Genomic DNA, 57,671 nt, shown 5'->3' with positions numbered 1-57,671 from the left:
CGGAACGGGCGCGCTTTTGAAGATGCATCCCTTTGATGAATGCCGCCAAGCGCTTCTTCTCCTCTTGGCCTCCGTATTGATGCTCGTAGCCGATTAGCGGATTATCGGTCGATGGCATGCGAAAGTCGGCCTGTTCGTTGACCCCGTAGAACAGCGAGCGCGTCCCGATGCCCCTGCGGCGGAAAAACCCCCGTTCCACCGCTTCGATCTCCAGGTAGATCCCGAGCGGGACGCCGTTGCGGACCAGGAGCACATGCTTCGTGCGGGGACTCGGCAGCCCCAGCCGTTCGATGAACCAGAACGACAAGGCGTTGCGGATCATCGAAGGATCGTCGAACTCGGCATTGTAATGAAACGTCTGTCCTTGACGGACGACTTCATAGGAGCGTTTGGGATACTCCCGCGTATGTCCGCCCCGATATCGGATCTGGACGGGGACCGTATCCCCGTTCGTGCTCAATGAGCCGCTTGCATATTGGTCCTTCCACAGATTCCGCTCCATCTTCTCGGCTTCCGATTCAGCGATCAGGAGGTTTCTTACGGGGATGTTCATGCCGATCTTCCGCCCTTCGTGGGATGGCAGTCGTGATTAACGCCTTACCAACGTATGCCCGGCAGGCAAACGCGGAAACGGCGAATGTCACGGCGGTCAACCCTTCGCCGGTTCCCGCTGAGGCCCGTGCGATGGGTTGGACGAGCCCCGCGGACGCGTTCCCCCAACCAAAACAAAACCGCCCCGAAGGGCGGTTGCAGCGCCGGAACGCGCGGAAGTCGTCTTATCTTCTCCGACCGTAGGTACGGGGGCCGGTCGCACGGGAACGTCCGCGGCGCCGCGGAGCGCCCGAATGGGCTTCCTCGCCGGCCGGGCGCCCGGATGCGAGGGCGCCCATCGGTTCGATCGGTCCGATCGACCATTCGGCGGGATCCAGCGGACCGAAGCCGTCCAGGCGCAGGATCGAATCCTTTTCCCAGTCCAGCCCCGGAAGTCGTCCCCACCCTCCGCTACGATGCTCGTGTTCTTCGGCCTCTGCGCCGGCCGGGACGCGCTTGGATTTGCGACGGCGTTTGCCCGATCCGTGCTTGCCGCCGCGGATGCTCGCTCTAGACAGTCTGCTCATTTGCACTACACCTCCAGAATCGCAGGGATGGTCTAGTGTATGAAGGACAATCGCGGAGTGACAGGGACAGAAGCACAGATTTGGCGGAGACCCGCCGTTCCTTCGCGCTTAGGTCGAAGAGGCGGCTTTGCCCCGCTCCAGCAGTTCCCGGAAGACGACGCTGACCATGATGAGACCGGCGACGGGCGGGACGAAGGCGTTGCTGGAAGGCGGCTGCTGGGCTTTGCGGATCTCTTTGGGCGCGGTGTCGGGCACGATCCGCTGCGTGACGTCTTCGAGCGGCTTGATGGGCTCTTCCGTCGAGAAGACGACTTTAACGCCTTTCTTGATGCCTTCCTTGCGCAGCTTCGTACGGATCACCCGGGCGATCGGGTCGACGGTCGTCTTGGAGATGTCCGCGACCTGGAACCGGCTCGGATCCATCTTGTTCGCCGCGCCCATGCTGGAGATGATCGGGATCTTCCGTTCCAGGCACTGCTTGATGAGATGGATCTTGTACGAGATCGTGTCGGAGGCGTCGATCACGTAGTCGAGCGGATATTTGAACAGCTCCTCGTACGTCTCCTCCGTATAGAACATCCGGAGCGCGATCGCGTCGCAGTCCGGGTTGATGAGCTTGATGCGCTCCCGCATCAGCTCGGCCTTCGGCTGGCCGACCGTCGTCGTCAGCGCGTGGATCTGCCGGTTCACGTTCGTGATATCGACGACGTCCTTGTCGATCAGGATGATCCGGCCGATGCCCGACCGCGCCAGCGCTTCGGCCGCGATCCCGCCGACGCCGCCGATGCCGAGCACCGCGACGGTGCTGCCCTTCAGAATATCCAGCCCCTCGGGGCCGATCGCGAGCTCCGTTCTGGAGAACTGGTGCAACATAGGTTCAACCGTCCTTCTCTCGTAATGGACAACATGCCCCGCTCCGCGAAGGCCGCTCCGCGCCAGCCGGCGCGGCAGCGGCCATGCGGGCGGGGCATGCCGTCATTCAGGTGTCAGATACCGCTCAGGATTGCGCAGCCGGCTCTGCCGCGTCGGTATTGTCGGACGGCGCGGCGGCCTTGGCTTGCGCGGCGATCGCTTTGGCGGACAGTCGGATGTGCAGATCCTCGAGCTGGCGTTCGGTGACGGCCGACGGCGCGTCGCTCAGCAGGTCGGTCGCGCTGGCCGTCTTCGGGAACGCGATCGTCTCGCGCAGGTTGGTGCGGCCGGTGAGCAGCATGACAAGCCGGTCCAGACCGAACGCGATGCCGCCGTGCGGCGGCGTGCCGTACTCGAAGGCGTCCATGAAGAAGCCGAACTTCTCCTTGGCTTCCTCGAGCGAGAAACCGAGCGCTTGGAACATCTTCTCCTGCACGTCGCGGCGGTAGATCCGCATCGAGCCGCCGCCGACTTCGTAGCCGTTCAGCACGATGTCGTACGCTTGCGCGCGGATCGCGCCCGGATCGGTATCGAACAGCGGCAGATCTTCCTCGCGCGGACGGGTGAACGGATGATGCTCGGCCACCCAGCGCTTGCCTTCCTCGTCCCAGCCGAGCAGCGGGAAGTCGACGACCCAGAGGAACTTGTACTTGCTGTTGTCGATAAGGCCCAGATCCTTGCCGACCTTCAGACGCAGGTTGCCCATGACGTCGGCGGCCGTCTTCAGCTTGTCGGCGGAGAAGCAGAGCAGGTCGCCTTCTTCCACGCCCAGACGTTCGGTAAGGGCGGCGATCTCTTCCGGCTTGAAGAACTTGACGATCGGTCCCTTCCACTCGCCGTCCTTCACGGTGATCCAGGCGATGCCTTTGCCGCCGTAGCGGGCCGCGAACGGCTGGAGATCGTCCAGCTCCTTGCGGCTCCAGCTGGCGCAGCCTTTGGCGTTGAGCGCCTTGACGACGCCGCCTGCGCCGGCGACGGAGGCGAACACCTTGACGTCGCTGCTCTTGACGATATCGGTCACGTCTTCGATCTCGAGGCCGAAGCGCAGGTCCGGCTTGTCGGAGCCGTACTTGTGGATGGCGTCATGGTAGGTAAGCCGTTGGAACGGCGTAGGGATCTCCGCGCCGATCGTCTCGCGGAACAGGCGCGCCATGAGCTCTTCCATCATCGCGAGCAGCTGCTCTTGGGAGAGGAACGACGTCTCGATGTCCACCTGCGTGAATTCCGGCTGGCGGTCGGCACGAAGGTCTTCATCGCGGAAGCAGCGCGCGACTTGGTAGTAACGCTCAAGGCCGCCGACCATGAGCAGCTGCTTGAATAGCTGCGGCGATTGCGGCAGCGCGAAGAATTCGCCTGGATGCACGCGGCTCGGCACGAGGTAGTCCCGCGCGCCTTCGGGCGTGCTGAGCGTCAGGATCGGCGTCTCGACGTCGATGAAGCCGTTGTCGTCCAGGAAGTCGCGGAATACTTTTGTTGCCTTGGAGCGCAGCCACAGCGTCTTCTGCATCTCAGGGCGCCGCAGATCCAGGTAGCGGTATTTGAGGCGGAGCGATTCGTCCACTTCGACGCCGTCTTCGATCGGGAACGGAGGCGTCTTGGCTGTATTGACGATCTCGACTTCCTCGACTTGCACTTCGATCTCGCCCGTGGCGAGGTTCGGGTTGTACGTCTCCGCGTCGCGTTCGACGACCTTGCCCTTCACCGCCAGCACGTACTCGTTGCGGGCGCGGCTGCCCAGCTCCAGCGCGGAGCCGGAGAAGTCCGGATTGAAGACGATCTGCACGATGCCGCTGCGATCGCGCAAGTCGATGAACAGAATGCCGCCGAAGTCGCGCCAGCCTTGCACCCATCCGTTGAGGACGACCGTCTGGCCGACCTGATCTTTCGTTAATTTACCGCCGTCATGCGTTTTGAGCATCATCTTGTTTGTCCCCTTTTCCTATTCGTTAATGAGCGCACGAACCGTCTCCGCCAGCTCGGCGAGCGGCACTTGGCGCTGCGCTTGCGTGGACAGCTCCTTGAGCGCGATCTCTCCGCGATCCAGCTCGTCGTCGCCGAGGATGGCCGCGTAGCGGGCTCCCGCGCGTTCGGCGGCTTTGAACAGCGCCTTCATCTTGCGGCCTTGATAGTCCATCTCCACCGCGAGTCCCGCATCCCGCCATGCCTGCGCGAGACCCGGCGCCGCGCGTTCCGCGCGCTCGCCCAACGCGATGAGGTAGACGTCGACGGACGCGTCTGCGGCCGGCTTGGCGTCCTGGCTCTCCAGGAGGAGCAGCGTGCGCTCCAAGCCGAGGCCGAGGCCGACGCCGGGACGGTCATCCCCGCCGATGTCCGCCACGAGGCCGTTGTAGCGGCCGCCGCCGCCGATCGTATCGATCGCGCCGATGCCCTGCGCCTTGTACTCGAACGCGGTGTGCGTGTAGTAGTCGAGGCCGCGGACGAGACGCGGATTGATCCGGTACGGGATCTTCATCGCGTCCAGGTATTCGCGCACCCGCGAGAAGTGCGTCTCGCAGGCCTCGTCCAGGCTGTCCAGGATCGACGGAGCGCCGTCGAACTTGCCTTGGTCGATCTTGCAATCGAGCACCCGCAGCGGATTGCGCTCCATGCGCGCCTGGCAGTCCTTGCACAAACTCTCCTTCATCGGCAGCAGGAAGTCCAACAGCTTCGCGCGGAACGCCGCGCGCACCTCCGGCGTGCCGACCGAGTTGACCTCGACCGTCACGTCGCGCAGCCCGACTTCCTTGTAGAAGGCGTAGCCGAGCGCGATGACTTCGGCATCCAGCGCCGGATCCTCCGATCCGATCGCCTCGACGCCGAATTGATGGAATTGCCGGTAGCGGCCCGCCTGCGCGCGCTCATACCGGAACATCGGGCCGATGTAATACAGCTTCGAGATGTCGGGTTCGCCGTATAGCTTGTTCTCGACGTAGGCGCGGACGACGCCGGCCGTCCCCTCGGGACGCAAGGTCATGCTGCGGTGTCCCCGGTCCTCGAACGTATACATTTCTTTCTCGACGATATCGGTCGTCTCGCCTACGCCGCGCTTGAACAGATCGGTCGCTTCGAAGATCGGCGTGCGGATCTCGCGGAAGCGGTAGCGCCGGCATACTTCTCTGGCGGTCTTCTCGACGAACTGCCACAATTCGGCATTGCCCGGGAGCACGTCCTGCGTGCCCGGCGGTTTTTGAAAGGCCATCTGTCCCCACCCTTTCTACGCTTCATATCCCTGTGCGGGCGGCTGATCCCCGCGAGTTAACACGGAGCCTTTTCCGGTACGCAAAAAAAGCCCCCGTCCTCAACCGCATCTCTGCAGTCGGGGACGAGAGCCTGTCTCCTGCTCCCGCGGTGCCACCCGTCATTCGATCGCCTTGCGCCGCCTATCCGGCCGCGCGCGATCGCGCTTCATTCGGTTAACGCCCGACGGACGCCCCGTCGCTACTGGCGCTGCCGGCATGCGGCAGCCGTTCGCGCGAGGTTCTCGGGGAGGTCGTTCGTCCGGTCATCGGCGGAAAGCTTGCAGCCTGAAGGCTTTCCTCTCTGGAGACGTGGGGCCGGAGTACTCGTTCCCGTCATCGAATCGATTGGCTGATTACAATTGTTCCATATTATAATACGCCGCCAAGGCCCATGTCAATCCGCCCCGCGGCCGCCCCCTGGCGCCAAGAAAATAACCTGCCGATCATTCCGACAGGTCAAATTGAAAATATATTGAAAAAAGGGGGTCACCGTCTATAATAGACGGTTAGTTTTAAAGATAGATGAAGCTTAGGTTACAGTTTCATTACAAAAAAGGAAGCGCTCTCCAAGTCTGGCTTTCCTCGTTCAGGACGTCGTTCTGGAAGCCTTCCAGCGCTCCAGCGCCTCCAGCTTGGCCTCGGTATACTTCTCGTAGGTATCGATATACGCCTTCGGCTCCTTCGGATTGGCCAGCCGCGTTATGGCGCCCGTCGACGCATCCACCCACTTGCTGGTGGCGCCGCAGCCGAGGCCGACGATCGTCTGCATCTCCTCGATGATGAGGATATTGTAGAGACTCTCCTGGCCGGCAAAAGAATAGCCCACGTTCTCCAGATTGCCGAGGATATTTTTCTGACGGTACAGATAATAAGGCGCGTAGCCGTGCGCGTCGGTCCAAGCGACCGCTTCCGCCATCATCGTGCCGATCTCCTCGCGCGTCGCGACCTTGTACTTGGCCTCGCCGCGATGCTGGGTCATCTCGGACGCCCGCTTGAACGAGAGCGTGTGCACGGTCAGCGATTCGGGCAGCAGCTTCTCCGTCTCGGCGAGCGTATGCGCGAACTCCGCGGGGCCCTCTCCCGGAAGGCCGATGATCAAGTCCATATTGATATTGTTCATGCCCTCGCTGCGCGACAGCCGGAACTTGTCGATCGTCTCCTGCACTGTATGATGGCGTCCGATCAGGTCGAGCGTCTCCTGGATGTACGATTGCGGATTGATGCTGATGCGGTCGATGTTCCACTTGCGCAGGACGGCCAGCTTCTCCGGCGTGATCGTATCGGGACGGCCCGCTTCGACCGTTACTTCCCGCACCTGGCTCGCGTCGGGGAACGAAGCGGCCATCTCGGCGTACAGCGCGTCCATCTCCTCGGCCGTGATACTGGTCGGCGTGCCGCCGCCGTAGTAGATCGTCGTGACCTTCACGCCGTTGTCCTTCAGCCATCGGCCGATGACGCGTACCTCGTGGTGAAGGCCGTACAGGAAGCCGCCGACCGAGCCTTGGCGGCCGTTGATATCGTAGGCGGGGAACGTGCAATAAGCGCACTTGGTCGGACAGAAAGGAATGCCGATATAGACGCTCACTTCGTTGCGGAGATCGTACAGGTCCGGGAGCGCCGTCAGCTGCCGGTCCACGATCCGCTCCATGAGCGCGATCTTCTCTTCCGCGACGAGATAGTCTTCCCGCAGCGCGCGGCGCGCTTCCTCGCGGCCTCGGCCCCGGCGCAGGCTGTCGTGCAGCAGCTTGGTCGGCCGCACGCCCGTCAGGATGCCCCAGGGCTGCACGATGCCGGTCTCCTGCTGCAGCGCGTCGACCAGCGCGCGGCTCAGCGTCAGCTTCACCAGCCTGCGACGCTCTTCATGCGCCGCATCGGCCGGATAAGCCTGACGATGCTTCGCGATCCGCCGAGGGACGGCGGATTCTGCCTCTTCGTCAGCGCTTCCGGCCGGCACCGCAGCGTTTGCTTTTACCCGGAGCGCGGCTTCCGCCCGAACCTCGCCGGGGCCATCCTCTACCGTCAGCCGAATCTCGAGATCGGCTTCAGCGTCCTCGGATGAAGAGAATGTAACCTTCGGCTCCTCGTAAAAGAGAGGCACAATGTGAGAAAGCGACCGTTCAAAGGAAGAATCGGCCGCGATTAGATGAATATGCATCGAACTTTCGCTCCTTCCTCTCTGCTCGCCCGCAGGCGCGCGCCCCGCCTCCCCGCGCTTCGCGCGGAGCCCCGCAGGGGCGGGAGGGAGGAAGCTATCCCCTGCCTCCGGGCGGGTGGCGCCTGCCGTTCATGCCGCCGGCTCCCGGCCCGCGCCCCAGTTCGTCCGCGAATTCTTCGTCCGGGCGAAAAGCGAGAGATTCCCGTCGTTCGGGAGACAGGCTTGCCCGCGTCATTCGTTGTTGCTTCGATTCTTTGCCGGATTGCCGCATCCTTTGTCGACTCCTTTCCATCATGGAGCGTTCGACAATAGTGTAGCCACCCGGCCCGTTCGCTAACCCGCCCGCCTTCGCGAACAGCCTGCGTCTGACCTGCTTCGGCGGATCGGATCGTCTAAATGGCTCTTAACCTACTCCGATCCGTCTGCGCCGGCAACGTTTCGCCCGATAATCGAAAAGGCGCCGAAGCCTTTACTGCTTGCTGTCCAGAACGAGCGTCACGGGACCGTCGTTCACGAGCGAGACTTCCATCATCGCGCCGAACACGCCGGTCTCCACCTTGAGGTCCGCTTCGCGCAGCAGCGCATTGAAGCGCTCGTACAGCGCGTTCGCGGCCTCCGGCTTGGCGGCCGCCATGAAGTTCGGGCGCCGGCCTTTGCGGCAATCGCCGTACAGCGTGAACTGGGACACCGACAGTATGTCCCCGCCCGCTTCCGTCACCGACAGATTCATCTTGCCGTCGCCATCTTCGAAGATGCGCAGACCCGCTACCTTGTCGGCCATCCAGGCGACGTCCGCTTCCCCGTCCTCCTGGCCGATGCCGACCAGCAGCATCAAGCCCGGTCCGATCTCTCCGACCGACTCTCCGTTTACGCGCACGCGCGATTCGGATACCCGTTGCAATACGACTTTCACTTGAATCGTCAACTCCCTATGAATGCTATTGCATGAGCCGCTGCACGGAGAAGATATCCTTCACCCGCTTGATCTTGTCGACGACGGATTGCAGATGCTCCTTGTTGCGGATCAGAATCGTCAGATGCATGATCGCGACCTTGTTGCGGTCCGAACGGCCGGACACGGCGGCGATGTTCGTCTTGCTCTCGGAGACCGCCTGTAGCACTTCGTTCAACAGCCCCCTGCGGTCGTGGCCCAGAATCTCGATCTCGACGCTGTAGCTCGCCTCGACCGACTCCGCCCATTCGACCTCGATTACCCGGGCCGCTTCCTCCCCTTCCGACGCGGTCGGCAGGTTCGGACAGTCGGAGCGGTGCACCGATACGCCGCGCCCCCGCGTAATATAGCCGATGATGTCGTCGCCCGGCACCGGGTTGCAGCAGCGCGCGAACCGGACGAGCAGGTTGTCGACGCCTTTGACCTTGACCCCGTGGGATGGCCGCGTGCGCTTCTCCGGCGACGCCGGCGCTTTCATCTCCTTGACCTCGCTGGTAAGCTGGATCTGCTGCGCTTCCTCGGCTTCCTTGCGGAGCTTCTCGGTCAGCCGCGTGACGATCTGCGCCGCCGTGATGCCGCCGAAGCCGATCGCGGACATCATGTCCTCGACGTCGTTGAAGGTGAACTTGCGCGCCACTTCCTGCAGCTTGTCGTCGCTCATCCAATCCGAGGGCTCGAGGGCGAGACGCTTCAGCTCGCGCTCGACGGCGTCCCAGCCCTTGGCCACGTTCTCCTCGCGCTTCTCCTTTTTGAACCACGCCTTGATCTTGCTCCGGGCGTGGGAGGATTGGGCGATCTTGAGCCAGTCCTGGCTCGGGCCGTAGGAGTGCTTGGAGGTCAGGATCTCGACGATGTCGCCCGTCTTCAGCTTGTGGTCGAGCGGCACGATGCGGCCGTTGACCTTGGCGCCGATCGTCCGGTTGCCGACCTCGGTATGCACGCGGTAAGCGAAGTCGAGCGGCACCGAGCCGGCGGGCAGCTCGAACACCTCGCCCTTCGGCGTGAAGACGAAGACGAGGTCGGTGAAGAAGTCCATCTTGAGCGACTCCATGAACTCGGCGGCGTCCCGGGTCTCCTGCTGCAGCTCGATGATCTCGCGGAACCAGTTCATCTTGTCGCGAAACGTGCCCTGCACGACGCCGGTGTCCTTGCCTTCCTTGTAGGCCCAGTGGGCCGCGATCCCGTATTCGCTCGTGCGGTGCATGTCCCAAGTGCGGATCTGCACTTCGGTCGGCTCGCCCGTCGGGCCGACGACCGTCGTATGCAGCGACTGGTACATGTTCGCCTTCGGCATGGCGATGTAGTCCTTGAACCGTCCGGGCATCGGCTTCCAGAGCGTATGGATGATGCCGAGCGTGGCGTAGCAGTCCTTGACGTTGTCGACCAGAATCCGGATGGCGAGCAGGTCGTAGATCTCGTTGAACTGCTTGTTGCGCATCGTCATCTTCTTGAAGATGCTGTAGATATGCTTGGGACGGCCGGAGATATCGCCTTGGATGCCCATCTCTTCGAGCTTCTCGCGGATCCGGCCGATCAGGTCGTCGATGTACTGCTCCCGCTCCGTCCGCTTTTTCTTCATCAGATTGGCGATCCGGTAGTACTGCTGCGGGTTCAGGAACCGCAGGGCGATATCCTCCATCTCCCACTTGATCGCGCTGATCCCGAGCCGGTGGGCGATCGGACAGTAGATCTCCAGCGTCTCGTGCGCGATCCGGCGCTGGCTCTCCTCGGACTGGAACTTCAGCGTCCGCATGTTGTGCAGCCGGTCCGCGAGCTTGATGAGGATGACGCGGATATCGTTGGCCATCGCCACGAACATCTTGCGGTAGTTCTCGTTCTGCTGTTCTTCCTTGGAACGGAACTGAATCTTCTCCAGCTTGGTGAGGCCGTCGACCAGGCCCGCGATCGTCTCGCCGAAGCGTTCCTTAACGTCCTCCACCGTGACGTTCGTGTCCTCCACGACGTCATGAAGCAGCGCCGCCATCACGGTGACGACGTCCATCTGCATCTGCACCAGCATCTCGGCGACCGCCAGCGGATGCAGAATGTAGGGCTCGCCGGATTTCCGCAGTTGGCCGCGATGGGCCTCTTCGGCGTATTCGTACGCTTCGCTCACGCGCTGCAGATCTTGTTCTTTCATGTATGTCGAAGCTTTCTCGAGCAGCTGCTCCATGCCCATGCCATGTTCCTTTCCGACGGCGGAAGCGTCCGTCCGTATCCGGCCGCGAATCGTAAAGTATTCCTTCCATTATGCCTCTAGGCGCCGGCAAACGTCAACCGTGCGCGGCTGTCCGAAACGCCCGGCCGGGGCCGGAACGGAGCCATCGGCGCGCAATGAAGACCAAGTCTTCGCGCGAACGGCCGATGCCGAATGCTGTCGAACGCAAAGGGTTGTACGAGCAACAAGGTCGGACCGGTAAGCCGTCAAAGTTCGACGAGCAAAAAAGGGCCGGCCGCCGCCGGCCGGGTTTAGATTCTCCCGGTGCCGGCTGCTGCGCCCGCCCTTGTCCGTCCAATTGCCTAGGAAATATTCGGTCCGCAAGCGCTATTGCCGGAGCGCCTCCACCGGATGAAGCCGGGACGCCCGCCGCGCGGGGAGGAATCCGAACAGCACGCCGACCCCCATCGAGAACACCACCGCGATCGTCATGATCTCCCATGACGGGGAGGCGGGCGACTGCATCAGCTTGCCGACGAACTTCGAACCGCCGGCACCCACGGCGACGCCCGCAATCCCGCCCAACCCGCCGATGATCGACGCTTCGACGAGGAACTGGAACAGGATGTCGCGCTGCTTGGCGCCGAGCGACTTGCGGATGCCGATCTCCCGCGTCCGCTCGGTCACCGAGACGAGCATCATGTTCATGACGCCGATGCCGCCGACGAGGAGCGAGATCGCGGCGACGTAGGTCAGCAGCGTCGAGACCGAGGTCGAGACGGACGTGATCGTCTCCAGCAGATCCTGCTGATTGAAGACGTTGTAGCTGTTCTCGTCACCCCGGAAAAACTGCTGCAGCTTGGCTTCGAGCGCCGTCTGCACCCGATCGACGTTCTTCTCGCTGTCGACCTGCACGTAGATCGTCCGGATGGCGTCGGTCTTCAACACGACGCGGGCGGTCTCGAGCGGCACGAGGACGACGTTGTCGTTGGAGCCGTTCGTCGTGCTGCCCTTCGAAGCGAGCACGCCGACGATCTTGTACGGCGTACCGTTCAGCGAGATCTTACTCCCGACCGGATTGCTAAGCTGCAGTTCGGTTACGACTTCCGAGCCGATGACCGCCACCTTCTGCTTGAAGGCGCCGTCGATATCCATGAGCGAACGGCCTTGCGCCAGTTTGTAATCCCGGATGTCCATGAACGCGGGCGTCGTCGCGTTCACGGTCGCCGAATACGTCTTCACGCCGGCCTTGGCCGTCACGTTGCCGCTGATGTTCGGCGCGTACGAGGAGACGTTCGACACCTCCGTCAGCCCCTTCACGTCGTCCGCTTTGATGCTGGTCACGGCGCCTCGCCCGACGACGTTGACCGTCAGCATATTCGTGCCCAGCCCTTGAAGCTGGCTCTTGACCTGCTCCGAGGTGCCGTTGCCGATGGCGACCATGATCGTGACCGACGCTACGCCGATCAGGATGCCGAGCACGGTCAGCAACGTGCGAAGCGGCTGGGCGCGCACGCTGATCCATGCCATCTTGACGCCTTGGGTCAGCTTCACGACGCCGCACTCCTCTCTTCGGACAGCTGGCCGTCCTGAATGCGTACCACCCGCTTCGCCTGCCCCGCGACTTTGGGATCGTGCGTGATGAGCACGATGGTGTTGCCTTCTTCGTTCAGCGCCTTCAGCAGTTCAATCACGTCCTGGCTCGTCTTGCTATCTAGCGCGCCCGTCGGTTCGTCGGCCAGCAGCAGCGGCGGCCGGCCGGCGAGCGCCCTCGCGATGGCGACCCGCTGCTGCTGTCCGCCGGACAGCTGGTTCGGCATATGCCGCATCCGCTCGCCGAGGCCGACCTTCTGCAGCGCCTCCTTCGCCATCGCATGCCGCTCCTTGCCCGAGATTCCGCGATAGATGAGCGGCAGCTCGACATTGTCGATGGCCGACAAGCGGGGGAGCAGGTGAAAGCTTTGGAAGATAAACCCGATCTTGTTGTTCCGGATATTCGCCAGCTTGTTGTCGCTTAGCTTCCCGATCTCGGCGCCGTCCAGCAGATACTGGCCGCGGGTCGGCGTATCCAGGCAGCCCAGCACGTTCATGAGCGTGGACTTGCCGGATCCGGAAGGGCCGACGATCGCCATAAAGTCGCCCTTGGCCACCGTCAGCGAGATATCGTCGAGCGCGTTCAGCGTCTCTCCGGCGAGCGTGTACGTCTTGTAGACGCCGTTCATCGCGATCAGAGGCGCGGGTATGGATGCATGCATGTCATCGACCTCCCGCGCCGCCGGCCGATCCGGTGCGGATGGTTCCCGCCCGGTCGGCCCCGCCCGTGAAGCCGCCGCCTGCGAAGCCGCCTCCGCCGAAGTTGCCCATGCCGCCCATGCCGCCGAAGCCGGTCTGCTGCTGGCGCGTGCTGGTGGAGGTCACCGTCACGGGGATGAGCACCGTCTGTCCTTCGGTGAGGCCGGTCAGCGCTTCGATGCGGGTATCGGTCGTGATGCCAACCGTAATCTCCTGCAGCTTGAAGTCGGCGGATGAGACCGCCGCGCCCGCGCCGAAGCCCGCGCCGCCATACCCGCCTTGGCCTGCGCGTCGAGCGCTGCCGGTGCCTGCGGCATAGCTTCCGCCGCTGCCCCCGTAGCCGCCCTGGCCGCTGCGGCGGAAGTTCCCGCCTGCGGCGCCGTAGCCGCTTTGACCTTGTCCTTGGCCGCCCGGCGCGCCCTGGTATCCGCTCGGCGCGCCGGCGCCGTTCCCTCCGATTGGCGGCGCTGCGCCGCCTGCCTCGTCGCCGGTTCCATTGCCGCCGTTGGCATTGCCGTTCGGGACGGCACCCGCGCCGGCATTGCCGTTCGGTGCGTTCGCGGCACCGGCATCCGCGCCCGCCTGGCTTTTCTCCGTCCCCGCGCCTGAGCCTCCGGAGGCGCCGCTCGTGTCGCCGGCGCCCGTGCTCTGGCCGTCGCTCGGCAGCCGGACGAAGTATTTGCCCCCCATCTGCATCACCGCTTCGATCGGGATCGTCAGCGCATTCTCCTTGGACTGGATGACGATCTCCACGTCTCCGTTCATGCCCGGCAGGACGTTATCGGTCTTATCCAGCGCTACCGTCACGGGGAAGGTCGCGACGCCGTTGGACGAGGTGCCCTCCTTCGCCACATCGGTCACTTTGCCCGTGAACGTCTCGCCGCTGAGCGCGTCCAGCGTAATATTCGCGGTCTGGCCTTGCTTCACCTTGGAGATATCCAGCTCGTCGGCCGAGATCTGGATATCGAGCTTGTCGTAATTCACGATCTTGAACGCCTCCAGCTGCGGGGAGACGCTGTCGCCCGCCTTGACGTTCACTTCGGTCAGCGTCCCGTCGATCGGCGCGACGATCGGATCCGGCGCTTTGGCCTTCGTCTGGTAGTCCGCGATCTCTAGCTGGGTCTGCTCGATATTGAGCTGCGCGGACTTGATGCTCATGACCGCGGCGTCGATATCCGACTGAGCGGCTTCGGAAGCGGCCAACGACTTCCATTTGTCCTGCGCCTGCTTGAGCTGCATCTGCTGCTGCTCCAGATTCAGCTTGGCCTTGCTGACGTTCAAGCTGACGTCTTGCCCCTTGAAGGTCGCGAGCACCGCGCCCTTCTTGACCGTCGCGCCCGCGGTGACCTTCACCTGAGCGACCGTGGCGTTCTCCGACACTTTGATCGTCTCCGTCTCGCTCACGGCGACGGCGCCGCTGCCCGACACGGTCTGGGTGATCGTCCCTTTGGTCACTCTTGACTGCGTAAACGTCGGGCCGTTGGTCGCCGCTTTCGTGTCCTTGCTCGAGTACCACCAATATCCGCCGCCGCCGGCTGCCGCCAGACAGACCACGACGATCCATACGATCCACTTCCTCATCCTTCTCATCCCCCAAAGCATCATGTATACGTTAGCCGATACGGTCCAGACGCTTCCTTTCGTTCAAGGAGTCGCCGGTCCGATCAGCGGGCCGCCCGCCAAATCCGCGCTTCCGCGGCGCTCTCCGTCGCCGCCAGCGCCTTGCGCATATACGAGATCAACGTCTGCCGCAGCTCCGGACGCCGAAGCCCCATCTCGACGATCGCCTGGATATAGCCGAACTTGTCTCCGATATCGTAACGGTCGCCTTCGAGCTCCAGCGCCATGAGCCCTTCTTCCCGACAAACCTTGCGCAGCGCGTCCGTCAGTTGGTATTCGCCGCCGGTCCCGCGCTCCAAAGCGGCCAGAACCGGAAAGATCGAAGGATGCAGAATATACCGCCCCATGACCGCCACGTCGGACGGCGCCTCTTCGGGCGCCGGCTTCTCGATGAGATCGCGTACGCGCCCGATTCCGTCCTGCCAATCGGAAGCCGCCACGATCCCGTACTTGCCCGTCTCTGCCGCCGGTACCCGGCGGACGCCGACGACGGCTTGGCCATGAACCTCGTGCGCATGAATGAGCTGTCGCAAGGCCGGCGGTTCGGATACGAGGATATCGTCGCCGAGCAGGACTGCGAACGGCTCGTTGCCGATGAATTGCTGCGCGCACAGGACGGCGTGGCCGAGCCCGAGCGGCTCCTTTTGCCGGATATAGTGGATATTGGCCATCTCTTCGATCGCCCTCAACTCCCGCAGCAGGTCCAGTTTGTTCTTCTCCAACAGGGACTGCTCCAGTTCGACGGACTTGTCGAAGTGATCCTCGATCGCTTTCTTGTTGCGGCCCGTAACGATGATGACGCTCTCGATGCCCGACTGCACCGCTTCCTCTACGATGTATTGGATGGCGGGCTTGTCGACGATCGGCAGCATCTCCTTTGGCTGGGCTTTGGTCGCCGGCAGGAACCTCGTTCCGAGTCCCGCGGCCGGGATGACGGCTTTGCGGATTCTCGTCTTCATTGGCTGCCTCCTCCTTGTCGTTTGGTAGCAAAAATCGGTTCCCTCGCGTCTATCCGACCCGCTTCGCCGCATTCGCCGCCCGCTCGGGGAGACCGTAGCATTCCCGCACGATATAGAGCGGCCTTCCTTTGGCCTCATCGTAGATGCGGCCGATATATTCGCCCGCCATGCCGATCGCCGCTAGCAGAAAGCCGGTGAACAGCAGTTGCAGGACGATCACCGTCTGCCAGCCGGAGAACGAAGCGCCTCCGAACGAGATCGCGCCCAGCTCGATGAGGGCGTAGAGGATGCCCGCGCCCATCAGCAGCAAGCCGGCCGTCGTAGACAGCTTCAGCGGCTTGGACGAGAAGGAAGTCATCCCGTCCAGACTTAGCTTCAGCATCTTCCGCAGCGGATACTGCGTCTCGCCGGCCAAGCGCTCATCCCGGACATATTCCACTGAGGTCTGCCGGAATCCGACCCAGCTGACGAGGCCGCGCACGTACCGGTTTTTCTCGGGGAGACGCCGCAATTCCTCGCACACCCTGCGGTCCAGCAGCCGAAAGTCTCCGGTATCCACGGGGATGTCGACGTCCGCCGTCGCCTGGAGGAGGCGATAGAAGGCGTGCGCCGTCCATCGCTTGAACGCCGTCTCCCCCTTGCGCGCGGTCCGTTTGGCGTATACGACGTCGTAGCCTTCCCGCCACTTGGCGATCATCCGGGGAATGAGCGAAGGCGGGTCCTGCAAGTCCGCGTCGATGACGACGACGGCTTCGCCGGACGCATAGTCCATGCCCGCCGTAATGGCGATCTGATGCCCGAAGTTGCGGGAGAAATCGATCAGCTTCACGTCGCGGTCGCGCTCGGCGTAGCCTTTCAGGATGTCGGCGGTCCGATCCCGACTGCCGTCGTTGACGAAGACCAGCTCATAACGTTCGCCGATCCCGTCCATGACCGCCTTCAACTCCCGATACGTGTCGTGAATGACCGCTTCTTCGTTGTACACGGGCACGACGATCGAGTATTTCGTCTCTGCATTCATGGTGACTCGCCGTCCTTTCTCTTGCAGATTGCGTTCGTTCCGAGTCAGACGGCGTTCCGAATCGCAGATGATTCGGTGCGCTCGTCCGTTCGGATCATGGATTCTGTACCAGGTACAAGGAGAGATTGCCTCCCATTCGCCCTCCGCCGTCCAAGCCGTCCGCGGCATCCGCAGCGCTTGCGTCCGCAGACTGCCAGGCCGACGCGTCGATGAGCTTGCCGTTTTCCTTAATCCACGCCGTCGCTTCGGACGAGCCGCCGCCCGGTCCGCCGCCGAAGCCGCCGAAGCCGCCGTCCGAGAGCAGGAAATACTTCACCTTGCCGTCGGCGACCAGTTGCTTGACTTTATCGACCGTCAAGATCGGATCGCTGCCGCTGAAGCCGCCCATCGCCATGACCGCCTTGCCGGTCTTGATGATGTAGGATTCGGCCGTATTGACGTTGGACGTCGCGAACAGGTAAGGCTCGCCCGTGTTGTTCTGCGTCAGGTACGCATAGAGTGCTTCGTTCACGCTGCCGCTCTCGCCGCCTCGTCCGCCCTGCGCCCCTTGGCCGAAGGTGAACGCGGGGAGTGCGGCGCCGGCTCCGTTCATGCCGCCGAAGCTGTCCGCTCCCCGTCCGGCGGACCGGTTCAGATCGGGACCGGCGCTCGGAATCATGCTGTTGCCGCCGTACAGCAGCGGCGTCGCCGACCAATAGAGCGGGGCGATCATCAGCCCGAGCAGACCGCAGACGGCCGCGGCGCGAACCAGCGGGGGCCGCAGGACCGGCGCGGCCAGCACCAGCGCGGATCCGACGCCCAGCAATCCGACGGCGACGATCCAGCCTCGGCCGATCTCGGACGCGTAGGGAGACAGAATGTAGATCTGATAGGCCGCCGACGCCGCGATCGCGCCGGGGAACAGATAGGCCAGCCAGCCGCGCTTGGCGCGATGGTGCTCCCGCAGCTCATTCCAACCGGCGCCGAAGAGCGCGGCGATCGGCGGCGCCAACATGATGAGGTAGTAAGAATGGAAGAACCCGGCGATGCTGAAGAACACCATGCCCGGCAGCAGCCAAGCCAGCCAGAAGAGCGTCATCCGCTGTTTGTCGGTCAGCGGCTGGCGTCTGCGAACGCCGGCGAGCAGCCCGACCGCCGAGAGGAAGGCGAACGGCAGCAGCCAGCTAATCTGACCCGAGAGCGCCGACTGGAACAGCCGGAGCGGCCCGGCTTTGCCGGTGTTGAACGCGCCGCCCGCGCCTCCACGCTGTCCGCCGCCTTCGAAGCTCGGAGGCGCGCCGCCCGGGAAGTTGCCGTTCATGCCGCCATCCGGGGCTGCCGCATTTCCGCCCGTGCCGCCCGTGACGCCGTCCGGCGACGATGAATTCCCGCCCATGCCGTCGTCCGGCACCATCGCGTCCGCGTTGTCATTCATTCCGGGTGCGGCTTGGCCATCTCCGGTACCTGATGCATTTGCGGAGCCCTGATTTTGCCCGTTAGCAGCGGCTGCGGCTGCGTTTCCGCGGCCGACGCCCCGTCCTTGCCCGTTGCCATAAGCCGTGCCGTCGCGGCCTTGCCCGTCGCCGAAGGCCGCGTCCCCGCGTCCGTCGCCGGACATCGTGCCGCCGGGCCATCCTCCACCGCCGCCTCGGTTGCCCCCGCCGCCCGGCACGCCCGATCCGTTGCCCGTCAGCCGGGAGATGCCGTTGTAGCCGAAAGCCAGCTCCATGACGGAGTTCGTCTGACTGCTGCCGATATACGGCCGGCTGTCCTTCGCAGTAAGGTCTACGGCGAGCGCCCAAGAGAGCGAGAGGACGACCATGACGGCCGTTGCGCCCGTCAGGACGACGATTTTTTTCTTGCGCTGCATCCGGTAAGCGAGGACGTAGAACAAATAGAACGCGGGCAGCACCATGTAAGCTTGGAGCATCTTCTCGTTGAACGCCACGCCGATCATCGCGAACGCGCCGAGCGCCCAGCCCCACTGGCCGCTTCGCGCGCCGCGCAGCAGCATCCACGCGGCCAGCAGCAGCGTGAAGACCAGCAGCGCATCGACGTTGTTGGTCCGCGCCACCGCGACCGCGATCGGGGTGCAAGCCATAGCTAGCGCAGCCAGCCGTGCGGCCGTCAGGCCGTAAGTCGGCCGGACCATCGCGTACAGCAGGAGTACGGAACCGATCCCCGCGAGGGCCTGGGGCAGGATGACGCTCCAGCCGTGAACGCCGAACAGATAAGCGCTGGCGGTCTGAACCCAGAACGTCACCGGCGGCTTGTCTACCGTAACGAACCCGACCGAATCGAGCGAGGCGTAGAAGAATGCGTGGAAGTTCTGCAGCATGCTGGTGACCGCAGCCGTGTAATAGGCGTTGCCGGTCTGATCCAGCCAGATGTTGTATGCGTTCAAAAAAGCGGATAACAAAGCGATCGCCGCGAGCGTAATATCCGCGCGCTTGCGCTTAGTCGGCTCTGTCATTGTCATGGCACTCACTCAACTCCTCAGTAGGTTTCTCTCTCTAGGTGGAACTATATCAACCGGGTCTGAAACGTGCCTTAACCGGGCCTGAGCGTTGCTTGAGCGTAAGCTGAACGTTAGCTGAAAACGCGGGGATCGTTTCGCAAGCCGGAATCTTCTCGTCCTCGAGAAAAGGGCTCTAATGATAGCTGGTTATTTTCGTTTGCTAGGGGTGGGGATGGGCTAGTCGGGGTTAGTCAAAGGCTGGTGAGGTGGGCTGAGGCTGAAAGGTGATGCGAGTAAGGCGGGTTTTCCGCCTTATTCGCGACCGTGGGGGTTTGTGGGCGAGCGTAAGGCGGTTTTTCCGCCTTATTCGCGACTGTCGAGGCTCGTGTGAGTGAATAAGGCGGTTTTCCCGCCTTATTTTCGGATGTCGGGCTCATGTGAGTGAATAAGGCGGTTTTCCCGCCTTATTTTCGGCTATCGAGGCTCGGGTGAGTGAATAAGGCGCCGCAACCTGTTGCTGCGGTCTTATGCCCCTTCATATAGGCACCTGCTACAAAAACAAAAAAGCTCGCTCAAAGTCTCATCGACTTCAAGCAAGCTTTGCTCCTCTCTTCGCGATTCATCGCACTCAGAAAGGCAGAATGATCGTGAATACCGTCTCCCGCCCCGGTTCGCTGCGCGCTTCGATCGTCCCGCCGTGCGCCTCCGCGATCGCCCGCGAGATGGACAGCCCCAATCCCGAGCCGCCGTACTTGCGCGTCCGGGAGGAGTCGCTGCGGTAGAACCGGTCGAAGACGTGGGGCAGATGAACGGCCTCGATCCCAGTCCCGTTATCGCTTACCGCGAGCCGCACCCCGCCTTCCGCACGGTCGAGCGACAGCTTGATCGAACCGGTCGCCGCATCGGTATGCTGAACCGCGTTATGGAACAAATTCAGGATGACCTGCTTGATCTTGTAGGCGTCATAGCGGCACCGCAACCCGTGCTGCAGCTGAAAATCCACTTGCCGGTTGCCGGCAAGCATGCGCAGCTGCGGCTCCATCTCGCGCACAGTCTCGCTCAGCTCGCCTTCGCTGGCCTTCAGACTTTCCGCGCGGTCCAGCTTTGCCAACGCGAGCAGATCTTCTACCAGCTTCTTCAGCCGTTCCGACTCGCCGTACATGCTGCGCAGCGCCTTCTCCAGTTGCTCGGGCCGGCTGGACGCGCCGCGCAGCAGCACTTCCAGGAAGCCGTGAATCGAGGTGAGCGGCGTTCGCAGCTCGTGCGAAGCGTCGGCAACGAACTGCCGCATCTGCTCCTTCGCTTCCTTCTCGGCTTCGAAGGAGGAATTCAATCGGTCCAGCATGCCGCCCAGAGAGGCGGACAAGCGTCCGATCTCGCTCGGAATCGGCGTCGCCGGGAATCGCTCATCCAGATTGCCCGCGTCGATACGCTCCACGCGGTCGACCAGCTCGGACAACGGCGACAACGTGCGGCGAAGCACGGCCAGCAGCGTGATGAGTCCGGCCGCCAGCGCAAGTACGGCCAAACAGACGAACAGCAGCAGCTGCTTGTTCAGCGCGTCCTTAAGCGAGGCCGTCCCCGTGCTGATCTGGACGAGGCCTTGGGCGCGCCCCGCAGCCCCGAGCGGTCTTAGGACGACCAACTGCTCCCGGCCTTGGTCATCCTTCGCGATATGATAGTCGGTCTCTTCTTTTTTCCGGTTCACGGCTCCGGCGCGCTTCAACGCCTCCTCGTACTGGGCGTCGGTCAACTTCGGCGGCGTCATCCCATTCGCCCATTCCGACACGGCGGTGAAGGTCAAGTCCGTAGAGATCACGGCCACCGCCGTATCGGGGATGATCAGAGAACGTGTAGATCGCCCAGGCCAAGCGACTTGGCCTTCGACGGCCGGCGATTCATTGCCTGCCGCGTTCCCATCCGCAGATCCACCGCCTGCCGCTTTACCATCCACAGATCCACCGCCTGCCGCGTTCCCATCCGCCGATCCGCCGCCTGCCGTACTCCCATTCACCGATCCACCGCCAGACGTGTTCCCGCTCGCCGATGCGCCGCTAGCCGGCATCCCGCCTTCGGCACTCTCGCCGAACAGGCCACGCCCCGCGAATGTTCCGTTGCCCAACCACCAGCTCGCGCTTAGCGCCCCGCTGCCCGCGGCGCCGCTGCCCACCGCCCCGCGCGGCGGGCGAAATCCCTTGTCCCGCCAGACCTCCGGCGGCAGCGAGAGGAGCTGGCCCTGCAGCGCGGACGCTTTGTTCTCATAGGTGAATTTGCGCATGAGGACGTATTGGAACAAGCCGATGAACACGAGCAGCACCGCGAGCACGAGGAGCGAGCGGGACAGCAGCTGCAGCCGCAGAGACCCCCGCAGCGACGCGCCTGACGGGACGGTGCGCTTGTCCGGCCTCCGAACGCGCCAGCCCCGCTTCATGGCAGATCGACCCGATAGCCGGCGCCGCGGAGCGTGCGGATCAGCCGATGCTCCCGATCGCCCAGCTTTTCGCGGAGCGAACGGATATACACTTCCACGATATTCTCGTCGCCGCCGAAGTCGTAGCCCCATACTTTTTCCAGAATCAACGCCTTGCTCATGACGATCCCGTGGTTGACGACGAGGAACTTCAGCAGCTCGTACTCGGTCGGGGAGAGCTCCAGCACGCGCCCCTCGAGCTGAATCTCCTTGCGCCGGTCTTCGATTCGGAACGGTCCGAACGAAGCTTCGCCCGCCAGCATCGGGAACTGGTTCCGCACCCGCGCATGGATGCGCGCGAGCAGCTCCTCGAAGCTGAACGGCTTGACCATATAGTCGTCCGCGCCGAGCATCAGCCCTTTGACCCGGTCGTCCACCTCGTCCTTCGCGGTCAGCATGATGATGGCGACGTTCTCCGATTTCTTCAGCATGCGGCACACCTCGAAGCCGTCGATGCCCGGCATCATCACATCCAGAATCGCCACGTGCGGCCGGAACTGCGGGATCATCGTCAGTGCCGCCATGCCGTCCGGCGCCGTCTTCACCTCGAAGCCTTCGTTCAACAGCCCCAGCTCGAGAAATTGCAGGATATTCGGTTCATCGTCCACGACGAGGACGCGGATGCCCTTGATCGGGTTCATGGCTCGTGCGCTCCTTCTTCGGTCATATGCGTCTGATGGCTCTATTATCGTTCCCCAGGCTGAAACGCGGCTGAAACGAAACTGAAAATCGGCTGAACCCTTCCTCTCTTCCTGTCTTCCTGACGTTCGACATTCCCGCTGCGGCCTCGCAGCCTCCTCGCGTCAGCCGATCGTCCGGCGGTTCCCCGCAAAGCCAAAAAGCCGGATCCCCCGCGTTAGGGAATCCGGCTGTCATCGCCTGAGGGAGATTAATAGGTAACCAGAGACACGACGTCGATGCCGTTCAGCTTCTCGCGTCCGTTCAAATAGCCGAGCTCGATCAGGAAAGCCGCTCCGGCAATCTCGCCGCCGAGCTGGTTCAGAAGGTTGATCGTCGTCGCGATCGTACCGCCCGTCGCCAGCAGGTCGTCCGCGATGAGCACCTTCTGTCCGGGCAGAATCGCATCCTTGTGCACGGCCAGTTTGTCTTTGCCGTACTCCAGGTCATATCCGGCCTCGACGGTCTCCCCCGGGAGCTTGCCGGACTTGCGGATCGGGACGAAGCCGACGCCGAGCGCCAGCGCCAGCGGAGCGCCGACGACGAAGCCGCGCGCTTCCGGACCCGCCACGACGTCGATGTCCCATCCTTGGACCCGTTCCTTCAGCGCGTCGATCGCCGCCTGATATACCTTGCCGTTATTGAGCAGCGTCGTGATATCCTTGAACCGGATGCCCGGCTGCGGGAAATCGGGTATGACGCGAATATAATCTTTGAAATCCATGAGATGCGATCCTCTCCTCCAAATGACTGTACGAAATGCATTATACACTTGTTCCCGCCGTCATGCTACGCTTAAGCGTTCGCCAGTTGACGCAGCCAAGCTTGCAGATTCGGGAAGCTCATCTCCGCCAAAGCTGCGGCTTCGGCCCGCCGCTGCGCCTTGCGGTAGCGTTCGGATTCGTCGAGCGGCCGGCGGGGCGGGTTCGCGACGACCTGCACGGAAGACCGGTTCATCTTCAAAAATCCGAGCTCGTCGAAAATCTCCTGCATCATCCGCACCGCGGCGAGCGGCCAGCCCGTCCGGTCGGCCACCTGTCGCAGGAAGCCGTCCGGCGCGTCGATCCAATTCGACTGGCGGCGGAACATGGCGTAAACCTCGCCGAATTGTTCCCGCGTCGGCAGGGCGAATCGCGCCGCATCTTCGGCTGCGCTCCGGCTATCCTCGACGAACAGATGAATCTCTTCGAGCGGGGCGCAGCCCTGCAGCGCCAGACGCAGTCCGTCCAGCGCTTCCGCCCCGTCAGGCAGGCCGACGAGCGCGAGTCTCGCGCCGCCGCTCCCGCGCGCGTAGGGCGGCGTCTCTTCCGCTTGTTCCGCCTTGCGGGACGCGAACTGTTCGCCTTCCGCGTAGAGCGCGGCGCCGCTCGTTCCGACCGCGGCCTTCTCGAGGCGCGCGATCGCCTGCCCTGAGGCGCTCAAGACGAACAGCGGCGCCGCGTCCGCCAGCGCGCGGACGGCTTCCACCCAGTCGCGCTCCTGCCTGCGGTCGAGCACGGGCAGCGAGGCGGGACGCCAGTCTTGCAGCATGAACTGCACGCGGCGGCTGCCGTTCCATTCGTTGATCGCCAGCTCTCCCAGCACGTCGACCGTACCGCTCCCGCCGAGCCTGCCGGCCTCCTCGCCGAACCCGAACCCGACCGCTTCGATCCGCCGGCCGCTCTGGGCGAGCAGCGCGCGCAGATGCTTGCCTTCCTTGCCCATCGACTTGGCATCGGCGACCGCCGCTTCCCGCAGGACGAGCCGGGGCGTCGGATTGCCGTTGCCGTAAGGCTCCAGGGCGGTCAACTGCTCGGCCGCCTCGAGCGTCAGCTCCGAGGCCTCGCAGAGGAGGTCGGCTTTTTTCTTCGGCGTCCAATCTTCGGGCGACAGCCATGCCTCCGCCAATGCCGCCAGCTTCGTCTCGAGCGACGGGACCCGGTCCATGCGGATCGTCATCCCCGCCGCCGCCTGGTGACCGCCGAAGTGCTCCATCTCGTCCGCGCATTCGCGCAGCGCGGCGTACAGATCGAAGCCGTCGATCGAGCGGGCCGAACCTTTGCACTTCCCGGTCTCGGGATCGTGCGCCAGGATGACCGTCGGCCGATAGTACCGCTCGACCAGCTTCGAGGCGACGAGACCGGCGATGCCGGCATTCCACCCTTCGCCGGCCAGCACGATGACGGGGAGCGGCATCCCGCCGTTCGCCGCTACGCGCCACTGCCAAGCCGCTTCCGCTTCCAACAGGGTGTCGTCGACGAGCTGCTGCCGCTCCTGGTTCAGCTGATCGAGCGAGAGCGCGAGGCGTTCGGCCTCTTCGTCGTCCTCCGCGACGAGGAGCCGCACCGCGCCGTCGGCCTCGGCCAGGCGCCCGCCCGCATTCAGACGGGGCGCGAGCCCGAAGGCGATCCGGCCGCTGGAGAGCCGGCCCGGCTCGGCGCCGCAGACCGCGGAGAGCGCCTTGACGCCCGGCGACGGGCGCCGGTTCATCTCGGCCAGCCCCAGCTTCACGATCGCGCGGTTCTCCCCGGTCAGCGGCATCAAGTCCGCGACGATGCCGATGGCCGCGAGATCGGCCAGACTGAGATCGGGCTCGCCGAGCAGCGCGTGCGCCAGCTTGAACGCGACGCCGGCGCCGGACAGTCCCTTGAACGGATATGTACAATCGGGCTGCTTCGGATTGACCAAAGCCACCGCCGCGTCGGGCAGCGTCGGCGGCGCCTCGTGATGGTCCGTCACGACGACGTCGATGCCCCTCTCCTTCGCGTAGGCGATCTGATCGACCGCGCTGATCCCGTTGTCCACGGTGATCAGCAGCTGCACGCCCGCCTCGGCCGCCAGATCGATCGCCCCGACGTTCAGGCCGTAGCCTTCCCGGCTGCGATGCGGAATATAGGTGTCGAATCGGGCGCCGAGCTTGCGGAGCAGCCGCGTCATGAGCGCGGTCGAGGTGACGCCGTCCGCGTCGTAATCGCCGTACACCCGGATGTGCTCGCCCTCGTCGATCGCCCGGCGGATGCGCGCGGCCGCGGCCGCCATCCCTTTCATCAAGAACGGATCGTGGAACTGTTCCGGCCCCGCCGAGAGGAAGCTTCTGGCCGCCTCCGGCTCCGTCAGGCCGCGCGCGACGAGCAGCCGGCCAACCAGGGGCGGCACGCCGATCGCGGCCGCAAGGCCGGCGGCCGCTCGCTCGTCCGCCTCCGATATCGTCCAACGGTATTTCTGCCTCAAGACGTCTCCTCCTCACCTCATAATAACGCTGATCGTGCCCGCAAGCCCGCATGCGAGTCTTCGTTCGCTCTCCCGCCCCGGGCTTGCAGCCCCTTGCAAACAACAACTCCGCCTGGCGGCGGAGTGTGCGAATGGCGATTACGCGTTCCCGACGACGGGGACGCCGCCGGCAAGCGGCGGCGTCCGTTCGTCATTGGAGCAGCGTGGAGACCTCTTCTTCGTGATGATTGGATTTGTACGGATACCCGGGATCGTAAGGCTCCACATGGATGCTCGCATCCGACACGTGCAGGAACCGCTTCGTCAGCTGCCGCCGCACCCGGAGCGCGATATCGTGGCCTTCGAATACCGTAATCCGGGGATTGACCCGAATGACGACCTCGACGATGACGTAATGACCTTGCTCTCTGGCTCTCAGCTCGTCGACCGCGACGACGCCGTCGACCCGCTGTACCGCCTCCAGCAGCGTCTGCACATCCACTTCGTCCTTCCCCCGGCGCTCCGCGGCCCGGATGGCCGAGGACGCTTGGCGGAAGCCCATGCGGATGACGAACACGCCGACGACGAGTCCGGCTGCGGGATCGAGCACGTACAGGACGGGCATGTCGAGCAGGCCGCCGGTGACGGCGCCTGCCGTGCCGACGAGCGCCGTCAGCGAGGCGAACACGTCGGAGCGGTCGGCGCGCGTCGTCTCCGTCCGGATGCCGAGCTTGGCGTCATGCCGACGTTTGTAGCGCACGAGGCCTTCCCGTACGCCCATGCCCGCCGCGATGACGACGACCGCGCCCCATCCCGGCGCCCGGTCCTCGCCGGACGCGATCGCGCGCAGCGACGACAGTCCCATTTCGAGCCCCGCGAGCAGCAAGAGCGCCGACAGCACGACGGCGATGACCGCTTCGGACGATTGGCGGTCTTCCGCCGCGCGAACGGGACGGCCGGCTCCCCGCAGCTGCATGTAAGAAGTTGCCGCGCCGGCAAAGTCCGCCGCGGAGTGGCAAGCATCCGCCATGAGCGCCTTGCTGCCGGTGAGCCAACCCGCCGCGGCCTTGCAGACCGACAGCCCGAGCAGTCCCCAGAGGGATACCTTGACGCCGTGCTCGACGTGAACGGTCCGATATTCCGTCATTCAAAATCCACCTCTTATCGTTGCCGGATCAAGTGGCGGTTTGCGCCTTGACCGGCTTGTTCGGCTTCGCTCTCCGCTTCATCCAGAACCACAGCGGGCTCGCGATGAAGATGGAAGAGTACGCGCCGCTGATCAGACCGAAGATCATGGCAAGGGAGAACATCTTGATCGATTCGCTGCCGAAGATGTACAAGCACAGGGCGGCGAATGCGACCGTGACGACGGTGTTGATGGAACGGGTTAGCGTCTGCAGAATACTGTCGTTGACGACCTTCGCGAGATCCGCTTCGGACTTGATCTTGGCGAAGCGCAGGTTCTCGCGGATCCGGTCGAAGATAACGACGGTATCGTTGATCGAGTAGCCGATGATCGTCAGCACCGCTACGATGAACGGCAGGTTGACTTCCAGCCGGAAGATCGAGAACAGCGTGATGACGATAAAGGCGTCATAGAGCAGCGCGATGACCGAGGCCAGCGCGAACCGCCATTCGAAGCGGATGGCGATGTAGATGATAATGCCGAGGCTGGCGATCAGGATACCCCGCAGCGCGTTGACCTGCTGCTCCTTGGCGATATCTACGTCTACGATGTTTTTCTCGAATGACGCTTTCTCGTCGAACTGCTTCTTGAAGTCGTTCTCCAGCTTCGCTTGCTCTACCTCGGTCAACGCGTGCTTGAACCGGACGGAGATGCGCTCGGCGGCGATCGTCGGCGTATAGTCGCCTAAGTTCTCGTCTTGAAGGAATTGCTTGACCTTGGCATCGTCCACCGGTTTGGTGACGCTGATGTCGACCGAGGTGCCCGCTTGGAAGTCGATCCCGTAATTGAGCCCGAAGATGGAGAGCGAGAGGATCCCGACCAGCACGATGACGATGGACGCCACCATGAAGGGCTTACTCCACTTCATGAAGTCGAAGTCATGGAACTTATAGCGCACGGATCTCACTCTCCTTTACGCCATAATAGGAAATTTTGTTGAACTTGCCGCTCTTCACGATCAGATGCATGAAGAAGCGCGGCAGGAAGATGTTCGTCAGGATGTTAAGGATGATACTCGCCAGCAGCACGACGGCGAAGCCTTTGACGGAGCCTTGGCCGATGAAGTACAGCACGCCCCCGGCGATGATGTTCGTAATGTGGGCGTCGATGATCGTGCGGAAGCTGTTCTTGTTCCCCGCGCGGAGCGAGGAAGGGATGCTCTTGCCGGTCCGAATCTCGTCCTTGATCCGCTCGGCCGTGATGATGTTCGAGTCGACGGCGATCCCGATTCCGAGCACGAACGCGGCGATGCCGGGCAGCGTCAAGGTCGCGTGCATGAGCCAGAATACGGCAAGCAGGAGCCAGACGAACACGATCAGACAGATGTTCGCTACGAGGCCGGGCAGCCGATAAAAGATCAGCATGAAGAGCAAGATCATGACGGAAGCGATGCCGCCCGCGAGCAGCGTCTCCTCCAGCGATTTCTGTCCCAGCGTCGCCCCGACGCTCTGCGTGTACTTCTCGGTCAGCTTCAGCGGAAGGGCTCCGAGGTTGATCGTATCGGCGAGCGCCTTCGCGGCAGCCGGCGTCGACTGACCCGAGATGACGGCATTGCCGTCCGTGAAGGTCGACTGGACGACCGGATCGGAGAGCAGATCTTCGTCCAGGTAGATCGCCAGCCGCTGCTTTGGAACTGAGCTTGAAAGGCGCGAGGAGATCTCTTCGAACTTCTTCTTGTCCTTCACCTTGATCGCGACGAGAGGCTCACGCAGGTTATTGTACTCCACCTTGGCGGCACCCTCGACGAACTCGTTGCCGTTCAATTCGATCTTGCAGTAGTCCGTATCCGACTTGCAGCCTTCCGCGCTTCGGAAGGTTAAGCTTGCGGGCTTTTTCAGCATCGTGCGAACCTCTTCCTCGTTCGCTGCCCCCGCAATCTTGACGCGGATCCGATTCTTACCTTCGGTCGTAACTTCAGGCTCCGTAATTCCTGTACTGTTGACGCGCTTCTCGATGCTCTCCGCCGTCTTGATCAGAGAGTCCTTGGAGACTTGGCCTTCGCCCGACAGCGGGGAAGCTTCATACAAAATCTCAAAGCCGCCTTTCAAATCGAGCCCGAGCTTGGTCTCGTGCAGCAATCCGGGGCTAGTCCATGCGATAACCCCGAACGATACGAGTACCACGAGCACGAAAGCGAGCATACGGTTCATGTTGTAATGCCGACCCCTTTCGATTCTCAATGTTCCTATTATACCTACGCGCTCAAAAGGAAGTCAATTTGTCGAAAAACCCGGGAACGCCCCGAAAACAGGCCGACAAGCCTGCCTTTCGGGCGCCTCGGGCGCGATTGATTTCCTTCGCCGGCGAACCGGAACGCGCAGCGCGGCGCCGGTCGGGACAGATCAAAAAGCCGGTCCCGCAAGTCTTCGACTCTCGCAGGCCGGCCGCCGTTAACGGGGCGGAGCGCCGCTGGACGGCTTCGCGTCCGGACTAGCGCCGCTTCTCCCCTCGGTACATGCTCAAGGTGATGAAGTTCATGAACTGCGTCACCTTCAGAGATAAAATATCGTTCACGATCGCGTGCAGCGGAGGGGTGCCGTTCTTGTGGTACTTGTCGCTGACGCACTCCCATACGTCCGGTCCGCTCACTTGATCGTACCCGATCAGCCGGAACTCCTCCGCTTTGCTCTCGCAGAGTTGCTCGATCGTCCGGTCCAACTCCGCTGCCTCGATCGTCCGTTCTTCATCTTCCCGGTCTGTCACGCGCTTGTTCCTCCTCTCGTTGCCGCCGCGATCGCCGATTGCCGGTTCGCATCCATGCTTCGGACTATATGACTTCTCCGCCTTCTCCCGATATTCCTGCACGTTCCCGCGCGAATTCGGACCCTGCTTGTCATGAGGCCGGACAAACCTCGCATAAGCTGTGAAATAAGCCTGTACCCAAAAAGAGGGATGACCGTGTCCGTTCGCAAACAAACCTTCATCCAAGGGGCCATGATCCTCCTGGCCGCGGGGTTAGTCAATCGCCTGCTGGGATTCGTCCCGCGCATCGCGCTGCCCCGCCTGATCGGCGCCGAAGGCGTCGGTCTCATTCAGCTGGTCTTCCCGTTCCTGATCGTGCTGCTCACCGTGATCACCGGCGGTCTGCCGCTGGCGGTCGCCAAGATGGTCGCGGAGGCCGACTCCCGCGGCCGGTCGGGCGAAGCGCGCAAAGTGCTGCGCATCGCCATGTCGATCGCGCTGGCGGTCAGCGTCACCGCCGCGGTCGCTTGCCTCGTCCTGGCCGATTGGATCTCGTCCAGCGTGATGACGGACGCGCGGGTCCATCTCGCCTTCCTCGCCATCATCCCCGTGCTCCCGCTCGTGGCCGTATCGTCGGTCTGGCGCGGATATTTCCAGGGCAAGCAGAACATGATCCCGACTGCCATCTCTCAGACGGTCGAGACGATCGTCCGAATCGTACTTACGCTTACGCTCGCCTACCTGCTGCTGCCTTACGGACTCGAAGCTGCCGCCGCCGGCGCCATGATCGGGACGGGCGCGGGCGAGTTGGCAGGCCTCCTCGTCCTGTGGACGCAGGTTCGGCGAGAACCGAGCGGCCGCTCGGAGACCGCCGGTGACGGGTCGGACGCCGGCCAAGCCGACGCTGCCGCCTCTCGGAAGCTATCCCGCGGGCTGCTCGGGTTGGCGCTGCCCGTGACGGGCAGCCGGATGATCGGATCGCTCTCCTACCTGCTCGAGTCGATCCTCACGACGCGGAGCCTCGTGCTCGCCGGCTTGACGGGTGCGGCCGCCACGGCGCAGTACGGCGCCTTGCAGGGCATGGCGATCCCCTTGATCCTCCTGCCCGGCACGCTTACGTTCTCGCTCGCCACCTCGCTCGTGCCCTCTCTCTCCGAAGCCGCCGCCAAGAACGACTGGGCCGCCATCCAGAAGCGGCTGCATCAATCCATGCGGCTCGCGGTCGTGACCGGCGCGCCGTTCGTCGTCCTGATGGCGCTGTTCGCCGATCCGCTCTGCGCGATGCTCTATAACGACGCATCGGTCGGGACGATGCTCGGCTGGCTCGCGCCCGTCGCCGTCTTCCTCTATATGCAAGCCCCGCTACAAGCCGCGCTGCAAGCGCTGAACCGACCCGGCACGGCGCTATTCAACACGTTCGCGGGCGCGATGGTCAAGCTCGTGCTGATCATCCAGCTGGCGTCGCGCCCGGAGCTCGGCATCAAGGGCGCGGTGATCGCGATCTCGGTGAATATGGCGCTCGTCACGCTGCTGCATTGGATCAGCGTCGCTCGCTTGACGGGTTTCCGCCTCTTGCCGACGGACTTCCTGAAGGTGGGGGCGGCGATGATCGTGATGGGGGCGGTCGCGCTGTGGATTTGGAACCAAGACCTGCTGCCGGGGCAGGCATTCGATCTGACCGCCGCCTCGCTCGCCGCCATCGTCGTCTACCTGCTCATTTTGATCGCATTCAAGCTGATCGACCGCCATGACGTCGCCCGTGTGCCGATCCTGGGCCGCCTGTTCCGGTAATTACCGCTTCCGGTCGACGTAGAGCTTGCCCCGATGGTCGATGCTGCAGAAAAAAACTTGCCTGACGTCCTTAACCCCCCGCTGCCGCAGCTCTTGCTTCAGCCATAAGAGATTCTTGCCCGCCTTGCCCAGGTTCTCCTCCTGCACTTCGCCGTCGAGGATAAGCGGCAGCGGCAGCAATTCGAAGCGGACGCGCGGCGGATCCGGCGGAACTTCCTTCGCGGCGTCGCCGCGCTCCGGTCCGGCAGCCGACTCCCTATCGCGCGTGGAGAAAGCGCCGTTCTCCGATCGGTCAGATGCTTCTTCGTCGCTCGCAGGCTCGCGGTCTCTGGGCAACACGGACAGCTTGCCGCTGGATTCGAGGACGGCCAGCTCCACTTGGCCGACGTTGTCTACCTTGTTCTCGCGAAGCTGCATCAGCAGGTCGTCCAGGCTGTAGCGCTGCCGCTTCATCTCTTCCCAGTTCAGATGGCCGCGGCTGATGATGACGCTGGGCTGACCGTCGAACCACAGGCGCAAGCGGCGGCTCTTCAAGGTGAAGCGGGAGATCGTCAACTGGATGAGGACGAGCAACGCCATCGGCGCGAGCGTGGCCCAGAGCGCGCGGTCGGGACTTTCGATGGAGATGACCGCGATCTCGGCCAGCATGATGGAGATTACCATATCGAAGACGGACAGCTTGCCGATCTCGCGCTTGCCCATCAATCTTAAGATGAGGAACACGAAGAAGTACATCAGCAGCGTGCGCGACAGAATCGCCGCCAGTTCCACGAGAGGTCCCTCCCCTGTCTTCTCTTCTCGCCAAGGTCGTGCATGCGATTGTAGTGTCACCGCCCTTATTCGCGCTCATGCAACGCCACGATGCGGAAAAAATGGCAAACCGTCTTGTACTACCCGTCCGAACAAGCCCATACAATGTACAAAATGCTTTTTACGTGAAGGAGTGCATGCCGATGAATCCGATTCCGCGCGTCTCTGGCTTCCGCATTACCTCCCCCTTGCTGTCCGGCATCGTCTGGTCGATCATCTGGCTGGGCGCAGGCACGCTTCTGCTGTCTCTCATGCTCTATAGCTCGTCATTGTCCGAATCCAACGTCCTGCCTTGGGTCTACGGCACCCACGGCGCGGCTTCGCTCGCGGGCGGCTTCACCTCGGCTCGGCGTTCCGGCAAGCGCGGATGGTATATCGGCGCCATGACGGGTTTGCTCTACGTCATCTTGGTGGTCATTATCGGCTTCCTGTCCCAGGACATCGACTGGTCCTCCCGCATTCCGCTGCTCGCGCTCGTCACGCTGCTCGCCGGCGCGTTCGGGGGCATGCTGGGCGTGAACACGGGGAGCTCCTCTTCTGCCGGCGGCAAAAGATAAGGCCGTCACGAAGGGTCCGATTCAACAAGCAGCGGCGGATGACGACATGACCTCATGTCGTCGCCCGCCGCTGTTTTTTTCATCAAGCGATCTCCTGCGCTTGTCGCAAGCGGGACCACTCAAGACGTATAGGCATGAATGAGATGCCGAAGCGCTTGCCTCACGTCGCCGCGGAATAAGCCTCCATGATAACAAATGATCTGATCTATGTCGTACTCGAGCAAGCGCTGAACGGATCGGACCGCCTCTCCCAAATCCCAAGCAAAGGAAGCATTGGCGATATTCAATCGGCCTTGTTCGATGACGACCGCGTCTCCTGCGATTAACGTCTTGCTGGCAGGGAGATACAACGACATATGTCCAGGCAAATGTCCCGGCGTGTGAACGATGTCGATGCCGCCGCACCAAGGGAGCCGCTCGCCGTGGCAGACCGTCCGATCGACTGGAACCGGCTCGATCGACGCAACAAGTCGTATAAACTGTTCCGCTTGCGGCTTGGCTTCATCCGGCAATGCGTCAAAAGTAGATTCCGCCTGTTGCAGACGCAACGCCTTTTTCGTCCCATCGATATACGGCGTGTCCAGCTCATGCGCGATGATTTCGATATGCGGGTACGCCCGCTTCAAGGCAGCGAGCGAACCGATATGGTCCATATCATGATGCGTGACGATCAACTTGGTAATGGATTCAAGCGGAACCTTATACCGCTTAGCCGCCTCTCCAAGCAAAGGCAGAAAATCGGGATAACCGCAGTCGATCAGAATCGTTTCGCTTGCATCTTGAAGAAGGGTCGGGCAGATGGCTTGTTTTTGTCCGTTATAGTCATACGTGATCTCGAGTACATGATAGCTTGTCATCTCTGCACCTCTTCCATCCAGTCAAACGGTTGATGTTCATAAAGCTATCGTACTCGGTTTCAATCCGGCTATTCAAGAAAAATGCTCGAGTTCGGGAATTTCTGGCGTTCGCACCCCAAATTTCATGACGAAGCGCCTCCCGACCGTTGCGATATACTAGGCTGCCGCAATTTAGGGCATATTGCAACTAGAGAAAGCTAATCTTAGGGGGACGTAAGGATTGATTGTCATACACTCCATGACGACGATCTCGGCGCTTACGGCCGTCGCCGTCGCTTTGCTGACCTGGCTCGGCTCAGGGCGCGGGCCGCTCTCGGCCGCCGGCACGTGGCTGCGCACGCTCGTCGCGTCGCCGAGATATTTGACGTTCTTTTTGGCCATGCTGGCCATTCTCCTGCTTAACAAGTACGAGCTGCAGCTGGAGGCGCTCTTTCCCGAGCCACGGGATCTGACCGCCGCGCTGACCGGGTGGGAAGGCGCTTGGCAAGGCCGGCTGCAGCGGCTGCTGGAATCGCCCGCGCTCACGCGGATCTGCGCCTTGTTCTATCTCGTGCTCTTTCAATCGTTCATGATCGCTTCGATCGCGATCTATACGTGCGCCCGGAACAAGAGGCTGTACTATGCGTTCTGCACGGCCCTGCTGCTCAACTATCTGGTCGCGATGCCGTTCTTCCTGCTCATCCCGGTGAACGAAGCCTGGCTAGCCGCGCCGCAGATTCGATTCCTGGTGCCGGACGTCTACCCCGAATTCGAGACGCAATACCGGCGGCTGTCCGGTCTCGACAATTGCTTCCCCAGCCTGCACACTTCGATCTCCGTGACGACGGCGCTGCTCGCGTCCCGGTCGGGCAATCGGCGTTGGGCGACGCTGGCTTGGATCCATGCGGGCGTCATCCTGTTCTCGATCTTCTACCTCGGCATCCATTGGGCGACCGATATGCTGGCCGGTCTCGCTTTAGCCTTTGCGGCTGCCGCGATCGGCTGGACGGTCGGCGGGTGGGCGAACCGAGCTGACTTGCCGGAGGAGGACCGCGCGCTGCGGGCGAAGATCGTCTCTTCCCGTTCCACCGGCTAATCGTCCGGAAACGCACAAAAAAAGGCTGTCCTCTCCCCTCTAACTTTGGGGTAAGGGCAGCCTTCTTGGCGTTTCGCGCCGGTAAAATCCCTGGAGATTAAGCCTCTCCTTCGGTCTTCTCCGTGGAGCGCGCCGTGACGTTGTTGATCGCGGAACGTTCGAACGTCAGCTTCGTCACGTCGTTGACCTTCAGCACGATCGTGTCGTCGGTGATCTGGTCGATCGACCCGTGGAGACCGCCGATCGTCGTCACCTTATCCCCTTTTTTGAGGGCCCGAAGCATGGAGTTGCGGTCTTTGGATTTCTTCTGTTGCGGGCGAATCAGCAGGAAGTAGAAGATGACGAACATGAGCACGAACGGCAACAACGTCACCAACAAGTTGCTTCCGCCTCCGCTTTCAGCCAAATATTGCATTGAATATCCCCCCTTTCGTTAGAATCCACTTTCGTTATGGGCCATGCCGTATTTCTCGAAGAATTCGTCGCGGAAGTCGCCCAAACGGTCATCCCGGATGGCTTGTCTGACTTGCGACATCAGATGGACGAGGAAATGCAGATTGTGAATCGTCGTCAGCCGCAGTCCGAACATCTCGTCGGCGCGGATCAAATGGCGAATGTAGGCGCGGGAATAGTTCCGGCAAGCGTAGCAATCGCATTCGGGATCGATCGGACCGAAGTCCTCCGCGAACTTGGCGTTCTTGACGACCAGCCGTCCTTGGCTCGTCATCGTCGTGCCGTTGCGGGCGATCCGGGTCGGCAGGACGCAGTCGAACATGTCGACGCCGCGGATGCTGCCTTCCACGAGCGCGTCCGGCGATCCGACGCCCATGAGATAGCGGGGCTTGCGACTCGGCAGCAGCGGAACGGTATGTTCCAGCACCTCGTACATGATCTCTTTGGATTCGCCTACGCTCAGACCCCCAATAGCATACCCCGGAAAATCCAGGGAAGTCAAATCCGCCGCGCTCTGCGCGCGCAGGTCTTTGTGCATGCCGCCCTGGACGATGGCGAACAGCCCCTGGTCGTTCGGACGGGCGTGCGCCTTCAGGCAGCGTTCCGCCCAGCGGCTCGTCCGCTCGGTGGATTGCTTGACGTATTCGTACTCGGCCGGGTACGGCGGGCACTCGTCGAACGCCATCATGATATCCGAGCCGAGCGCGTTCTGCACGCCCGTCGCGACTTCGGGGGAGAGGAACAGCTTGTCGCCGTTCAGGTGGGAACGGAACGTTACGCCCTCTTCCGTGATCTTGCGCATCTCGGCGAGCGAAAACACCTGAAAGCCGCCGCTGTCCGTAAGGATCGGACGGTCCCAATTCATCATCTTGTGCAGACCGCCCGCCGCGCGGACGAGTTCATGGCCCGGCCGGAGGAACAGATGGTATGTGTTGCTTAGGATGATCTGCGCGTTCAGTTCCTTTAGCTCTTCGGGGCTGATGCCCTTCACGGTCGCTTGCGTCCCGACGGGCATAAATGTCGGGGTGTCGATGACGCCGTGAGGCGTATGCACGCGGCCCAAGCGCGCGCCCGTCTGGGCGCAGGTCTTGATCAATTCGTATCGAATGGCGGACATGGTACGGGTATCGATCCCTTCTTAGGTGATGAACATGGCGTCGCCGAAGCTGAAGAAACGGTATTCGCGGCCGACCGCCTCGCGATAAGCCGACAGCGTCGCTTCGCGTCCGGCCAGCGCGCTGACGAGCATGACCAGCGTCGACTTCGGCAGATGGAAGTTCGTGAGCAGCGCGCTCACGAGCCGGAAGGCGTAGCCCGGGTAGATGAAGATGTCCGTCCATCCGCTGCAGGCTTCGATCTTCCCGTCTCCGAACCGTCCGCCGATCGTCTCGAGCGTCCGCGCCGAAGTGGTGCCGACCGCGACGACGCGCCCGCCTTCCGACCGCGCCCGGTTCAGCAGCTCCGCGCTCTCGGGACTGACGGAGTACCACTCCTCGTGCATCCGATGCTCCAGTACGTTCTCGACCGCGACGGGCCGGAACGTGCCCAGGCCGACATGCAGCGTCACGCGGCAGATTCGGACGCCCCATGCTGCGAGCTCTTCCAGGAAGCCGTCCGTAAAATGAAGCCCCGCGGTAGGCGCCGCGGCGGACCCTTCATGTCGGGCATATACGGTCTGATACCGATCCCGATCGTCTAATCTTTCCTTTATATAGGGAGGCAGCGGCATCTCGCCGAGCCGGTCCAGCAATTCGTTGAAGATGCCCTCATAGGCAAAGCGGATGAGCCTGGCGCCCATCTCGCCTTCTTCTTCTACGGTTGCCGTAAGCAATGGTTTCATCTTTTCCGAAGATTCGGGATCGGAGCCGCCGAAGGACAACGTCGTTCCTTTGCGGATCTTCTTGCCAGGACGGACGAGCGCTTCCCAGACGTCGCCTTCGACGTTTTTGAGGAGCAGCAGCTCGACCTTGGCGCCCGTATCGGCCTTCGTCCCGAACAACCTGGCGGGAATCACCTTCGTATCGTTCAAGACCAGCGTATCGCCGGGCTGCAGATATTCCTTCAAATCTCGAAAGGAGCGGTGTTCGACCGCTCCGTTGTCCCGGTGCAGGACGAGCAGACGCGAAGCCGTCCGGTCGGACAGCGGAGTCTGCGCGATCAGCCGCTCCGGCAATTCAAAGTCATAATCGCTTACGTTCATCCGTTGCCATCCTTCTCCAGCGCTACGTTCTTGTAATAGTATTTCAGAATCGTTTGATAGTCATACCCTTGGTCGGCCATCGCCTTGGCGCCCCATTGCGACATGCCCAACCCGTGGCCGTAACCCTTGCCGCTAATGATGAACTGCGGCTGCGACGTCACGGCACGGACTTGGCCGTTCCCGCTCAAGACCAGCGCGTTGCCCGCGTCGAACGAACGCGTGCTGCCGTTCGCGCCCAGCACCTGGAGCGGACCCGATTGGACGGGCAGCTCCCGCTTGGCGCCGTTTGCGCCCAGCACGGTGAAGCGGCCGGTCTCTTCGATCTGGAACAGCGTGCTCTTAATGCCGCCCAGCGCGCTGCGGAGGTTGTCGCCGGTCGTCGCGACGGGATTGCCGTTCGCCGCCAGCCGGATTGCCCTGCCGGACGCTCCGCTCTCGGACACCTCCAGCGTCTGGAGCGGACCTTGAATTTTGTTGCCGGCCCCGAGCTTGCCGTTGAGGGTCGTCAGCAGCTGCTCCCCTGTATACGGCCCTTCGATCCAGCTGTAATTCGTATATTCCGGCACTTTGTCCAGCAGGACGACTGTCGTTCCTGTGCTGACGCGCGCGATCGGATTGACGTCGTTCTGAACGAGCGGAATCTTACGGATCGCCACGTCGCTAGCCGTTACCTGCAGCACTTTTAGGCCCGCGGCGTTCTTCTGCCCCTGATCGGCGGCCATGTCGCTGCGGATATATCCGACCTCGCCGGTATCGAGCGCGACCCGGTACCAATCCGGCTTGCCTTGCTGCGGCCCGTCGTCCGGACTCTGCGCCGCGCTGGCAAGGTAAGGCGTCGCGTTGCCCCAGATCTCGACGGGATCGGCCGTAATGCCGCCCGCGTTGGCGGAGAAGACGGCGTTGATGATCTTCCCGCCGGAAGTCATGACTTCGCCCGCCGTCGCCTGCACGCCCGCGATGGAGCCCGGATTCTCCGCGGAGATCCCGTTGTAGGCTTGACTATAGGTCGAATCGACGACCTGCGCGACCTGATACTGATTGCCCATGGACAGCGCATAGGAGCGCGCGGCTACGGCCTGCGCCTTCTGCGCTTCGACCGGCCAAGTCGCGGGGACTTCCGTCCCGACGACGGCGTACAAATATTGCTCGAGGCCGACGACGTTCACGACGGCCAGGTTGTTGTTCAGCACGCTGATCTCCATGCCGCCGCGATAGGTGCGCTTGCTGCGCTCGACGACTTGGATCGCCGTATCGCCGGCCGGAGCGGCCAGCAGCGCGCCGTCGGCGCCCGCCGGCATCGCGTACAGCGGTACCGCCGCGCCGGAAGCGCTCGCCGTGACGTCGTTGCGAATGACCGCGTACGGGTCGTTCGGGGAAGGCCTGCTTACGGAGAAGCCGGCTGCGGACGCCTCTTGGAGGAGGCTGCTCTGTTCCCCGGCGTCGGCGGCTTGTCCGATTCGGACGACATAGTCGACGCCGCCCGGGGCAGGCTTAACCGCCGCGAACGCGTCCAGGCCGACGTTCCCGATCTGCTCGGCCGCGGCCGCCGCTTCGGAGAGACTGGCATACGGGCCCGCTTCGACGGCGAACGGTCCGCCGACGAAGGCCGGCGTCAGCGTTGCGGCGCCGCCTGCGACGCCGGCGCTCGTCCACTTCGAGAGCGCCGACTTGGCGAGCGCCGCCGTCGCGAAGCCGCCCTCGTACACTTGATAAACCGTCTTTCCTTTCTTGCTCAGCTTGGTGATGAACCCCGCCTTGGAGGAGGCTTGGATCTTCTTCAGCGCGTTCGTGGCCGCGGCCTGATCCGACGTCTCGAGGACCACGGCCCGGTAGCCGTCCACGGCGAAGCGGGCCGTGCCGCCCGGCGCGGAGAAGGACCCGCCGGCTCCCCAAGACATGGACAGGCCGCCCGCGGATACGAGCGTCACGGACGGCGTCGTGGCTTGATACTTCGTTCCTAAATCCAGAAAAAGTGCGACGCGGATCTGGTCGGGGACCGAGACGGCTCCGTAGACGGGTGCGCTGGCCGTCGTCAAGGCGAGCGCCGCGAGCATCGCGGCGGCGAGCCGCTTGCGGCGGTGGATCAAAGTCATTATGTATTCCCTCCGTCGTTCCGTTTAGTCTCCGGCGGCCGGCAAACGCCGTCCGCGCAGGTAGGGGTCTTGCCGAACAAACGATAGCGATATCTGGCGATGCGCTTGTACAGCGCGCGGCTGACATTCCTCATGCCGGGCAGGCTTCCCAGGACGCCCAGCCAGCGCAGCGACGGCACGTCCCGCAGCAGCCGCATGACGGCTTCCGAGCCGCCGTATACGCCGCCTGCCTCGTCCGTCACGTGAAGCTGGGCGGCCAGCCGGTCTTCGGGCACGTCCGCGATCGCCGGCCAAGCCGCCGTCGAACCGTCCGCGAGCGATTGGAGCGTCACGTACCGGATCTCCGAATTCGTGCGCAGCCGCTTCAGCTTGGCGACGGTGGCCAGACACAGGTTGCACTCGCCGTCGTAGACGACGGTCAACTCGGATCGCCGCGCGGCGCCTTCCGGTCTCAAGGCTGCTCCGGAACGGGAAGTCCCAGATGCCGATAGGCGGCGTGCGTGACGATGCGCCCCCGGGGCGTCCGCTGCAGGAAGCCGATCTGCATCAGGTACGGCTCGTACACGTCCTCGATCGTCTGGCTCTCCTCGCCGATCGAGGCGGCGATCGTGTCCACGCCGACAGGTCCCCCGCGGAAGCTCTGGATCATCGCGTGCAGCATCTTGTGGTCGATCGCGTCGAGCCCCATCGGATCGACCTGGATGCGCTCGAGCGCTTCGCGCGCCAACTGCTCGGTGATGATGCCGTCTCCGCGCACTTGGGCGTGGTCGCGCACCCGCTTCAGCAGCCGGTTCGCGATCCGCGGCGTCCCCCGGGCGCGCCGCGCGATCTCCCGCGACGCTTCGCCGAGAATGCCGACGTTCAGCAGATCCGACGTCCGGGAGACGATGTACGCCAGCTCGTCCTCCGTATAGAACTCCAACCGGTTCACGACGCCGAACCGGTCGCGCAGCGGCGCGGACAGCAGTCCCGCCCGGGTCGTCGCGCCGATCAGCGTGAACTTCGGCAGGTCGAGCCGGACGGAACGGGCGCTGGGCCCTTTGCCGATGACGAAGTCCAACGCGAAGTCCTCCATCGCGGGATACAGCACTTCCTCGACCGTGCGGTGCAGGCGGTGAATCTCGTCGATGAACAGCACGTCGTTCTCCTGCAGGTTCGACAGGATCGCCGCCAGGTCGCCCGGACGTTCGATCGCCGGACCGCTGGTCGTGCGGATGCTGACGCCCAGCTCGTTGGCGATAATATTGGACAGCGTCGTCTTGCCCAGGCCGGGCGGCCCGTACAGCAGGACATGGTCGAGCGCCTCCTGGCGCAGCTTCGCCGCTTCGATATAGATCTTCATATTTTCCTTGACTTGCGCTTGGCCGATATACTCCGCCAGGTACCGCGGGCGCAGGCTGAATTCCGCCTGCCCGTCCTCTACCATCAAATGAGCGGTCACGATCCGGTCTTCCACCCGTACGGCCCCCTCTCCCGCTCCCATTCGTTAACCTTGGAACAACTGCTGCAGCGCCATCTTCATCAGCGCGTCCGGCGACTCGTCGGGCTTGACCTTGTCCCGGAGCGCGAGCCAGGCGCGATCCAGCTCCGCGTCCCGATAGCCGAGTCCGGCGAGCGCCTCGCGAGCCGTCGTCCAGGACGAGGATTCCTCCTCCGCCATCATGAGCTGGCTCGCCGGAGCCACGAGCGAGATGCCGTGCATCCGGTCGTCGTATGCGCCGAGCTTGTCCTTCAAGTCGAGGATCATCCGCTGGGCCGTCTTCTTCCCGATGCCCGGGAGCTTGGTCAGGAACGTCAGGTTCTCCTGCTGGATCGCGGCGGCGACCGTCTCCGGCCGACCGCCCGCAAGCACGCCGAGCGCCACCCGGGGCCCGATGCCGGATACGTCCAGCAGCTTGCGGAACAGTCCCTGCTCCTCCCGCGTGGTGAATCCGAACAGCTGGATCGCGTCCTCGCGGACGTGATGATGAATGAATAATTGCACCGGCTCTTCGCTCCGGGCAAGCGCGTACGGATTGGGCGTGAACACCCGATACCCGATATCGCGCACGTCCAGCACGACGTACTCCATCTCAATATGGGCTACGCGCCCCTTCAGATAATCGATCAAGATCGCGTCACTCCGTTCATTCTCTCGTTCAACCCGACGGAGTGCGCATGACAGATCGCCACGGCGAGCGCGTCGGCCACGTCGTCAGGCTTCGGCACGGCGGACAGCTTCAGCAGCCGCTTGACCATCTCCTGCACTTGCTTCTTCTCCGCGCCGCCGTAACCGACGACCGCCTGCTTCACCTGCATCGGCGTATACTCGCCGATCGGAATGCCGCGCTGCGCCGCCGCCAGCAGCAGGACGCCGCGGGCCTGTCCGACGCTGAACGCGTTGGTGACGTTCTTGTTGAAGAAAAGCTTCTCCACCGCGATCGTCTCCGGCCGGTATTGGTCCAGCAGTTGGCAGGACGCTTCGTATATCTGAACCAGGCGCTGGTCCTGCGCCGTGTGGGCGGCCGTCTGGATGCTCCCATATTGCACGGGGACGAGACGGTGCCCGATCTTGTCCACGAATCCGAATCCCATAATCGCGATGCCGGGGTCGATACCCAATACGCGCATGCAGAACCCCGCTCTCTTGTTATCGAATCAAACAGCCTACTTGATTATACCAAATGATCGTAGGGATGAGAACAGAAACCGAACACGGCGGCCAACTAATCCTGCGAACCGGCATGCAGCAGGATTGGGAGTGCGAATTGGCGAATGGCGAGTGGACAAGCGAGATTCTATGAGTCTACTTTGGCGGCTGGCAGGAAAAAGGGCGCTGGGCAAGCTGGGGCGCCGAATGTGCGGAAATAATTTACCTACATTTGCGGAAGGTGTGTTGGGGTGGCTAATGTGTGGTAATAAATTACCTACATTTGCGGATGGCGAGCTGGGGCGGCGAATGTGCGGAAATAAACTACCTACATCTGCGGATGGCGTGTTTGTGCGGCGAATGTGCGGAATTAAATTACCTACATTTGCGAATTGCGAGCTGGGGTGGCGAATGTGCGGTAATAATTTACCTACATTTGCGGAAGGTGTGTTGGGGCGGCTAATGTGCGGTAATAATTTACTTACATTTGCGGTCGGCGAGCTGGGGTGGCGAATGTGCGGAGTATGCGAACTGGCGATCTCAACTCTCCATCTTCCACGTTTCCAAGCAATTCGAGCTTCCCAAGCCTGAACTTGAACCTCCGTCGCCGATGCGTCCCGTTCAACGCCAAAAAGGCGCCTTCCGGTCCGAAAACCGCAAAACGCCTCGAAATCCGCCCGCCAACTTTCTCCATCTGCCTCTTGTGCGCCGGCAAGACTATTCAGTCCGCTTCATGACGCCCTGCGCCCGGTTCAAGGCATAATCGCCGTATCGGGTCAGCACGTGATTGTAGGCCGCGCGATCGGTCACGCGGATGCCCTCCGTCAGCTCGCGCATCCGCTCCTTGGACATGCCGCTCTCGAGCGATTTGACGTCCAGTTGGAAAAAGGTGCGGATGACCTTCTCCTTGCGCGGCGGTCCGTCGAACAACGACAAATTGCCGTCGCGGTCCAATCCGATATAAGCGGTCTCGCGGCAGATCGGCGACAGATCGTCGATCGCCTCCTCCATGACGACCCGGCCCGCGCGATCAAACGAAGCGGTCCACTCCCGATGGGCTTTGAGCAGCTCGATCGCTTCCGCCGTCGTGAACCGTCCGAGCTTGCGGGTCTCGTCGCCGCACAGATAGGCGCGGTGCAGCACCACTTCCACGTCGCCGCCTTTGCTCGCGAGCGCGGCGAGCGTCAGACCGCGCGCGGAAGTCGGCGGATCGAACGAGACGGAGAGGTTGTCCGACCATGCAAGCGAAGCGACGTCTCCGTCAGGAGACGTCTCCGCGGGCCGGGTTCCCGACTGCTGGACCGCCAGGGCGAGGGCGACGACCGCCGTCAATACGGCGGCCGTCCATATTCCTAACGTCAGTATCGGGCGACGGTGGCGTTTGAGTCGTTTTTTCAGCTCTTTGATGCGAAAACCGAACACCGCAATCCCCTTCTTTGCTTTTTTCCTATTGTTGCCCAGGGGATTCGGCGCTATGCGTCAGGGATTACCATTTGATCCATGGAAGGCTTTCCTTGCGACGCGGAGCCGAGGCGCGGGCTTTCGGCTTCGCCTTTACTTTGGACACCGTCGCCTTCTTGGATGCCGAGGCGGCAGGCGCCGGGTCCGCATCGACGGCCGAACGCTCATCCTGATCGTCGTCCTGCGGCTGCGAAGCATCCGGATAGCCGCTTACCGGGTAGCCGCCTCCGTAGTAAGGTCCTGCATAGCCGTAGCCTTGAACGCGGCCGTCATAGCCATAGGGCTGGTGCGAATAGCCATACGGCTGCGCGTAGGCCTCCATGCCGGTGGAGGCAGGCGATACGGCCGTGCCGTAACCGCTCGGCCCCATAGAGGCAGGCGATACGGCCGTGCCGTAACCGCTCGGTCCCATGGAGGCAGGCGATACGGCCGTGCCGTAGCCGCTCGGTCCCATGGAGGCCGGCGATACGGCCGTGCCGTAACCGCTCGGTCCCATGGAGGCCGGCGATACGGCCGTGCCGTAACCGCTCGGTCCCATGGAGGCCGGCGATACGGCCGTGCCGTAACCGCTCGGTCCCATGGAGGCAGGGGATACGGCCGTGCCGTATGCCGACTCAGGCATCCCTGTCGCCGCCGGCGATACGGCCGTCGGATAGACCGGCGTTCCGGCGCAAGGATGGCACTCTCCGCCCGGCCAGCCGATCGGTTGGATGGGCAGCGCCCCGATGCCGCCGATGTGCGTGTCGCCCAGTCCGCCGAGCGAAGCCGGATAGCCCGGGATGCCGCCGATGTGCGTAGGACCCAGTCCGCCGAGCGAGGCCGGGTAGCCCGGGATGCCGCCGATATTCGTAGGTCCCAGTCCGCCGAGCGAGGCCGGGTAGCCCGGGATGCCGCCGATATTCGTAGGTCCCAGTCCGCCGAGCGAGCCCGGAATGCCGCCGATATTCGTATGGCCTAAGCCGCCGATCGAGCCCGGGATGCCGCCGATGTTCGTGTCGCCCAGGCCGCCGATACCCGGCATGCCGTGCGCAGGATAGCCGTATGACGGCCCGGTTTGCGCGGGGGACACGACCGGATAGCCGGGAGCCGTGGAGACTGGCGAGACCTGGGTGGGCGCTTCGTAGCCATATCCATGACTCGAAGTGGACGCCGGGGAGACTTGGGTCGGGCTTTCGTATCCGTAACCTTGGCCTGCGGCGGCAGCTGGAGACACCTGCGTCGGGCTTTGACCGTACCCGTATCCATAGCTCGCCGTGGACGCGGGAGAGACTTGCGTCGGGCTCTGGCCGTATCCGTATCCATACCCTCCAGCGGATGCGGGAGAGACTTGGGTCGGTTGCTCATAGCCGTAACTGTGGCCATAGCCGTGCATGGCGGCCGGCGAGACGGCCTCCGGCGCGTAGCCGTAGTGCGATGCGGCAGGCTGAGCCATGGCTTCGACCGCCGGAACCGGGAACTGCTTGAACAGATCGATATTCTCGCCGTATTCGGCCTGTTGCGTCGGATAGCCGTGATGCGTCGGATAGCCGTGATGCGTCGGATAGCCATGGTGCGTCGGCTTGGGCAGGGTGACGGGATACGTCGGCTTCGGCGCCGGCAGGATCGGCGCAGGCGGCACCTCCACTTCGATCTCCATTTCCAGCTTCACTTCCGGGCTCGGTTTGACTTCCGTGATCGGCTTCACTTCCGTGATCGGCTTCACTTCCGTGATCGGCTTCACTTCGGTACTCGGTTTGACTTCCGTGCTCGGTTTGACTTCCGTGATCGGCTTGACCTCCGTGCTCGGTTTGACGTTCGTGCCCGGCTTCACCCCGGTGTGAGGCTTATTGGTCGGCAGCCAGCCGGTGACCGTGTCGTGAACTTTCGACGCGATGCCGCCGATATGGCCTACGAGGTGGCCGCCATGATGTCCTTCATTGGCATGATGGTGGCCGCCATGATGTCCTACATTGGCATGATGGTGGGCGGCATGGTGTACGCTCTCGACGTGCATTCCCTGTCCTGCGGCGCCTTGCTCCGCGGTTGACGTTCCCGCTTCGGCAACCGGGAGCTTCGGAATATTGACGACTTCCCCGGTCAGGAGCGCGTTCGGATTTTTCAACTGCGGGTTCGCGGCGATCATATCCGCCAGCGGAATTCCCCAGGCTTTGGACAGCTTCCACAGCGTGTCGCCTTGCTGTACCGTGTGTTGGTGCGCGACCTCGTACGCCGGTTTGGCCGGCATCGGTATCTTGATCTTCGTTCCGACCGAGATCTCGTTCGGATTCGCGAGCTCCGGATTGGCCGCGACCAGCTCTTCCAGCGGAACGCCGTACTTCTTGGCCAGAAGATACAGCGTATCCCCGCTTTTGACGATATGGATCTTCACTCGGTTCCCTCCTGATGGCTAGACTTCACGTGCGGGCGATCGCCCTCGCGCAATCCCTACATCCTATGCAGGAGTTAGGCGTTTGACATCCCTGCGGCAAAAAAAGCTGGGCAAACGTTCCGTGTCTTGGCGGCCCGCTTTTCCCCGCGTTTGTCCGCTTGCTTCCGTCCCCCGTTCCGTCTCCCGCCGGCCTGGCATACGGCGCCACGCGGATCTGCGGCCGCCCAAGAAAAAGAGGCGTTCCGCATCGGGAACGCCTCTTCGCCTCGCCTCTTATTCGTAAACCTTCACGCCGTCGACGGTCACCAGCTTGCGGAACTCCGCGAGCAAGCGCGTCGTGACCGGTCCCGCGCGGCCTTCGCCGATCGCGCGGCCGTCCACTTCGCGTACCGCGATCACTTCCGCAGCCGTGCCTGTGAAGAACACCTCGTCCGCCGCGTACACGTCATGCAGCGTGAACGGCTCTTCTTTGAGCTTGTAGCCGAGCCGCTCGCACAGCTCCATGATCGCGCCGCGCGTGATGCCTTCGAGCGCGCCGATGTAGCAAGGCGGCGTGTAGACGACGCCGCGCTTCACGACGAAGATGTTGTCGCTCGATCCTTCGGCCACGTAGCCCTGGGCGTTCAGCATGATCGCTTCGCCTACGCCCGCTTGATTGGACTGGATCTTGACGAGCACGTTGTTGAGATAATTCAGCGACTTGATCTTCGGGTTCAGCGCGTCGGGCAGATTCCGCCTGGGGCTGACGGAGACGGATCGCAAGCCGTCACGGTACGCATCCTCCGGATAGATGGAGAGCTGCTCGACGATGATGACGACGTAGGCCGCGGGACAGCGCAGCGGGTCCAGTCCGAGATTGCCGGGACCGCGCGAGACGACGAGCCGGATGTAGCCGTCGCGGAGTCCGTTCTTGCGGATCGTCCCGACGAGCGCACCCTGCATCTCTTCGCGCGTGAGCGGGATGTCCAGCATGATCGACTTGGCCGAGTCGTACAGCCGGTCGAGATGCTCCTTGCAGCGGAAAATGTTCCCCCCGTAGATCCGGATGCCCTCGAAGATGCCGTCTCCGTACAGAAATCCGTGATCGTACACCGAGATTTTGGCGTTTTCTTTGCTGACGTATTCTCCGTTTAGATAAATCCATTGCTCCGCCATGCGATAATGGCACCTCCGAACGTATTATCCTTCGAAAGGAAAGCTGGGATACGATCCGAGAATGCGCACCTGACAGCCGATCGCTTCGATCTCGGCGATGGCCGCGGGCAGCAGCACCGTGTCCAAAGACATGTCGATGTCAATCCAGAAATAATAACTGCCTAGCTTCTTCTTCGTCGGGCGGGACTCGATCCTCGACAGGTTGATGCGCCGCCAGGAGAAGGCAGCCAGCACTTGATGGAGCGCGCCCGGGTAATCCTCCGGCAGCGTGATCAGGACGCTCGTCTTGTGTCGCGTCGCCGTCTCGGATTCGTAGGCCCGATGGCCGACGAGCAGGAAGCGGGTGTAATTGTTGTCATGATCGGTGACCGCTTCTTCCAGGACGTCCAGTCCGTTATCCGCGGCGGCCGTCTTCGTGCCGATCGCAGCCCAGCCCCGTCCGGGATTCTCGCCGACCGTCCGGATCGCTTCGGCGGTGCTGCTCAGCGTCTCGAGCTCCGCATGCGGAATGCGCGACCGCAGGAACTCGTAGCACTGGGCCATCGCCACCGGATGGCTGATGACCTTGACGATCCGCGCAGGATCCCAGCCCGCGCCGCCTTCGGCGGCGAGCTCGTCGGCGCGCCCGACCAGGTTCTGAATGGCGGGGAATACCCATTCCGCCCGAATGGGCAGCTCCACCTCGTGGACCAGCCAATCGGTATGCAGGCTGACCGAGCCGTCGATCGTATTCTCGATCGGGATAACGCTCCAGTCCGTGCGGCCGTTGACGGTAGACTTGAAGACGTCCGCGATCATCTTATGATACACGAGGTTCACGGGCTCCCCGCGGAAAAAGTAACGCGCGGCTTCGTCGGAAAACGTACCCCTCGGCAGCGCGGCGGCGGAAGGCAGCTTCGTCATGCGCGCACCTCTCGCCCGCGCGCCGCCAGCACCTGATGCGGCTCGCGGCCGTAATCCGGCTCATGGACGCTGATCGCCCGCACCTCCGGACCGTCCAGGCACGGCTCCAGCCAGCGCAGCGACACGGCGATGCCCTCGGCTGCCATGACTTCCGTGACGAACCGCTCCAGCTCGCCGGGCCGGCCCGCGCCCGCTTCCGCGAGCAAGAGCAGCGTCGGACCCGCGCCGGACAGCACCGCGCCGAGCGCGCCGTGATCGGGCGCTTCGCGGAGGATCGTCTCCATGCCGGGAACGAGCGCCGCGCGATACGGTTGGTGAAGCCTATCCCGCAGCGCGTGCTTCAGCACGTCCAGCCGCCCGGTGGCGAGCGCCGCGGTCAGCAGCGCGCCGTGAGCCACGTTGAAAACGGCATCGCCTAACGGCACTTCCCGGGGCAGCACGTTCCGCGCATGCTTCGTCGACAGCTCGAAGGCCGGGATCGCGACGAGCGCCGCCAGCCCGGCCGGCGGATCGAAGCGGACGGCTTCCGCGCGGGAGCCGTCCCAAGCGGCGGCGACGATGCCGCCGAAGAGGGAGGCTCCGACGTTATCGGGGTGGTTCTCCAGCGCCGTCGCCATCTGGAACAGCGTATCCGCGGAGAGCGGATCGCCGATCAGCGCGTTCGCGGCGACCAGCGCGCCGACGATGGCCGAAGCGCTGCTGCCGAGCCCCCGCGTCAGCGGGATGTCGCTGCGGATGCCGATCGCCAGCTCCGGCACCTCGCGGCCCGCGCGCGCGAACACCGCTTGCGCCACCTCGTAGACGAGATTGGACTTGTCCCGCGGAACGCCTTCGAGGTTATCGCCGTACAGCGTGATCGTCGTCTCGGCGGCCGGCCGCAGATCGATCCATTCGTACAGAGACAGCGCCATGCCGAGCGTGTCGAAGCCCGGTCCGAGATTCGCCGTGCTGGCCGGCACTTTTGCCACGACGCGGTCGCGGAGGACGGCCGCTTCCGTTCCTCCCGCGTCCGCGGCGCTCATTCGTTCGTTGCTCATCGTGGAACTCCTTCCGTTATCGCCATGCTATTCGGTTCGGGACGTCCGCCGCGGAGGGCGCGCCGTCAGCCTTCGACCCGGTAGACGCTCTTGATCGTCTGCACGGAAGACAGCTCCGCGAACGCCTTCAACACTTCGTTCATGGACGCCTTGCTGACCGCGTGCGTCGAGATGATGAGCTCGGCGCCCTTCTGCCCCGGCGTCGCCGGCTGCATGACGGATTCGATGCTGACGTCGTATTGAGAGAAGACTTGCGCGATCTGCATCAGGACGCCCGCGCGGTCTTCGACGTGCAGCAGCAGGAAGTACTTGGAGGCGATCTGCTCGTCGGTCTTCAGCTTTTTCTCCTTGTAGGAGACCGAAGCCTGGCGCCCGTTGACGCCGAGCTTCATGTTCTTCACGACCGCCACGAGGTCGGCGACGACCGAAGTCGCGGTCGGCAGCTCGCCGGCGCCCGGTCCGTAGAACATCGTCTCCCCGACCGCTTCGCCGTGAACGTATACCGCGTTGAACACGCCGTTCACGGAGGCGATCGGATGGCCGCGCTTCACCATCGTCGGCTGGACGCTGACGCTGATGAAGTCGTCCTGCCGCTCGGCGATGCCCAGCAACTTGACCTCGTAGCCGAGCTGGTGCGCGTACTGGATATCTTCTTGCGTCACCGAGGAGATGCCTTTAACGTCGACATCCTCGAGCGATACGTTGGCCCGGAAGCCGATCGTGGCGAGAATCGTCATCTTGCGGGCGGCGTCCAATCCCTCGACGTCGGAGGTCGGATCGGACTCGGCATAGCCGAGCGCTTGCGCTTCCTTCAGGACGTCGGCATACGCGGCGCCTTCCTGGCTCATCTTGGTCAGAATATAGTTGGTCGTCCCGTTGACGATCCCCATGATCTTCGTGATGCGGTCCGACGAGAAGCCCTCGATGAGCGTCCGGATGATCGGAATGCCGCCGGCTACGCTCGCTTCATAGAAGACGTCGCAGCCTTTCTCCTTCGCCTTCGCGAGAATCTCCGGCCCGTGCATCGCCATCAGATCCTTGTTCGCGGTGACGATGTGCTTGCCCCGCTCCAGCGCTTCGAGCATAATCTCCTTCGTGCTGCCGATGCCGCCCATGACCTCGACGACGACGTCGATCTCCGGATCGCGCACGATCTCCCACGGATCCTCCGTCAGCTTGCCATGGTCCACGGATATGCTGCGCGCCTTGGCGCGGTCCTTGACCAATATCTTAGAGATGACGATCGGGGAAGCGACCTGCCCTTGCAGATCCTCCTGGTGTCCTTCGACGATCCGGACGACGCCCGTGCCGACCGTTCCTAATCCCATCAATCCCACTTTCACCGGCTTCATGTCTGTTCTCCTCCGCTTCCTACTAGTCGGCCTTGCCCGGGCGGTCAACTGCGCCCCACCACGGTCGTTCGCTTGACGCCGTCGAGCGCCTTGAGCTTCTCCAGCAACTCGGTCAACGTTCCGTTCAGCGTGGACGTGTCGATCGTGACGACCACGTTCGCCATGCCCTGCAACGGAATCGACTGCGAGATGGTCAATACGTTCCCTTCGTTCACCGCGAGCGCGCCGAGCACCTTGGACAGGACGCCCGAACGGTGCTCCAGGTCGAGCGACAGGGTCGCGATGCGCTCCCTTGCCGCCTGCTCGAGGAGATAGACGCCGTCCTTGTACTTGTAGAAGGCGCTCCGGCTTAAGCCGACCTTCTCCGCCGCCTCGTGCACGGTGGCCGCATCGCCCCGGCGCAGGAGCTCCTTCGCCTGCTCGGTCTTGAGCATGCCTTCGGGCAGCAGATCCTCGCGGACGACGTAATAGCGCTCCGCCATCTTCCGTCCTCCCAAGAAAGACGTTTGTGTGTATATAGTGGACATTATAACGGAAGCAACGCCAGGCGGCAATAGTCATTTCCCCGCAATGACCGATCCCGGAGCGAGACGCGTCCCTGTCGGCTTCATCAAAAAACCGACCCCGCGAAGGGTCGGTTCGTAGCGCGCGACGCTTATTCTTCCTCGTACAAGTAGTCGTCCGAGCCGCCCTCGAAGAACTCGAATTCGAACTCCCCGATGCGGATCGTGTTGCCGTCCTTGGCGCCCCGCTTGCGAAGCTCCGCGTCCACGCCGATCTTGCGCAGAATGCGCGCGAACCGCATAACCGCCTCGTACGAGCCGAACTGCGTGCGCCGCAGCAGACGTTCGATCGATTCGCTCTCCACGACGTACACCTCGTTGTCGCGGGAGATCGTGAACTCGTGCTCTTCGCGCGGCTCCATCCGGTAGACGACGCCTTCGGCCTCCGCTTCATCCTGCGCCTGCTGTTCGGCGATCTCCGCCGGATCGGGCAGCGACTCGAGCAGCTCCGCCACCCGGTACAGCAGCTCGGGCACGCCTTGACGCGTGAGCGAGGAGATGGGCAGGACGGCGATGTCCGGGCGGACTTCGGCCAGCTTGTCCCGGAATGCCGCCAGATTCTCTTCCGACTCCGGCATGTCCATCTTGTTCGCCGCGACGATCTGCGGACGCTCGGCCAATCGGGCGTTGTAGAGCTTCAGCTCTTCGTTGATCTTGACCCAATCGTCGAACGGATCGCGCCCCTCCATGCCGGACAGGTCCACGACGTGGAGGATGATCCGGGTACGCTCGACGTGCCGGAGGAATTCATGTCCGAGGCCGACGCCGGTATGCGCGCCCTCGATCAAGCCCGGCAAGTCCGCCATCACGAAGCTCCGGTCGTCGCCGAGCTCCACCACGCCTAGGTTCGGCGTGAGCGTCGTGAAGTGGTACGCGCCGATCTTCGGCCTAGCGCCCGATACGACCGACAGCAGCGTCGACTTGCCGACGCTCGGGAAGCCGACGAGCCCGACGTCCGCCATCACCTTCAGCTCCAGCGTCACCCAGCGCTCTTGCCCTTCTTCGCCGTTCTCGGCGATGGCCGGCGCGGTGTTGACCGAACTCTTGAACCGGGTGTTGCCGCGTCCGCCGCGTCCGCCCTTCGCGATCACGACGGCTTGGCCGTGCTGCGTCAGATCGGCGACCATCTCGCCGGTGTCGTCGTCGTAGACGATCGTCCCCGGCGGCACCCGCACGATCATGTCGTCCGCGTTGGCGCCGTGCTGGGACTTGTTGCGTCCCTTCTCGCCGCGCGGCGCCTTGAAGTGCTTCTGGTACCGGAAGTCCATCAACGTGCGCAGGCCCTCGTCCACCCGGAAGACCACGTCTCCGCCGTGGCCGCCGTCGCCGCCCGCGGGTCCGCCTTCCGGCACGTACAATTCTCTGCGGAACGCGACGAGTCCGTCCCCGCCGTCGCCGCCTTTAACATAGATCTTCGCCTTGTCTACAAACATGATGCGATCACTCTCATTTCCGTCCGGCGTCGAACGTGAGGGCGAACCGGCGGGCCGTTCCCGGCCCTTCGACCCCGGCCGTATCGCGCTCCGCTTCCCATCGTCCCCGTCCGTCCAATACTTTCGTTACGTCTTGCGCAAGGCTGTCTTCCGCAGCCAGCTCGCCTTGGTAGGCCGCTTCGACCCGCAGCGCCTCCGCGCCGCCCGAGATTCGCAGAGCGAGCACGTTCTGCTCGCCGTAAGACGCGACGGCCCGAAAGCGGAATGCGTTAATGAGCCCGATGACCGACTGCGCGAACGCTTCGGCGAGCGGGTCTTCCTTGTCCAGTTGGACGCCGTCCTCGACCGATACGTCGAGACGCAGCGTGTCGCACATCGTGCGGAACGACAGCACGTAGGACGCCAGCTCCGCGCTCCCGAGGCGGGAGATCCGGCTGTCCTGGTCCATCCGTTCCCTTATTCTGTCCACGATCGCCACGGCTTTATCGAGCTTCTGCAGACGCAGATAACCGTACAAGATTTGCAGTTCGTTCATCCAATCGTGCCGATGGTGGCTCAGCGTCTCGATCGCGGACCGCTGCGCCCGCGCGAGCATCCGCTCCGTCTTGGCCCGTTCGGCGCGGCGTTCCGCCGCGAGCCACGCGCCGCCCGCGGCCGCGGTCCACAGGACGAACAGCGCCAGAGGCCAGACCTGGTCCCGCCATGCGAAGACGCATGCCGCGGGCGCCAGCAGCGAGATTGCCGCTCCAAGCCGCCATAGGGTGTTTTTCCCAGACATGATTAAGCTTCCCCGTTTCGTTCGTTCCCGACTCAAGCCGGTTCCGGTTCCTGCCGCCAATCCCCGCCAGTATATCACGAACCGCGCCGTTTGGTTGTCGGATAGACGATTTTAGTGCTTAAGCATGAATCCGATCATGGCGCGCTTGCCTAGCCGCTCCGGCGCGTTCGTACCGGTTCGAGGCCTGTCCCGCGCGGATCGGAGACGGTTCGGCGGGAGGAGGGAGAACCCGACACCTCCCCGAATCGTGCAAAAACCCCGGCCACTTCGCTGGCCGGGGTTCTGGATGACGGATTAAGCTTCGAGAGCGGCAGCGACAGGCGCTTGCTCGACCGGATAGACGCTCACTTTCTTGCGATCGCGTCCCCAGCGCTCGAACTTCACGACGCCTTCCACTTTCGCGAACAACGTGTCGTCTTTGCCGATGCCGACGTTGTTGCCCGGATGGATCTTCGTGCCGCGTTGGCGCACGAGGATCGTGCCGCCGGTGACGGCTTGGCCGTCAGCCCGCTTCACGCCGAGGCGCTTCGATTGGCTGTCGCGTCCGTTCTTCGTCGAGCCTACGCCCTTCTTGGAAGCGAACAACTGAAGATTCAGTTTCAACATGGGTGTCAACCTCCTTCTATGCGAGAGTATGCTTGATTCTCACGTGCTTGCCGTATTGATCCGCGATCGATTCAAGCGCGACGACCATGCCCGCGAGCAGGAGCTGAAGCTGTTCGTTGCGGTGCGTCTCTCCGCTCTCCGGCATGCTGGCCGACAGAAAGCCCGACTTCATCTCGGCGTCTGGGACGATGCCCGTCAGCTTCTCGATGGCGTTGACCGCGCCGACCGTTACGGCCGACACGCCCGCGCAGACGATGTCCTTGCCGGGGTCGTCGTACTTCGCGTGTCCGGTGACGGAGAACCGCTTGATCCGCTCGTCTTGGTCCCGATAGATCGTGATCGTAATCATCTGGGCGTCCCGCTTAAGCCTGGATGGATTCGATCGTCACTTTCGTGTACGGCTGACGATGACCTTGCTTCTTGCGCTCGTTTTTCTTCGGTTTATAGTGGAAAACGATGATTTTCTCACCTTTAACGTGCTTCTCGACTTTGCCCGTTACGGATGCGCCAGCCAGAAGCGGCGTGCCGGATACGAAGCCTTTGTCATTGGATACGGCCAGGACCTTGTCGAACTTCACGCTGTCGCCTTCGCTGGCGGAGAGTTTCTCCACGAAGATCACGTCGCCCGCTTGGACCTTGTATTGCTTGCCGCCGGTTTCGATAATCGCGTACATATTGTGCACCTCCTCGTGTCTAAGACTCGCCTCATGGGGTGCCGGATGTCGCAGCTTCGCGTTACGCCAGGACAGCGCCGATCTTCCAAACCCGGTGGAGTGCGGTTGTAGCCTGCAATCTCGGGGATGAGCCCATTGCACGCACTATGGTAGTTTATCATACTCGCCCGATGAATACAAACCTTATTTGCGGCGCGCAGCGCATACGCCGGGACGCGGGAGGACTCCGCGTCAACGCACGTAGATCTTGCCCTTGCCCTTGCAGGAAGCGCACGTGTCGTAAAAGTAGCTCATCACGTCTGCCCGCGTCTTCTTGCGGGTAATCTCGAGCAAGCCCAGCCTTGTCCAACCGACGACCTGGCACTTGGTCCGATCGCGGCGGATGGTCGCCTCGAGACGCTGCACCACCTGCTGGCGATGCTCGTCGGTGTCCATGTCGATGAAGTCGACAATGACGATGCCGCCGACGTCGCGCAGGCGCAGCAGACGGGCGATCTCTGTCGCGGCTTCCAGATTCGTGCGGAATACCGTCTCCTCGAGGTCGACGGAACCCGTGTACTTGCCGGTGTTCACGTCGATCACGGTCAGCGCCTCGGTCTGATCCCAGACGAGATAGCCGCCGCTCTCCAGCGAGACGCGGGGCTGGAACGCCTTGTCGATCTGCTGCTTGATGCCGAACCGTTCGAAGATCGGCGCTCCGTCGGCATGCAGCCGCACCCGGCCTTCCAGCGTCGGCGCCGTCTGCCGCAGATACGCGCGCGCCTCTTCGTACGCCTTCGGGTTGTCGACGACGAGCTCTTCGATCTCGGGCGTGAACACGTCCCGCACCGTGCGCTGCACGAGTCCGAAGTCCCGGTGGAGCGCCGCGGGCGCTTCCTCCCGGTCTCCCCTCTTCGCGATGTCGCGCCAGACCCGCCGCAGCGCGGCCAAGTCTTCGGCGAGCGATTCGCGCGGCTCGCCCTCCGCGTTCGTCCGGAGAATAAGGCCTTCGCCGGGCTCGCGCAGCTCGTCGGCCAGCTGCTTCAGCCGGGCGCGTTCCTGTTCCTGCTCGATCTTCTTGGAGACGCCGACGTAGTCGGCATGCGGCATGTACACCAGGCAGCGGCCCGGCAGGGAGTAGTGGGTGGTGACGCGGGCGCCTTTGCCGCCGAGCGGCTCCTTCATGATCTGGACGACGCGCTGGTCGCCCGGCTTCAGGAGGTCCGCGATGGAGGGCTTCGTCTTGGGCTGACGGTCCAGGTGGGGATGGAGGACGTCGTCCACGTAGAGGAACGCGTTCTTGGGCAATCCGATATCGACGAACGCCGCCTGCATGCCCGGCAGCACGTTCACGACGCGCCCGATGTAGAGATTGCCGACCAGGGATGTCCCTTCCGATCGTTCGACGCTGAACTCGGTCAATCTGCCGTTCTCGAGCAGCGCCGATTGTGTCACGTTGCGGACGCAGTGAACGAAGAGCTGCTTCATGCCTACCTCCCGTCGCGAGACTTTTTCAGTCATGCAGAAGGAATAAGTGTTGACGCCTATTCCGATCTGTTTGACCTACGATAAAAACGTCTCGCCCGCTTTCAATGGCGGCGAATCCGCCTTTTACTTGCTATTCTACATGAAAAACCGCAAATCCGCATGTCCGTTTGTCAAACTCCCGAGAAAACCGTCGATCAGTTTCCCCTCGGGAACGACGCGCGAGACGCTGCCCCGGTTCATCACGTAGACAAGATGGTAGCGTTCCTTCATGAGCAGCCGGACGACCGAGGACAGCGGTCTCTGGTCGGAGACGACGATCGGCTGGGCGAGCGTGCCGCCGTCGATGCGCGCCTCCGAGCGCTTCGCCCGGTGAACGAGAAACCGCAGGAAGACGAAGGGGACGTTCCGCAGATAGGTCCAATTCGAAGCGCACAGGAACAGGCCGATGACCAGCAGGTTCAGATGAAGAAGCCCGCCTCGCGTCAGCGGGTACATGGCCGCGCAGACGACCGCGAAGCTGAACAGGAGGCTGATCCTCGCGCTCCACAGCAGCGTCCTGTGGTACGGGATATGAAGGCTGAACCCGGCTTGCAGCATCCGGCCGCCGTCCAGCGGCAGAATGGGCAGCAGGTTGAACAGCGCGATCAGCGCGTTGGCCGCGATGAAGTCGCCGGTCCACAACGGGTCGACGAGCCCGGCTTGTCCGAAGAGCCAGGCCAAACCGGCCAGCGCCGCGTTCTGCAGCGGACCGGCGAGCGCGACCAATACTTCTTCCTTGGCCGGCACGGAGCCCGCTTCCTCGACCTCGAGCACGCCGCCGAACGGGAGCAGCTTCACCTCCCTCACCGTCCAGCCGAACCGCAGCGCCATCAAGAGATGGCCGAGCTCGTGCAGCAGGACGATGCTGAACAGCGTCCCGATCTCCGCGAACCGGCCCGTCAGGACGGATAGCAGCATCAAGAGGACGAAAAGCGGATGAAGGCGGAAGACGATGCCCCGGATTCTAATCAAAGGGCACCACTTCCGCCGGATCCAACGTTTTGCCGTTCTGCTTGACGGCGAAGAAGAGCAGGCCTTCGCCGCCCGGCTTGCCGGAAGCGGGCGCGAGCGTCCCCAGCGCCTGCCCCGCCTCCACCCAATCGTTCGGCTTCACGTCCGGTTCGCTCACGCTCCCGTAGACGGTCACGACCCGGTTCGCATGCTGGACGAGGATGGTCGCGAGGCCGCCCGCGTCGAGCGTCACCTGCGTCACCCGGCCCGTATGGACGGCGACCACCGGGCTTCCGGCGAGCGCGGCGAGCCGCACGCCGCTCCCGCTCTGCGCGAACGTCTCGAGCACGCGGCCTTCGACGGGCGGCACCGTCTCTTCCCGGCTCCACTCCGCGCTGACGGCTTCCGCGTCCGAGGTGTGCCGGAACGCGGGCAGGAACGACGGCGAGCCGCCGAACGTCTTCTCGTACCAAGCCTCCGCCGCGGCGAAGTCCATATCGCGCGTGACCGCCTGGGACAGCCACGTCTGGGCGGCGTCGCTCCCCGGCAGCGCGAGCCGGAACCAGCCCCAGGCGCCGGCGAACAAGAGCAGCGCCAGCACGGTCCGAATGAGGAATCCGCGCGCGAGCCTGCGGATCGGCATCGGCCAGGGGGAGAGCTCCGGACCGGAGCCGCCTCCGTTCCGCCCGTTCGTCTCGCCGTACCAGGGGGCTAGCCGGGGGGCGCGATCCGTCGCGTGCGGGAGACCGGACAACGTGCCCGATGGCCCGGAGCCGTGCGACGGTTGCCGATCCGCCGCTTCGATGCCCGTCCCGCCGCTTGTCCGCTCTTGGCCGTAGGACGGCGCGCCGCCGCTCCGCAAGACCCCGCCGTTACCTCCTCCAATGCCGCCTATGCCGCCAATGCCGCCGATCCGGTCCCAATCTCCCCCGTTCTCCCGCTGGAGGCGCTGGCGTTCCTTCCACCACAGCTCCGGATCGTTCTCAACCGCGTCCAACGTCCGGACCGCAGGACGGTCGTTCGGTTGCAAATGCCGACGGACGGATACAGGCTCGTTATGTTCCGGCCCACGGCCGCGGGCGCTTTTTCGCACGGGCATCGCCTTTCTCCTCCCTTGTCCTTCCTTTCTACCACGATATGGCGCGTCCGCCGCATTTAGACCAACCTCGTCTCCTTCGCCGGCGCCTTCCGGGTCGACGGCAAAAAACACGCATGACCTTACCAGTTCACAGGCTCTTATGAAAAGTTGCGACAGGCTAAAAGGATCGCACTGCGGCGAATCCGGCCTTTACGAGCTGCAACGATAATATCTACATGGCCTATCGGATTTTTATTTGGCGGTAAGCGGACA

The 57,671-nt window shown here is 63.1% G+C and carries 50 protein-coding genes and 1 other annotated feature (1 of these 51 cut by a window edge); of the genes, 3 read left to right on the top strand and 47 right to left on the bottom strand.

What is annotated here, in order from left to right; all coding sequences use genetic code 11:
- From H7C19_RS26780 to H7C19_RS26670, 22 genes are all read right to left on the bottom strand, one after another.
- A protein-coding gene (locus H7C19_RS26780; protein WP_221469497.1) for a CotH kinase family protein crosses the window boundary here: on the bottom strand, window positions 1-553 show its 5' portion. 485 nt of this gene lie to the left of the window's left edge; 553 of the gene's 1,038 nt are visible here — the first part of the coding sequence; its start codon is at window positions 551-553; the stop codon falls past the left edge of the window.
- A 223-nt stretch (window positions 554-776) separates the two neighbouring features.
- Window positions 777-1,118, bottom strand: a complete 342-nt coding sequence (locus H7C19_RS26775) for a hypothetical protein (protein ID WP_185672152.1) — start codon at window positions 1,116-1,118, stop codon at window positions 777-779.
- Window positions 1,119-1,226: 108 nt separating this feature from the next.
- A complete protein-coding gene (locus H7C19_RS26770; protein WP_185672151.1) occupies window positions 1,227-1,991 on the bottom strand; it encodes a tRNA threonylcarbamoyladenosine dehydratase in 765 nt (254 codons plus the stop codon).
- Between the two features lie 124 nt (window positions 1,992-2,115).
- Entirely contained in the window at window positions 2,116-3,951 is a 1,836-nt protein-coding gene (gene aspS, locus H7C19_RS26765) for an aspartate--tRNA ligase (RefSeq protein ID WP_185672150.1), read from the bottom strand.
- Between the two features lie 18 nt (window positions 3,952-3,969).
- The gene (gene hisS / locus H7C19_RS26760) at window positions 3,970-5,229 is read right to left on the bottom strand and encodes a histidine--tRNA ligase (protein ID WP_185672149.1); all 1,260 of its coding nucleotides are present in this window, start codon (window positions 5,227-5,229) and stop codon (window positions 3,970-3,972) included.
- Between the two features lie 626 nt (window positions 5,230-5,855).
- Window positions 5,856-7,424 (bottom strand): coproporphyrinogen III oxidase, encoded by a 1,569-nt coding sequence (locus H7C19_RS26755; RefSeq protein WP_185672148.1) that lies wholly within the window; start codon window positions 7,422-7,424, stop codon window positions 5,856-5,858.
- Between the two features lie 469 nt (window positions 7,425-7,893).
- Entirely contained in the window at window positions 7,894-8,337 is a 444-nt protein-coding gene (gene dtd / locus H7C19_RS26750) for a D-aminoacyl-tRNA deacylase (protein WP_185672147.1), read from the bottom strand.
- 25 nt (window positions 8,338-8,362) lie between these two features.
- Window positions 8,363-10,555 (bottom strand): RelA/SpoT family protein, encoded by a 2,193-nt coding sequence (locus H7C19_RS26745; RefSeq protein WP_185672146.1) that lies wholly within the window; start codon window positions 10,553-10,555, stop codon window positions 8,363-8,365.
- Between the two features lie 366 nt (window positions 10,556-10,921).
- Window positions 10,922-12,088 carry an ABC transporter permease gene (locus H7C19_RS26740; protein WP_185672145.1) on the bottom strand — a complete coding sequence of 389 codons (1,167 nt, stop codon included), beginning with the start codon at window positions 12,086-12,088 and terminating at the stop codon, window positions 10,922-10,924.
- On the bottom strand, window positions 12,085-12,789 hold the full coding sequence (locus H7C19_RS26735; RefSeq protein WP_281384972.1) for an ABC transporter ATP-binding protein: 705 nt from the start codon (window positions 12,787-12,789) through the stop codon (window positions 12,085-12,087). Before H7C19_RS26735 ends, H7C19_RS26740 begins: the two co-directional genes overlap by 4 nt.
- A gap of 1 nt (window position 12,790) precedes the next feature.
- Complete coding sequence (locus tag H7C19_RS26730) at window positions 12,791-14,407, bottom strand: efflux RND transporter periplasmic adaptor subunit (protein WP_185672144.1); 1,617 nt, start codon at window positions 14,405-14,407, stop codon at window positions 12,791-12,793.
- Window positions 14,408-14,490: 83 nt separating this feature from the next.
- Entirely contained in the window at window positions 14,491-15,405 is a 915-nt protein-coding gene (gene galU / locus H7C19_RS26725; RefSeq protein ID WP_185672143.1) for a UTP--glucose-1-phosphate uridylyltransferase GalU, read from the bottom strand.
- A gap of 49 nt (window positions 15,406-15,454) precedes the next feature.
- A complete protein-coding gene (locus tag H7C19_RS26720) occupies window positions 15,455-16,426 on the bottom strand; it encodes a glycosyltransferase family 2 protein (protein WP_185672142.1) in 972 nt (323 codons plus the stop codon).
- A 94-nt stretch (window positions 16,427-16,520) separates the two neighbouring features.
- The gene (locus H7C19_RS26715; protein WP_185672203.1) at window positions 16,521-18,878 is read right to left on the bottom strand and encodes a glycosyltransferase family 39 protein; all 2,358 of its coding nucleotides are present in this window, start codon (window positions 18,876-18,878) and stop codon (window positions 16,521-16,523) included.
- 613 nt (window positions 18,879-19,491) lie between these two features.
- Window positions 19,492-21,294, bottom strand: coding sequence for an ATP-binding protein (locus tag H7C19_RS35025; protein ID WP_246469824.1), 1,803 nt, complete (start codon window positions 21,292-21,294; stop codon window positions 19,492-19,494).
- A complete protein-coding gene (locus tag H7C19_RS26700) occupies window positions 21,291-21,974 on the bottom strand; it encodes a response regulator transcription factor (protein WP_185672141.1) in 684 nt (227 codons plus the stop codon). Before H7C19_RS26700 ends, H7C19_RS35025 begins: the two co-directional genes overlap by 4 nt.
- 248 nt (window positions 21,975-22,222) lie before the next feature.
- Window positions 22,223-22,735: an adenine phosphoribosyltransferase gene (locus H7C19_RS26695; protein WP_185672140.1), complete on the bottom strand. Its 513-nt coding sequence runs from the start codon at window positions 22,733-22,735 to the stop codon at window positions 22,223-22,225.
- Between the two features lie 71 nt (window positions 22,736-22,806).
- Window positions 22,807-25,221 (bottom strand): single-stranded-DNA-specific exonuclease RecJ, encoded by a 2,415-nt coding sequence (recJ, locus tag H7C19_RS26690; RefSeq protein WP_185672139.1) that lies wholly within the window; start codon window positions 25,219-25,221, stop codon window positions 22,807-22,809.
- A 190-nt stretch (window positions 25,222-25,411) separates the two neighbouring features.
- A complete protein-coding gene (locus H7C19_RS26685; protein WP_185672138.1) occupies window positions 25,412-26,347 on the bottom strand; it encodes a cation diffusion facilitator family transporter in 936 nt (311 codons plus the stop codon).
- Between the two features lie 28 nt (window positions 26,348-26,375).
- Window positions 26,376-27,284, bottom strand: coding sequence for a protein translocase subunit SecF (gene secF / locus H7C19_RS26680; RefSeq protein WP_185672137.1), 909 nt, complete (start codon window positions 27,282-27,284; stop codon window positions 26,376-26,378).
- Window positions 27,274-28,536, bottom strand: a complete 1,263-nt coding sequence (gene secD / locus H7C19_RS26675) for a protein translocase subunit SecD (protein ID WP_185672136.1) — start codon at window positions 28,534-28,536, stop codon at window positions 27,274-27,276. Before secD ends, secF begins: the two co-directional genes overlap by 11 nt.
- A gap of 280 nt (window positions 28,537-28,816) precedes the next feature.
- Window positions 28,817-29,089 (bottom strand): post-transcriptional regulator, encoded by a 273-nt coding sequence (locus tag H7C19_RS26670; RefSeq protein ID WP_313732010.1) that lies wholly within the window; start codon window positions 29,087-29,089, stop codon window positions 28,817-28,819.
- Between the two features lie 189 nt (window positions 29,090-29,278).
- On the opposite strand from H7C19_RS26670, the gene spoVB reads away from it, so the two are divergent.
- Window positions 29,279-30,859: a stage V sporulation protein B gene (gene spoVB, locus H7C19_RS26665; protein WP_185672135.1), complete on the top strand. Its 1,581-nt coding sequence runs from the start codon at window positions 29,279-29,281 to the stop codon at window positions 30,857-30,859.
- Here spoVB and H7C19_RS26660 read toward each other — a convergent pair whose 3' ends face one another.
- The gene (locus H7C19_RS26660; protein ID WP_313732009.1) at window positions 30,860-31,630 is read right to left on the bottom strand and encodes a YetF domain-containing protein; all 771 of its coding nucleotides are present in this window, start codon (window positions 31,628-31,630) and stop codon (window positions 30,860-30,862) included. It abuts the gene before it with no gap.
- Between the two features lie 182 nt (window positions 31,631-31,812).
- Here H7C19_RS26660 and H7C19_RS26655 point away from each other — a divergent pair, with 182 nt between their 5' ends.
- A complete protein-coding gene (locus tag H7C19_RS26655; RefSeq protein WP_185672134.1) occupies window positions 31,813-32,226 on the top strand; it encodes a TIGR04086 family membrane protein in 414 nt (137 codons plus the stop codon).
- Window positions 32,227-32,345: 119 nt separating this feature from the next.
- Here H7C19_RS26655 and H7C19_RS26650 read toward each other — a convergent pair whose 3' ends face one another.
- Entirely contained in the window at window positions 32,346-33,083 is a 738-nt protein-coding gene (locus H7C19_RS26650) for an MBL fold metallo-hydrolase (RefSeq protein ID WP_185672133.1), read from the bottom strand.
- Window positions 33,084-33,321: 238 nt separating this feature from the next.
- Here H7C19_RS26650 and H7C19_RS26645 point away from each other — a divergent pair, with 238 nt between their 5' ends.
- Window positions 33,322-34,158 (top strand): phosphatase PAP2 family protein, encoded by an 837-nt coding sequence (locus H7C19_RS26645; protein WP_246469823.1) that lies wholly within the window; start codon window positions 33,322-33,324, stop codon window positions 34,156-34,158.
- A gap of 97 nt (window positions 34,159-34,255) precedes the next feature.
- Here the strand turns inward: H7C19_RS26645 and yajC are convergent, their stop codons facing one another.
- The 23 genes from yajC to H7C19_RS26530 all read right to left on the bottom strand — a co-directional run bounded on the left by yajC (window position 34,256) and on the right by H7C19_RS26530 (window position 57,419).
- Complete coding sequence (gene yajC / locus H7C19_RS26640) at window positions 34,256-34,573, bottom strand: preprotein translocase subunit YajC (RefSeq protein ID WP_185672131.1); 318 nt, start codon at window positions 34,571-34,573, stop codon at window positions 34,256-34,258.
- A gap of 18 nt (window positions 34,574-34,591) precedes the next feature.
- Window positions 34,592-35,728 carry a tRNA guanosine(34) transglycosylase Tgt gene (gene tgt / locus H7C19_RS26635; protein WP_185672130.1) on the bottom strand — a complete coding sequence of 379 codons (1,137 nt, stop codon included), beginning with the start codon at window positions 35,726-35,728 and terminating at the stop codon, window positions 34,592-34,594.
- Window positions 35,729-35,749: 21 nt separating this feature from the next.
- On the bottom strand, window positions 35,750-36,811 hold the full coding sequence (gene queA, locus H7C19_RS26630) for a tRNA preQ1(34) S-adenosylmethionine ribosyltransferase-isomerase QueA (protein ID WP_185672129.1): 1,062 nt from the start codon (window positions 36,809-36,811) through the stop codon (window positions 35,750-35,752).
- Window positions 36,808-38,904 carry a SpoIID/LytB domain-containing protein gene (locus tag H7C19_RS26625; RefSeq protein WP_185672128.1) on the bottom strand — a complete coding sequence of 699 codons (2,097 nt, stop codon included), beginning with the start codon at window positions 38,902-38,904 and terminating at the stop codon, window positions 36,808-36,810. Before H7C19_RS26625 ends, queA begins: the two co-directional genes overlap by 4 nt.
- Window positions 38,904-39,359: a thiol-disulfide oxidoreductase DCC family protein gene (locus H7C19_RS26620; RefSeq protein WP_185672127.1), complete on the bottom strand. Its 456-nt coding sequence runs from the start codon at window positions 39,357-39,359 to the stop codon at window positions 38,904-38,906. Before H7C19_RS26620 ends, H7C19_RS26625 begins: the two co-directional genes overlap by 1 nt.
- Entirely contained in the window at window positions 39,356-40,360 is a 1,005-nt protein-coding gene (gene ruvB, locus H7C19_RS26615; protein WP_185672126.1) for a Holliday junction branch migration DNA helicase RuvB, read from the bottom strand. The genes H7C19_RS26620 and ruvB overlap by 4 nt, the downstream gene beginning before the upstream one ends.
- Before the next feature lie 30 nt (window positions 40,361-40,390).
- Window positions 40,391-41,014: a Holliday junction branch migration protein RuvA gene (gene ruvA / locus H7C19_RS26610; protein ID WP_185672125.1), complete on the bottom strand. Its 624-nt coding sequence runs from the start codon at window positions 41,012-41,014 to the stop codon at window positions 40,391-40,393.
- Window positions 41,011-41,514, bottom strand: coding sequence for a crossover junction endodeoxyribonuclease RuvC (ruvC, locus tag H7C19_RS26605; protein WP_185672124.1), 504 nt, complete (start codon window positions 41,512-41,514; stop codon window positions 41,011-41,013). Before ruvC ends, ruvA begins: the two co-directional genes overlap by 4 nt.
- 736 nt (window positions 41,515-42,250) lie before the next feature.
- Window positions 42,251-42,955: a BofC C-terminal domain-containing protein gene (locus tag H7C19_RS35555; RefSeq protein ID WP_185672123.1), complete on the bottom strand. Its 705-nt coding sequence runs from the start codon at window positions 42,953-42,955 to the stop codon at window positions 42,251-42,253.
- 64 nt (window positions 42,956-43,019) lie between these two features.
- Window positions 43,020-45,362, bottom strand: coding sequence for a LysM peptidoglycan-binding domain-containing protein (locus tag H7C19_RS26595; protein ID WP_185672122.1), 2,343 nt, complete (start codon window positions 45,360-45,362; stop codon window positions 43,020-43,022).
- A gap of 273 nt (window positions 45,363-45,635) precedes the next feature.
- A complete protein-coding gene (gene ilvE / locus H7C19_RS26590) occupies window positions 45,636-46,517 on the bottom strand; it encodes a branched-chain-amino-acid transaminase (RefSeq protein ID WP_185672121.1) in 882 nt (293 codons plus the stop codon).
- Window positions 46,518-46,541: 24 nt separating this feature from the next.
- Window positions 46,542-47,420: a prephenate dehydratase gene (gene pheA / locus H7C19_RS26585; RefSeq protein WP_376775445.1), complete on the bottom strand. Its 879-nt coding sequence runs from the start codon at window positions 47,418-47,420 to the stop codon at window positions 46,542-46,544.
- The gene (gene thrB, locus H7C19_RS26580) at window positions 47,417-48,457 is read right to left on the bottom strand and encodes a homoserine kinase (RefSeq protein WP_376775444.1); all 1,041 of its coding nucleotides are present in this window, start codon (window positions 48,455-48,457) and stop codon (window positions 47,417-47,419) included. The genes pheA and thrB overlap by 4 nt, the downstream gene beginning before the upstream one ends.
- Before the next feature lie 65 nt (window positions 48,458-48,522).
- Window positions 48,523-49,809 carry a homoserine dehydrogenase gene (locus H7C19_RS26575; RefSeq protein ID WP_185672120.1) on the bottom strand — a complete coding sequence of 429 codons (1,287 nt, stop codon included), beginning with the start codon at window positions 49,807-49,809 and terminating at the stop codon, window positions 48,523-48,525.
- A 44-nt stretch (window positions 49,810-49,853) separates the two neighbouring features.
- Window positions 49,854-50,291: an ACT domain-containing protein gene (locus H7C19_RS26570; protein ID WP_185672119.1), complete on the bottom strand. Its 438-nt coding sequence runs from the start codon at window positions 50,289-50,291 to the stop codon at window positions 49,854-49,856.
- A gap of 173 nt (window positions 50,292-50,464) precedes the next feature.
- Entirely contained in the window at window positions 50,465-51,805 is a 1,341-nt protein-coding gene (obgE, locus tag H7C19_RS26565; protein WP_185672118.1) for a GTPase ObgE, read from the bottom strand.
- A 13-nt stretch (window positions 51,806-51,818) separates the two neighbouring features.
- Window positions 51,819-52,583 carry a Spo0B domain-containing protein gene (locus tag H7C19_RS26560; RefSeq protein ID WP_185672117.1) on the bottom strand — a complete coding sequence of 255 codons (765 nt, stop codon included), beginning with the start codon at window positions 52,581-52,583 and terminating at the stop codon, window positions 51,819-51,821.
- A 294-nt stretch (window positions 52,584-52,877) separates the two neighbouring features.
- Window positions 52,878-53,189, bottom strand: a complete 312-nt coding sequence (rpmA, locus tag H7C19_RS26555) for a 50S ribosomal protein L27 (protein WP_185672116.1) — start codon at window positions 53,187-53,189, stop codon at window positions 52,878-52,880.
- Window positions 53,190-53,205: 16 nt separating this feature from the next.
- Window positions 53,206-53,538 (bottom strand): ribosomal-processing cysteine protease Prp, encoded by a 333-nt coding sequence (locus tag H7C19_RS26550; protein ID WP_185672115.1) that lies wholly within the window; start codon window positions 53,536-53,538, stop codon window positions 53,206-53,208.
- A gap of 13 nt (window positions 53,539-53,551) precedes the next feature.
- Window positions 53,552-53,863: a 50S ribosomal protein L21 gene (rplU, locus tag H7C19_RS26545; protein WP_185672114.1), complete on the bottom strand. Its 312-nt coding sequence runs from the start codon at window positions 53,861-53,863 to the stop codon at window positions 53,552-53,554.
- Window positions 53,864-53,875: 12 nt separating this feature from the next.
- Window positions 53,876-53,980: a sequence feature (ribosomal protein L21 leader region), on the bottom strand.
- Between the two features lie 114 nt (window positions 53,981-54,094).
- Window positions 54,095-55,330 (bottom strand): Rne/Rng family ribonuclease, encoded by a 1,236-nt coding sequence (locus tag H7C19_RS26540; RefSeq protein ID WP_185672113.1) that lies wholly within the window; start codon window positions 55,328-55,330, stop codon window positions 54,095-54,097.
- A gap of 135 nt (window positions 55,331-55,465) precedes the next feature.
- Window positions 55,466-56,341 carry a M50 family metallopeptidase gene (locus tag H7C19_RS26535; protein WP_185672112.1) on the bottom strand — a complete coding sequence of 292 codons (876 nt, stop codon included), beginning with the start codon at window positions 56,339-56,341 and terminating at the stop codon, window positions 55,466-55,468.
- The gene (locus tag H7C19_RS26530) at window positions 56,334-57,419 is read right to left on the bottom strand and encodes a M23 family metallopeptidase (protein WP_185672111.1); all 1,086 of its coding nucleotides are present in this window, start codon (window positions 57,417-57,419) and stop codon (window positions 56,334-56,336) included. Before H7C19_RS26530 ends, H7C19_RS26535 begins: the two co-directional genes overlap by 8 nt.
- Between the last annotated feature and the right edge of the window lie 252 nt (window positions 57,420-57,671).

This window comes from Cohnella nanjingensis (genome assembly GCF_014212125.1).
In the GTDB taxonomy this organism is placed as follows: Bacteria; Bacillota; Bacilli; order Paenibacillales; family Paenibacillaceae; genus Cohnella; species Cohnella nanjingensis.
Note: the sequence above shows the minus strand (reverse complement) of the source record. Positions and strands in the feature narration are given on the sequence as shown.

Excerpts from the sequence above, each read along its gene's own strand:
- H7C19_RS26720 (WP_185672142.1), bottom strand. The coding sequence starts at position 16,426 with ATGAATGCAGAGACGAAATACTCGATCGTCGTGCCCGTGTACAACGAA.
- H7C19_RS26735 (WP_281384972.1), bottom strand. The coding sequence starts at position 12,789 with ATGCATGCATCCATACCCGCGCCTCTGATCGCGATGAACGGCGTCTAC.
- H7C19_RS26775 (WP_185672152.1), bottom strand. The coding sequence starts at position 1,118 with ATGAGCAGACTGTCTAGAGCGAGCATCCGCGGCGGCAAGCACGGATCG.
- H7C19_RS26645 (WP_246469823.1), top strand. The coding sequence starts at position 33,322 with ATGACGACGATCTCGGCGCTTACGGCCGTCGCCGTCGCTTTGCTGACC.
- pheA (WP_376775445.1), bottom strand. The coding sequence starts at position 47,420 with ATGACGAAGCTGCCTTCCGCCGCCGCGCTGCCGAGGGGTACGTTTTCC.
- ruvC (WP_185672124.1), bottom strand. The coding sequence starts at position 41,514 with ATGCGCGTATTGGGTATCGACCCCGGCATCGCGATTATGGGATTCGGA.
- obgE (WP_185672118.1), bottom strand. The coding sequence starts at position 51,805 with ATGTTTGTAGACAAGGCGAAGATCTATGTTAAAGGCGGCGACGGCGGG.
- H7C19_RS26700 (WP_185672141.1), bottom strand. The coding sequence starts at position 21,974 with ATGAACCCGATCAAGGGCATCCGCGTCCTCGTCGTGGACGATGAACCG.
- H7C19_RS26625 (WP_185672128.1), bottom strand. The coding sequence starts at position 38,904 with ATGACTTTGATCCACCGCCGCAAGCGGCTCGCCGCCGCGATGCTCGCG.
- H7C19_RS26530 (WP_185672111.1), bottom strand. The coding sequence starts at position 57,419 with ATGCCCGTGCGAAAAAGCGCCCGCGGCCGTGGGCCGGAACATAACGAG.
- rplU (WP_185672114.1), bottom strand. The coding sequence starts at position 53,863 with ATGTACGCGATTATCGAAACCGGCGGCAAGCAATACAAGGTCCAAGCG.
- H7C19_RS26695 (WP_185672140.1), bottom strand. The coding sequence starts at position 22,735 with ATGGATTTCAAAGATTATATTCGCGTCATACCCGATTTCCCGCAGCCG.
- H7C19_RS26685 (WP_185672138.1), bottom strand. The coding sequence starts at position 26,347 with ATGACGGAATATCGGACCGTTCACGTCGAGCACGGCGTCAAGGTATCC.
- H7C19_RS26655 (WP_185672134.1), top strand. The coding sequence starts at position 31,813 with ATGAATCCGATTCCGCGCGTCTCTGGCTTCCGCATTACCTCCCCCTTG.
- aspS (WP_185672150.1), bottom strand. The coding sequence starts at position 3,951 with ATGATGCTCAAAACGCATGACGGCGGTAAATTAACGAAAGATCAGGTC.
- thrB (WP_376775444.1), bottom strand. The coding sequence starts at position 48,457 with ATGAGCAACGAACGAATGAGCGCCGCGGACGCGGGAGGAACGGAAGCG.
- spoVB (WP_185672135.1), top strand. The coding sequence starts at position 29,279 with ATGACCGTGTCCGTTCGCAAACAAACCTTCATCCAAGGGGCCATGATC.
- hisS (WP_185672149.1), bottom strand. The coding sequence starts at position 5,229 with ATGGCCTTTCAAAAACCGCCGGGCACGCAGGACGTGCTCCCGGGCAAT.
- yajC (WP_185672131.1), bottom strand. The coding sequence starts at position 34,573 with ATGCAATATTTGGCTGAAAGCGGAGGCGGAAGCAACTTGTTGGTGACG.
- galU (WP_185672143.1), bottom strand. The coding sequence starts at position 15,405 with ATGAAGACGAGAATCCGCAAAGCCGTCATCCCGGCCGCGGGACTCGGA.
- H7C19_RS26770 (WP_185672151.1), bottom strand. The coding sequence starts at position 1,991 with ATGTTGCACCAGTTCTCCAGAACGGAGCTCGCGATCGGCCCCGAGGGG.
- H7C19_RS26715 (WP_185672203.1), bottom strand. The coding sequence starts at position 18,878 with ATGACAGAGCCGACTAAGCGCAAGCGCGCGGATATTACGCTCGCGGCG.
- H7C19_RS26540 (WP_185672113.1), bottom strand. The coding sequence starts at position 55,330 with ATGAAGCAGCTCTTCGTTCACTGCGTCCGCAACGTGACACAATCGGCG.
- H7C19_RS26560 (WP_185672117.1), bottom strand. The coding sequence starts at position 52,583 with ATGTCTGGGAAAAACACCCTATGGCGGCTTGGAGCGGCAATCTCGCTG.
- ilvE (WP_185672121.1), bottom strand. The coding sequence starts at position 46,517 with ATGGCGGAGCAATGGATTTATCTAAACGGAGAATACGTCAGCAAAGAA.
- H7C19_RS35025 (WP_246469824.1), bottom strand. The coding sequence starts at position 21,294 with ATGAAGCGGGGCTGGCGCGTTCGGAGGCCGGACAAGCGCACCGTCCCG.
- H7C19_RS26550 (WP_185672115.1), bottom strand. The coding sequence starts at position 53,538 with ATGATTACGATCACGATCTATCGGGACCAAGACGAGCGGATCAAGCGG.
- rpmA (WP_185672116.1), bottom strand. The coding sequence starts at position 53,189 with ATGTTGAAACTGAATCTTCAGTTGTTCGCTTCCAAGAAGGGCGTAGGC.
- secD (WP_185672136.1), bottom strand. The coding sequence starts at position 28,536 with ATGAACCGTATGCTCGCTTTCGTGCTCGTGGTACTCGTATCGTTCGGG.
- tgt (WP_185672130.1), bottom strand. The coding sequence starts at position 35,728 with ATGTCCGCCATTCGATACGAATTGATCAAGACCTGCGCCCAGACGGGC.
- queA (WP_185672129.1), bottom strand. The coding sequence starts at position 36,811 with ATGAACGTAAGCGATTATGACTTTGAATTGCCGGAGCGGCTGATCGCG.
- H7C19_RS26570 (WP_185672119.1), bottom strand. The coding sequence starts at position 50,291 with ATGGCGGAGCGCTATTACGTCGTCCGCGAGGATCTGCTGCCCGAAGGC.
- H7C19_RS26745 (WP_185672146.1), bottom strand. The coding sequence starts at position 10,555 with ATGGGCATGGAGCAGCTGCTCGAGAAAGCTTCGACATACATGAAAGAA.
- H7C19_RS26730 (WP_185672144.1), bottom strand. The coding sequence starts at position 14,407 with ATGAGGAAGTGGATCGTATGGATCGTCGTGGTCTGTCTGGCGGCAGCC.
- H7C19_RS26650 (WP_185672133.1), bottom strand. The coding sequence starts at position 33,083 with ATGACAAGCTATCATGTACTCGAGATCACGTATGACTATAACGGACAA.
- H7C19_RS26755 (WP_185672148.1), bottom strand. The coding sequence starts at position 7,424 with ATGCATATTCATCTAATCGCGGCCGATTCTTCCTTTGAACGGTCGCTT.
- H7C19_RS26575 (WP_185672120.1), bottom strand. The coding sequence starts at position 49,809 with ATGAAGCCGGTGAAAGTGGGATTGATGGGATTAGGAACGGTCGGCACG.